Annotated in this window: 51 protein-coding genes; 25 read left to right on the plus strand and 26 right to left on the minus strand. The window is 69.0% G+C overall.

The features are described from left to right. The first annotated feature begins 208 nt into the window (after positions 1-208). From AC07Y4_RS01920 to AC07Y4_RS01945, 6 genes are all read left to right on the plus strand, one after another. On the plus strand, positions 209-1300 hold the full coding sequence (locus AC07Y4_RS01920) for an AraC family transcriptional regulator (RefSeq protein ID WP_369647719.1): 1092 nt from the start codon (positions 209-211) through the stop codon (positions 1298-1300). Positions 1301-1373: 73 nt separating this feature from the next. Then, positions 1374-2855: a protein adenylyltransferase SelO gene (locus AC07Y4_RS01925; RefSeq protein ID WP_487846925.1), complete on the plus strand. Its 1482-nt coding sequence runs from the start codon at positions 1374-1376 to the stop codon at positions 2853-2855. Continuing rightward, on the plus strand, positions 2852-3265 hold the full coding sequence (msrB, locus tag AC07Y4_RS01930; protein ID WP_070060682.1) for a peptide-methionine (R)-S-oxide reductase MsrB: 414 nt from the start codon (positions 2852-2854) through the stop codon (positions 3263-3265). The genes AC07Y4_RS01925 and msrB overlap by 4 nt, the downstream gene beginning before the upstream one ends. Continuing rightward, positions 3262-3801 (plus strand): septation protein A, encoded by a 540-nt coding sequence (locus AC07Y4_RS01935; protein ID WP_062471286.1) that lies wholly within the window; start codon positions 3262-3264, stop codon positions 3799-3801. The genes msrB and AC07Y4_RS01935 overlap by 4 nt, the downstream gene beginning before the upstream one ends. Next, complete coding sequence (locus tag AC07Y4_RS01940; RefSeq protein WP_487846924.1) at positions 3798-4076, plus strand: BolA family protein; 279 nt, start codon at positions 3798-3800, stop codon at positions 4074-4076. The genes AC07Y4_RS01935 and AC07Y4_RS01940 overlap by 4 nt, the downstream gene beginning before the upstream one ends. A 129-nt stretch (positions 4077-4205) precedes the next feature. Continuing rightward, the gene (locus AC07Y4_RS01945) at positions 4206-4991 is read left to right on the plus strand and encodes a peptidylprolyl isomerase (RefSeq protein ID WP_062471282.1); all 786 of its coding nucleotides are present in this window, start codon (positions 4206-4208) and stop codon (positions 4989-4991) included. A gap of 49 nt (positions 4992-5040) precedes the next feature. On the opposite strand, the gene AC07Y4_RS01950 is transcribed toward AC07Y4_RS01945, so the two are convergent. The 3 genes from AC07Y4_RS01950 to AC07Y4_RS01960 are packed head-to-tail and all read right to left on the minus strand — an operon-like array spanning position 5041 to position 8126. Continuing rightward, positions 5041-6027: a Bug family tripartite tricarboxylate transporter substrate binding protein gene (locus tag AC07Y4_RS01950; protein WP_487846923.1), complete on the minus strand. Its 987-nt coding sequence runs from the start codon at positions 6025-6027 to the stop codon at positions 5041-5043. 37 nt (positions 6028-6064) lie between these two features. Continuing rightward, the gene (locus AC07Y4_RS01955; RefSeq protein WP_487846922.1) at positions 6065-7423 is read right to left on the minus strand and encodes an amidase; all 1359 of its coding nucleotides are present in this window, start codon (positions 7421-7423) and stop codon (positions 6065-6067) included. Between the two features lie 16 nt (positions 7424-7439). Next, a complete protein-coding gene (locus AC07Y4_RS01960) occupies positions 7440-8126 on the minus strand; it encodes a DUF2848 domain-containing protein (RefSeq protein WP_487846921.1) in 687 nt (228 codons plus the stop codon). Between the two features lie 123 nt (positions 8127-8249). Here AC07Y4_RS01960 and AC07Y4_RS01965 point away from each other — a divergent pair, with 123 nt between their 5' ends. After that, positions 8250-8933, plus strand: coding sequence for a GntR family transcriptional regulator (locus AC07Y4_RS01965; RefSeq protein WP_487846920.1), 684 nt, complete (start codon positions 8250-8252; stop codon positions 8931-8933). A gap of 109 nt (positions 8934-9042) precedes the next feature. Here AC07Y4_RS01965 and purL read toward each other — a convergent pair whose 3' ends face one another. Further along, positions 9043-13011: a phosphoribosylformylglycinamidine synthase gene (purL, locus tag AC07Y4_RS01970; RefSeq protein ID WP_495274106.1), complete on the minus strand. Its 3969-nt coding sequence runs from the start codon at positions 13009-13011 to the stop codon at positions 9043-9045. Positions 13012-13168: 157 nt separating this feature from the next. Between purL and map the strand changes: the two genes are divergently transcribed. Together map and AC07Y4_RS01980 are read left to right on the plus strand one after the other, a co-directional pair. After that, on the plus strand, positions 13169-13993 hold the full coding sequence (gene map, locus AC07Y4_RS01975; RefSeq protein WP_062471267.1) for a type I methionyl aminopeptidase: 825 nt from the start codon (positions 13169-13171) through the stop codon (positions 13991-13993). Between the two features lie 22 nt (positions 13994-14015). Next, the gene (locus tag AC07Y4_RS01980; protein WP_062471264.1) at positions 14016-16625 is read left to right on the plus strand and encodes a [protein-PII] uridylyltransferase; all 2610 of its coding nucleotides are present in this window, start codon (positions 14016-14018) and stop codon (positions 16623-16625) included. A gap of 24 nt (positions 16626-16649) precedes the next feature. Here the strand turns inward: AC07Y4_RS01980 and AC07Y4_RS01985 are convergent, their stop codons facing one another. Both AC07Y4_RS01985 and AC07Y4_RS01990 read right to left on the minus strand, forming a co-directional pair. Further along, complete coding sequence (locus tag AC07Y4_RS01985) at positions 16650-16994, minus strand: hypothetical protein (protein WP_056580768.1); 345 nt, start codon at positions 16992-16994, stop codon at positions 16650-16652. Between the two features lie 53 nt (positions 16995-17047). Then, positions 17048-17680, minus strand: coding sequence for a LuxR C-terminal-related transcriptional regulator (locus AC07Y4_RS01990; RefSeq protein WP_167395026.1), 633 nt, complete (start codon positions 17678-17680; stop codon positions 17048-17050). A gap of 198 nt (positions 17681-17878) precedes the next feature. On the opposite strand from AC07Y4_RS01990, the gene AC07Y4_RS01995 reads away from it, so the two are divergent. From AC07Y4_RS01995 to AC07Y4_RS02005, 3 genes are all read left to right on the plus strand, one after another. Next, positions 17879-18121, plus strand: a complete 243-nt coding sequence (locus tag AC07Y4_RS01995) for a helix-turn-helix domain-containing protein (RefSeq protein ID WP_062471259.1) — start codon at positions 17879-17881, stop codon at positions 18119-18121. A gap of 123 nt (positions 18122-18244) precedes the next feature. Then, complete coding sequence (gene pgm, locus AC07Y4_RS02000) at positions 18245-19900, plus strand: phosphoglucomutase (alpha-D-glucose-1,6-bisphosphate-dependent) (protein ID WP_487846919.1); 1656 nt, start codon at positions 18245-18247, stop codon at positions 19898-19900. A gap of 16 nt (positions 19901-19916) precedes the next feature. Then, positions 19917-20330 carry a PPC domain-containing DNA-binding protein gene (locus AC07Y4_RS02005; protein ID WP_487846918.1) on the plus strand — a complete coding sequence of 138 codons (414 nt, stop codon included), beginning with the start codon at positions 19917-19919 and terminating at the stop codon, positions 20328-20330. Here AC07Y4_RS02005 and AC07Y4_RS02010 read toward each other — a convergent pair. From AC07Y4_RS02010 to AC07Y4_RS02020, 3 genes are read right to left on the minus strand one after another with little or no spacing between them, the layout of a single operon-like run. Beyond that, positions 20285-21343, minus strand: coding sequence for an amino acid ABC transporter permease (locus AC07Y4_RS02010; RefSeq protein WP_487846917.1), 1059 nt, complete (start codon positions 21341-21343; stop codon positions 20285-20287). The two genes, AC07Y4_RS02005 and AC07Y4_RS02010, sit on opposite strands and share 46 nt — an antisense overlap. Further along, the gene (locus tag AC07Y4_RS02015) at positions 21340-22338 is read right to left on the minus strand and encodes an amino acid ABC transporter permease (protein ID WP_487846916.1); all 999 of its coding nucleotides are present in this window, start codon (positions 22336-22338) and stop codon (positions 21340-21342) included. Before AC07Y4_RS02015 ends, AC07Y4_RS02010 begins: the two co-directional genes overlap by 4 nt. Beyond that, positions 22335-23378, minus strand: coding sequence for an amino acid ABC transporter substrate-binding protein (locus AC07Y4_RS02020; RefSeq protein ID WP_487846915.1), 1044 nt, complete (start codon positions 23376-23378; stop codon positions 22335-22337). Before AC07Y4_RS02020 ends, AC07Y4_RS02015 begins: the two co-directional genes overlap by 4 nt. Before the next feature lie 179 nt (positions 23379-23557). Here AC07Y4_RS02020 and AC07Y4_RS02025 point away from each other — a divergent pair, with 179 nt between their 5' ends. Then, on the plus strand, positions 23558-23947 hold the full coding sequence (locus AC07Y4_RS02025; protein WP_062471245.1) for a DoxX family protein: 390 nt from the start codon (positions 23558-23560) through the stop codon (positions 23945-23947). Between the two features lie 20 nt (positions 23948-23967). Here the strand turns inward: AC07Y4_RS02025 and def are convergent, their stop codons facing one another. The 5 genes from def to smc form a co-directional block, all read right to left on the minus strand. Beyond that, positions 23968-24507: a peptide deformylase gene (def, locus tag AC07Y4_RS02030; protein WP_070060694.1), complete on the minus strand. Its 540-nt coding sequence runs from the start codon at positions 24505-24507 to the stop codon at positions 23968-23970. Between the two features lie 45 nt (positions 24508-24552). Beyond that, positions 24553-24975: a hypothetical protein gene (locus AC07Y4_RS02035; RefSeq protein WP_487846914.1), complete on the minus strand. Its 423-nt coding sequence runs from the start codon at positions 24973-24975 to the stop codon at positions 24553-24555. Between the two features lie 119 nt (positions 24976-25094). Then, complete coding sequence (gene ligA, locus AC07Y4_RS02040) at positions 25095-27191, minus strand: NAD-dependent DNA ligase LigA (RefSeq protein WP_487846913.1); 2097 nt, start codon at positions 27189-27191, stop codon at positions 25095-25097. Between the two features lie 26 nt (positions 27192-27217). After that, on the minus strand, positions 27218-28324 hold the full coding sequence (locus AC07Y4_RS02045; protein ID WP_062471237.1) for a cell division protein ZipA C-terminal FtsZ-binding domain-containing protein: 1107 nt from the start codon (positions 28322-28324) through the stop codon (positions 27218-27220). A gap of 13 nt (positions 28325-28337) precedes the next feature. Beyond that, entirely contained in the window at positions 28338-31853 is a 3516-nt protein-coding gene (gene smc / locus AC07Y4_RS02050; protein WP_487846912.1) for a chromosome segregation protein SMC, read from the minus strand. Positions 31854-31966: 113 nt separating this feature from the next. On the opposite strand from smc, the gene AC07Y4_RS02055 reads away from it, so the two are divergent. From AC07Y4_RS02055 to AC07Y4_RS02070, 4 genes are all read left to right on the plus strand, one after another. Then, complete coding sequence (locus tag AC07Y4_RS02055; protein WP_159276935.1) at positions 31967-32737, plus strand: hypothetical protein; 771 nt, start codon at positions 31967-31969, stop codon at positions 32735-32737. A 55-nt stretch (positions 32738-32792) separates the two neighbouring features. After that, positions 32793-33113: a helix-turn-helix domain-containing protein gene (locus AC07Y4_RS02060; RefSeq protein WP_070060699.1), complete on the plus strand. Its 321-nt coding sequence runs from the start codon at positions 32793-32795 to the stop codon at positions 33111-33113. Then, on the plus strand, positions 33110-34417 hold the full coding sequence (locus AC07Y4_RS02065) for a type II toxin-antitoxin system HipA family toxin (protein WP_495274107.1): 1308 nt from the start codon (positions 33110-33112) through the stop codon (positions 34415-34417). The genes AC07Y4_RS02060 and AC07Y4_RS02065 overlap by 4 nt, the downstream gene beginning before the upstream one ends. Positions 34418-34496: 79 nt before the next feature. Beyond that, positions 34497-35189, plus strand: coding sequence for a P-loop NTPase family protein (locus AC07Y4_RS02070; protein ID WP_062471226.1), 693 nt, complete (start codon positions 34497-34499; stop codon positions 35187-35189). A gap of 255 nt (positions 35190-35444) precedes the next feature. Here the strand turns inward: AC07Y4_RS02070 and fabG are convergent, their stop codons facing one another. The 10 genes from fabG to AC07Y4_RS02120 are packed head-to-tail and all read right to left on the minus strand — an operon-like array spanning position 35445 to position 44980. After that, entirely contained in the window at positions 35445-36176 is a 732-nt protein-coding gene (fabG, locus tag AC07Y4_RS02075; RefSeq protein WP_095948585.1) for a 3-oxoacyl-ACP reductase FabG, read from the minus strand. Beyond that, positions 36173-36646, minus strand: coding sequence for a hotdog family protein (locus AC07Y4_RS02080; RefSeq protein ID WP_095948586.1), 474 nt, complete (start codon positions 36644-36646; stop codon positions 36173-36175). Before AC07Y4_RS02080 ends, fabG begins: the two co-directional genes overlap by 4 nt. Next, complete coding sequence (locus tag AC07Y4_RS02085; RefSeq protein ID WP_095948587.1) at positions 36643-37413, minus strand: class I SAM-dependent methyltransferase; 771 nt, start codon at positions 37411-37413, stop codon at positions 36643-36645. Before AC07Y4_RS02085 ends, AC07Y4_RS02080 begins: the two co-directional genes overlap by 4 nt. Further along, complete coding sequence (locus AC07Y4_RS02090) at positions 37410-38252, minus strand: polysaccharide deacetylase family protein (RefSeq protein WP_487846910.1); 843 nt, start codon at positions 38250-38252, stop codon at positions 37410-37412. The genes AC07Y4_RS02085 and AC07Y4_RS02090 overlap by 4 nt, the downstream gene beginning before the upstream one ends. 20 nt (positions 38253-38272) lie before the next feature. Next, positions 38273-40678 carry an MMPL family transporter gene (locus AC07Y4_RS02095; RefSeq protein ID WP_487846909.1) on the minus strand — a complete coding sequence of 802 codons (2406 nt, stop codon included), beginning with the start codon at positions 40676-40678 and terminating at the stop codon, positions 38273-38275. Further along, a complete protein-coding gene (locus AC07Y4_RS02100; protein ID WP_139701610.1) occupies positions 40675-41310 on the minus strand; it encodes a LolA-related protein in 636 nt (211 codons plus the stop codon). The genes AC07Y4_RS02095 and AC07Y4_RS02100 overlap by 4 nt, the downstream gene beginning before the upstream one ends. Beyond that, entirely contained in the window at positions 41282-42292 is a 1011-nt protein-coding gene (locus AC07Y4_RS02105) for a lysophospholipid acyltransferase family protein (protein ID WP_144004381.1), read from the minus strand. Before AC07Y4_RS02105 ends, AC07Y4_RS02100 begins: the two co-directional genes overlap by 29 nt. Then, a complete protein-coding gene (locus AC07Y4_RS02110; protein ID WP_487846908.1) occupies positions 42289-44004 on the minus strand; it encodes an AMP-binding protein in 1716 nt (571 codons plus the stop codon). Before AC07Y4_RS02110 ends, AC07Y4_RS02105 begins: the two co-directional genes overlap by 4 nt. 16 nt (positions 44005-44020) lie before the next feature. Then, positions 44021-44665 carry a COG4648 family protein gene (locus AC07Y4_RS02115; protein ID WP_095745356.1) on the minus strand — a complete coding sequence of 215 codons (645 nt, stop codon included), beginning with the start codon at positions 44663-44665 and terminating at the stop codon, positions 44021-44023. A 3-nt stretch (positions 44666-44668) separates the two neighbouring features. After that, positions 44669-44980, minus strand: a complete 312-nt coding sequence (locus tag AC07Y4_RS02120) for a phosphopantetheine-binding protein (protein WP_062482694.1) — start codon at positions 44978-44980, stop codon at positions 44669-44671. A gap of 102 nt (positions 44981-45082) precedes the next feature. Here AC07Y4_RS02120 and AC07Y4_RS02125 point away from each other — a divergent pair, with 102 nt between their 5' ends. Next, on the plus strand, positions 45083-46591 hold the full coding sequence (locus AC07Y4_RS02125; protein ID WP_487846907.1) for a helicase HerA-like C-terminal domain-containing protein: 1509 nt from the start codon (positions 45083-45085) through the stop codon (positions 46589-46591). Between the two features lie 17 nt (positions 46592-46608). Here the strand turns inward: AC07Y4_RS02125 and AC07Y4_RS02130 are convergent, their stop codons facing one another. Together AC07Y4_RS02130 and AC07Y4_RS02135 are read right to left on the minus strand one after the other, a co-directional pair. Next, positions 46609-47250 carry a DUF1109 domain-containing protein gene (locus AC07Y4_RS02130; protein ID WP_487846906.1) on the minus strand — a complete coding sequence of 214 codons (642 nt, stop codon included), beginning with the start codon at positions 47248-47250 and terminating at the stop codon, positions 46609-46611. Further along, complete coding sequence (locus tag AC07Y4_RS02135; protein ID WP_095948594.1) at positions 47247-47831, minus strand: sigma-70 family RNA polymerase sigma factor; 585 nt, start codon at positions 47829-47831, stop codon at positions 47247-47249. The genes AC07Y4_RS02130 and AC07Y4_RS02135 overlap by 4 nt, the downstream gene beginning before the upstream one ends. Before the next feature lie 86 nt (positions 47832-47917). Between AC07Y4_RS02135 and AC07Y4_RS02140 the strand changes: the two genes are divergently transcribed. From AC07Y4_RS02140 to AC07Y4_RS02170, 7 genes are all read left to right on the plus strand, one after another. Beyond that, positions 47918-48337, plus strand: coding sequence for a hypothetical protein (locus AC07Y4_RS02140; protein WP_159271760.1), 420 nt, complete (start codon positions 47918-47920; stop codon positions 48335-48337). A 14-nt stretch (positions 48338-48351) separates the two neighbouring features. Then, the gene (locus tag AC07Y4_RS02145; protein WP_070060744.1) at positions 48352-48819 is read left to right on the plus strand and encodes a DUF6152 family protein; all 468 of its coding nucleotides are present in this window, start codon (positions 48352-48354) and stop codon (positions 48817-48819) included. An 82-nt stretch (positions 48820-48901) separates the two neighbouring features. Next, a complete protein-coding gene (locus AC07Y4_RS02150; RefSeq protein ID WP_159271758.1) occupies positions 48902-50227 on the plus strand; it encodes a GTP cyclohydrolase II in 1326 nt (441 codons plus the stop codon). After that, the gene (locus tag AC07Y4_RS02155) at positions 50224-51627 is read left to right on the plus strand and encodes a URC4/urg3 family protein (RefSeq protein WP_307635809.1); all 1404 of its coding nucleotides are present in this window, start codon (positions 50224-50226) and stop codon (positions 51625-51627) included. The genes AC07Y4_RS02150 and AC07Y4_RS02155 overlap by 4 nt, the downstream gene beginning before the upstream one ends. Positions 51628-51677: 50 nt before the next feature. Continuing rightward, a complete protein-coding gene (upp, locus tag AC07Y4_RS02160; protein ID WP_062477764.1) occupies positions 51678-52307 on the plus strand; it encodes a uracil phosphoribosyltransferase in 630 nt (209 codons plus the stop codon). A gap of 183 nt (positions 52308-52490) precedes the next feature. After that, complete coding sequence (locus tag AC07Y4_RS02165) at positions 52491-53492, plus strand: BMP family protein (RefSeq protein WP_056582550.1); 1002 nt, start codon at positions 52491-52493, stop codon at positions 53490-53492. Positions 53493-53525: 33 nt separating this feature from the next. Further along, a partial coding sequence (locus AC07Y4_RS02170) for a polysaccharide deacetylase family protein (protein WP_495274108.1) occupies positions 53526-56331 on the plus strand: 2806 nt, incomplete at its 3' end.

Raw genomic sequence — 56331 nt, forward strand, 5'->3', positions numbered from 1 at the left:
CCCGCCATCGCCGTCTGTCCTGCCGCACCCTGGTCTTGTGCTGTTGTCGTTGTCTTCATGTTTTGTCTCCACACCGGGTTAATCGGAATTCCTGGCTTGGCGCGCGGCACCCATACTCCGGGCCGCCGTGCACTGGAAAAATTCTAGGAACCGGCCCTGTTTTCACCGCTATCGCAAGCGAGCCAATCGAATGACTTCAGAAGCCTCCCTGCCGCGCCATTCGCGCCGGCCGTCGCGCCGCCCCGGCTGTCCGCAGCCCGAGCTGCGCACCAGCTCGGCCGCATGGCTGGAGGGGGTGCTGTCGATGTTCGAGGCCGAGGGGCTGAACGTGCCCGCGCTGCTGCGCGATGCCGGCTTCGACCCCGACTCGCTGCACCGCCAGAACGCGCGCATCCCGGTCGACGAGATCTCCGTGCTGTGGCAGGTGGCCGTGGCGCACGCCGGGCGGCCCACGCTGGGCCTGGACCGCGACCTGGCCGCCACGCACAGCAAGCTGGGCACCGTGGGCCACGCCATGGCCTGCAGCCCCACCCTGGGCGCGGCGCTCACGCGGCTCACGCGCTACATGGCCGTGATCTCCGACGCCACCGCGTTCTCGCTGCAGTCCGACGCGCGCGGCTGCTGGATGGTCATGGAGCACACCGGCGGCAGCCTGCCGATCCCGCGCCAGCGCGTCGAGTACGCCCTGCTGACCGTGCTCATGCAGTGCCAGTGGCTCACGCGGCGCGAGCTGCAGCCGCTGGCCATGGAATTCGTCTACCCGCCGCCGGCCAACGACCGGCTGCACCGCGAGGCCTTCGGCTGCGAGATCCGCTTCAACGCGCCCGCCAACCGCGTGCTGCTGTCGTCGGCCGACATGACCATGCCGCTGCCCACCCACCACCCGGCCCTGGGCGAGATGCAGGAGCACCTGCTCGACGACCAGCTCAACCTGCTGGGCCAGACCACCACCGCCAGCCTGGTGTGCGCCGAGATCGCGCGCCGGCTGCAGCACGGCGAGCCGCGCCGCCAGGACGTGGCCTCGGGCCTGGGGCTGGCCGACCGCACGCTGCAGCGCCGCCTGCAGGAGGAGTCGGTGTCGTTCCAGGCGCTGCTCGACCGCACCCGCCGCGAACTCGCCAAGCAGTACCTGGCCGAACAGCGCCACACGCTCGCGGACGTGGCCGACCGGCTGGGCTTCGTCGACGTCAGCAACTTCTTTCGCGCCTGCAAGCGCTGGTTCGGCCTGCCGCCGGCCCAGTACCGCGCCAGCCTCGCGCTCGACGGCGCCGGGGCGCTGCGCGGCGCGCTGCTGAACTGACCGACGGCATCCACCCCACGCGCCCGATGGCCTCAACGGCCTGGGGTTTCGCGCGCTGCCGGACAATCCGGGCATGAGCTTGTTAGCCGAAGACACCCCGGTCGCCGACCTGGGCCTGCGCTGGAAGCCCGGCTTCTCGACGCTGGGCCCCGCTTTTTTCACCGAATTGCGCCCCACGCCGCTGCCCGACCCGTACTGGGTCGGCCACAGCGACGCCGTGGCGCGTGAGCTGGGCCTGCCGCCCGGCTGGCGCGACTCGGACACCACGCTCGCCGCGCTCACCGGCAGCCTGCCGGTCGCCGGCACGCGGCCTTTCGCCACGGTCTACAGCGGCCACCAGTTCGGCGTCTGGGCCGGGCAACTGGGCGACGGGCGCGCGATCCTGCTCGGCGAGACCGAGGGCGGGCTCGAGGTGCAGCTCAAGGGCGCGGGCCGCACGCCCTACTCGCGCGGCGGCGACGGCCGCGCCGTGCTGCGCTCGAGCATCCGCGAGTTCCTGTGCAGCGAGGCCATGCACGGCCTGGGCATTCCGACCACGCGCGCGCTGTGCGTGACGGGCTCCGACGCCCGCGTGCGCCGCGAAGAGCTGGAAAGCGCCGCCGTCGTGACCCGCGTGGCGCCCAGCTTCATCCGCTTCGGCCACTTCGAGCACTTCGCCGCCAACCAGCGCGAAGACGAGCTGCGCGCACTGGCCGACTACGTCATCGACCGCTATTACCCCGAATGCCGCGCCACCGCGCGCTTCAACGGCAATGCCTACGCCGCCTTCCTCGAGGCCGTGAGCGAACGCACCGCCGCCCTGCTCGCCCAGTGGCAGGCCGTGGGCTTCTGCCACGGGGTGATGAACACCGACAACATGAGCATCCTCGGGCTCACCATCGACTACGGGCCGTTCCAGTTCCTCGACGGCTTCGACCCGCGCCACATCTGCAACCACAGCGACACCCAGGGCCGCTACGCCTTCAACCAGCAACCCAACGTCGCCTACTGGAACCTGTTCTGCCTGGCGCAGGCGCTGCTGCCGCTGATCGGCGACCAGGACATCGCCGTGGCCGCGCTGGAGTCGTACAAGACCGTGTTCCCCAACGCCTTCGAAGACCGCATGCGCGCCAAGCTGGGCCTGTCGGCACCTGCCGAGGGCGACCGCGCGCTCATCGAGGGCGTGCTCAAGCTGATGGCGGCCGAGAAGGTCGACCACACCATCTTCTGGCGTCGCCTGTCGAACCACATGGCCGACGGCAACGTGGAGCCGGTGCGCGACCTGTTCCTCGACCGGGCCGGCTTCGATGCGTGGATGCTCTCTTTTTCGGAGCGCCATGCACAATCGCAGCGCGCCGAAGCGGCAAAATTGATGCTGCAGTCGAACCCCAAGTTCGTGCTGCGGAACCACCTGGGCCAGCAGGCCATCGAAGCCAGTCAGCAAAAGGACCACGCGGGTGTGGCAACCTTGCTGACGCTGCTCCAAACCCCATGTGAAGAACACCCCGGTGCCGACGAATACGCCGGCTTCCCGCCCGACTGGGCCTCCACGATCGAAATCAGCTGCTCCTCATGACCACGCCCGTACAGAAAACCGACGCCGAATGGAAAGCCCTGCTCGCTGAGAAGGGCGCCGAACCCGCCGCCTTCGAGGTGACGCGCCACGCCGCCACCGAACGCCCCTTCACCGGCAAGTACGAAGCCCACTGGGACGACGGCACCTACCACTGCATCTGCTGCGGCGCCAAGCTGTTCGAAGCGGCCACCAAGTTCGACGCCGGCTGCGGCTGGCCCAGCTTCTCCGAAGAAGCCGTGCCCGGCGCCATCCGCAACATCGTCGACCGCTCGCACGGCATGGTGCGCACCGAGAACGTGTGCGCCAATTGCGGCGCCCACCTGGGCCACGTGTTCCCCGACGGCCCCACCGAAACCGGCCTGCGCTACTGCATGAACTCGGCCTCGCTCGACTTCCAGAAGAAGAAATGAAACTGCTCCTCGACTTCTTTCCGATCCTGCTGTTCTTCGGCGCCTACAAGTTCGCCGACATCTACACCGCCACCGGCGTGCTGATGGCCGCCACCGTGGTGCAGATGGCCGTCATCTACGCCATGGAACGCAAGCTGCAGGCGATGCAGAAGGCCACGCTGGTGCTGATCCTGCTGTTCGGCACGCTCACGCTGGTGCTGCACGACGACCGCTTCATCAAGTGGAAGCCGACGGTGCTGTACGGCGCCATGGCCGTCGCGCTGGCGGTGGCGCTGTGGGCGCTGAAGAAGAACTTCCTGAAGATGCTGCTGGGCGCGCAGCTCGAGCTGCCCGAGCGCATCTGGGGCCGGCTCAACGTGGCGTGGATCGGCTATTGCCTGTTCATGGCGCTCATCAACGGCTACGTGGCGGCGTACTTCACGACCGAGGCCTGGGTCAACTTCAAGCTCTGGGGCTACGTGTTCCCGATCGTCTTCCTGGTGGCGCAGGGCCTGTACATCGCGCCGCACCTCAAGGAAGACAAGCCGACCGCATGACCACCACCACCATCCCCCTGCCCACCGTGGCCGCCCTCGAGGCGGCGCTGCGCGCGGCGCTTGCGCCCACGCAGCTCGAAGTGATCGACGAAAGCGCCGCCCACGCGGGCCATGCGGGCGCCAACGCCGAGGGCTACGGCACGCATTTCCGGGTGCGCATCGCCTCCCCGCTGTTCGACGGAAAGCCCCGCGTGGCGCGGCATCGGCTTGTGTATGATGCCCTCCAAGTTTTTATCGCACAGGGTCTGCACGCCATCGCCATCGAGGTGCTCTGAGTCGTCCAATCGGTTGCTTGCCGCGTTCGCCGCGGCCGCCCACCCTCTCCTTCTTTTCTCCTGATTCCTGCTTTCTTTCCCGCGCCTTTTCCTACACGCGCATTTCCTCTCCAGCCTGATATTCATTTCATGAAAAAACACATCTTGCAGGCCGTTGCGGCCGCAGCGCTGATCGGTGCACTCCCCCTGTCGGCCCTGGCGCAGAACGCAGCCATCGTCAACGGCAAGCCGGTGCCCAAGGCCCGCATGGACGTCCTGGCCCAGCAGCTGGCTGCCGCCGGCCGCCCGGTGACGCCCGAGATGCAAAGCCAGCTGCGCGAGGAAATCGTGGCGCGCGAAGTGTTCATGCAGGAAGCGCAAAAGCAAGGCCTGGACGCCACCGAGGACTACAAGAACCAGCTCGAACTCGCCCGTCAGGCCATCCTGATCCGCGCGCTGTTCGAGAACTACCGCAAGACCAACGCGGTGTCCGACGCCGACGTGAAGGCCGAGTACGACAAGTTCGTGGCAGCCAACGGCGGCAAGGAATTCAAGGCCCGCCACATCCTGGTCGAGACCGAAGACCAGGCCAAGAAGATCATGGCCGACCTGAAGAAGGGTGCCAAGTTCGAAGACATCGCCAAGAAGCAGAGCAAGGACCCGGGATCGGGCGCCAACGGTGGCGACCTCGACTGGGCCAACCCCGCCAGCTTCGTGCCCGAGTTCTCGGAAGCGATGATCAAGCTCAAGAAGGGCGAGACCACCCCTGCCCCGGTCAAGACCCAGTTCGGCTACCACATCATCCGCGTCGACGACATCCGCCAGGCCCAACTGCCAAAGCTGGAAGAAGTGAAGCCGCAGATCACGCAGCAGCTGCAGCAGCAGCGTCTGCAGAAGTACCAGGAAGATCTGCGCGCGAAGGCCAAGGTCGAGTAAGCCTCAAGCCATCGCCCAGTAAAAAGCCCCGCAGTCGCGGGGCTTTTTTTCATTGCGGCGTGATATTGAAGTCTTTGACGAACCGGGCGTAGTCGTTCGACTCCTTGCGCACGAAACTTGTGAAGTCCGCCGTCGAGCCGCCGATGACTTCCAGGCTGAGGTCGGTGAACTGCTTTTGCGTGTCGGCGTTCTTGAGCAGCGCCTGCACCTGCTCGTTGAGCTTGGCGATGACCGGCGCGGGCGTTCCGGCCGGCGCCACCAGGCCGACCCAGCCCATGAACCGGTAGCCCGGCACGCCGGACTCGGCCACCGTCGGCACGTCGGGCAAGGTCGACACGCGCTTGTCGCCCGTGACCGCCAGCGCCTTCAGCTTGCCGCTCTTGGCATAGGGCACGGCGGTGGGCGAGGTTTCGAACATCATGTCGATCTGGCCGCCGACGAGGTCGGACAGCGCGGGCGCCCCGCCCTTGTAGGCCACGTTGAGCAGATCGGTGCCGGTCATCTGCATGAAGCGGCGCGCCGCCACGTCCTGCGGGCCGCCCACGCCCGAGGTGCCGACACTGAGCTTGCCGGGGTTGGCCTTGGCATAGGCCACCAGCTCGCCGACGTTCTTGAACGTCCACTTGGGATTCATGATGAGCACGTTGGGCTGGTCGGCCACGCGGATCACGGGCGCCAGATCCTTGATCGGGTCATAGGGCAGCTTCGCGAACATGTGCCCGTTGGAGGCCAAGCCGGTGTGCACCATCAGCAAGGTGTAGCCGTCCTTGGGCGCCTTGGCGACGTAGTCCATGCCGATGTTGCCGCTGGCGCCGGGGCGGTTGTCCACCAGCACGGGCTGGCCCAGGGCCGTCGAGAGCTTCTGGCCGACCAGGCGCGCCGTCATGTCGATGCTGCCGCCCGGCGGGAACGGCACGACCATGCGGATCGGCTTGGACGGATAGGCGTCCTGCGCGTGGGCGACGGACACGATGCACGCCAGGCCGGCGGCAAGACAGACAAGCGAGGCGAGCGGGAAACGGAAGCGCTGGGTCATGAGGTTCTCCGGAGTTTCTTGAGGGTGGGCAGACGGGTCAATCGGCGGTGGCGCGCAGGGTGCGTTCGATGTCGGCGGCCCACGCGAGCAGCGCGGCGTCGCGCATCGGCAGGCCAGCAAGGCTCAGGCCCACGGGCGCTTCGCCGGCCGCATGGCAGGGCAAGGAGATGGCGCAGCCGTCCATGAAGTTGACGATGGAGGGGTTGCGCAGCATCGCGGCGTTGACGGCGACGTACTGCGCCTCGTCGGCTTCGAGCGCCTCGATGCGCGGCGCCACCAGCGGCACGGTCGGCATGAGCCAGCCATCGAACTCGCCCAGGCGCGCGGCCACGCGGCGCTGCCAGTTGGCCCGCTGCGCCTGCAGCGCGAGGTAGGCGCGCGCCGTGAAGTCCTTGCCGCGCAGGATGCGGCTGAGCACGCGCGGGTCGTAGCCGCTGCCGCTGCGTTCGATCAACTCGGCATGCCACGCCCATGACTCGGCGGCGCTGAAGCCGCCTGCGGCGTTGATGGCAGCGAGCTCGTCGAACTCGGGTACCGCCAGTTCGACCAACTCCGCGCCGGCGGCCGAGAGGTGCCGCAGCGCGCGTTGGAAGGTCGCAGCGACATGCGCGTCCATGCCGTCCTGCACCAGCGTGGTCGGCACCGCGAAGCGGGCCTGGCGCAGGTGCTGCGCACGGGGCGCCTCGGACACGCCGGAGAGCACCGCATCCATCGCCGCGCAACCGGCCACGTCGAGCGCCATCACGCCGACCGCGTCGAGGCTGTGCGACAGCGGCACGAGCCCGGTGCCGGGCATGCGGCGCGCCGTCGGCTTGAAACCCGTGATGCCGCACAGCGCCGCCGGGATGCGCGCCGAGCCGCCGGTGTCGCTGCCGACGCTGGCGACGCACATGCCGTCGGCCACCGCCACGGCCGCGCCCGAGGACGAGCCACCGGGAATGCGCCGCTCGCCGCGCTGCCACGGATTGGCCGGCGTCCCGTAGTGCGGGTTGAGGCCGAGGCCGGAGTACGCGAACTCGGTCATGTTCGTCTTGCCGACCAGCACCGCGCCGGCCGCCAGCAGGCGCTGCACGGCCTCGGCGTCGTGCGCGGCGGGTGGCGCGTCGCGCAGCACGACGGAACCGGCGGTCGTCGCTTCGCCGGCCACGTCGAACAGGTCCTTGACGGAGACCGGCAGGCCTTCGAGCGGCGAGCGCACGAGGCCGGCTTCGCGCAGGCTGTCGGAGGCGCGCGCCAGGTGCTGGGCGCGCTCTGTCAACACGCGCGTGAAGGTGCGCGCACCTTCACCGGCGGGATCGGCGATGCGTTGCAGCGCCGAGGCGGTCAGCGCGGCCGAGGTGGTGCGGCCTGCGGCCAGGTCGGCGCGGGCGGCTTCGAGGGAGATCGCGGCGGGCATGTGCGGTCCTCGTGCGTCAGGCGACGATCGGCAGCGAGACCGCGCGGTACTCGTGCGCGATGCGGCGGCCGGTGTGCTCGTCGACCAGTTCCATGCGAAAGCGCGCGGCCGGGCGGATGCCGCCGATGGCGCCGACCGTGCCGCAGGTCATCGCGAAGCCGTCGGCCGGTTCGCCGTCGGCGGCGGCGCAGCGCGCCAGCAGGTCGGCCGGCGGGCGCAGCGCGGCCAGCGTGCCTTCCTGGTACAGGCGCCATTCACCGCCCTCCTCGATCCACGAACGCAGCACCAGCGTGTCCCAGCGGTCCTGCACGTCGGCCAGCCGCCAGGCGCTGCGCGCCACGGGCTTCACGCAGATCTGCTTGGACAGCGCCACGCTGTGGGCTTCCAGCGCGCGGTCGGTGTGGTCCGAGCCGATCGAGACGAAGAATTCGCCCCCGTGCAGGAACAGCAGCGGCTCGACCTCGCCCGAGGTGTCGGCCCCCACCACCTGCACGACGTCGGCCTGGCTCAGCTGCTGGGTGGCCACCCGGTAGAACAGCGGCACGGCGCTGGGCGCGGGCACGCCGAGCTCGGCGAGTTCCTCGATGTGGTGCTCGATGGCGGCGGTGTCGCGCCCGGTCCAGCCGGCGATCACGAGGTGCCGGGCCTCGAAGTCCAGCGTGGGCAGGGCACTTCCCTCGGGAAGTTCGAAAGACAGTTTCATGGGTGGCAGTTCTATTGAAGTTTCAGTGAAATTTCACAACGATATTACAGTGAGTCCACAAAAACTTCAAAGGGATTTCCCGCAGGTACCATCGGGGAACTCCACCATGACCCTCCCGCCCCGATGAACGCAGCCACGCCCGCCCGCAAAGCCCCCGTCCGGCGGCCCGAAGCAGCCATCTCCCTCAACGAAACGGCCTACCTGCGCCTGAAGGAAGCCCTGGTGACCCTGGCCTACAAGCCCGGGGAGTACCTCAACACCGCCCAGGTGATGGAGCGGCTGGGCGTGGGCCGCACGCCGGTGAACCAGGCGCTGCACCGCCTGTCGGCCGAGGGCCTGGTCCGCATCATTCCGCGCAAGGGCGCGATGGCTTCGCCGCTGTCGATCAACGACGCGCTGGAGCTCATCGAGGTCCGGCTGGTCAACGAGGTGCTGTGCATGCGCCTGGCCGCGGCGGCCATCACCGAGGTCGAGCTGGCCGAGCTGCAGGCCATCGCCGAGCAGTTCGAGGCGGCGGCGCAGCGGCGCGATGCGATGTCGGTGATGAACCTGGACCGCCTCTTCCACGAAAAGATCGCGGCGGCGGCGCGCAACGCGATGCTGCAGGACATCCTGAGCGTGCTGCACGCGCGCTCGCAGCGCTTCTGGGCGATCTCACTGGCCGCCGAGGGGCATCTGGCCGAGGTGATCGAGGAGCACCGCACCATCGTCGCCACGCTGCAGCGGCACGACGCCGACGCAGCGGCCGAAGCGGCGAAGACGCATGTGCTGTCGTTCAAGGCGTCGATGCTGAACAGCCAGCGCTGATTGACGGCGCTTCAGGCGCCCCCCATGAAAAATGCCCTCCAGGTCCGAGCCTGGAGGGCATTTCTTGTTGACCTGACTCAGGCAGTTTGCACGGCCTGAGGGCGCCCGATCAACCCACCCACTTGCGCGCGTTGCGCCAGATCTGCATCCACGGGCTCAGTTCGCTCTTGTCGGCCGAGGTCCAGCTCATCTGGATGTTGCGGAACACGCGCTCCGGGTGCGGCATCACGGCGGTGAAGCGGCCGTCCGGCGTGGTGACCGAGGTCAGCCCACCCGTGCTGCCGTTCGGGTTGAACGGGTACTGCTCGGTCGGCTGGCCGTGGTTGTCCACGAAGCGCATCGCGCCGATGGCCTTGGCGGCGTCGCCGCGGTGCTTGAAGTTGGCATAGCCCTCGCCGTGCGCCACCGCGATCGGCAGGCGGCTGCCGGCCATGCCCGCGAAGAAGATGCTGGGCGACTCGAGCACCTCGACCATCGACAGGCGCGCCTCGAAACGTTCGCTCTGGTTGGTGGTGAAGCGCGGCCAGGCGTCGGCGCCCGGAATGATGTCGGCCAGCTCAGCGAACATCTGGCAGCCGTTGCACACGCCCAGGCCGAAGGTGTCGGCGCGACCGAAGAAGGTCTTGAACTGCTCGGCCAGCTTCGGGTTGAAGGTGATGCTGCGCGCCCAGCCAATACCGGCGCCCAGCGTGTCGCCGTAGCTGAAGCCGCCGCAGGCGACCACGCCCTTGAACGCGGCCAGGTCCGCCCTGCCCGTCTGCAGGTCGGTCATGTGGACGTCGAAGGCCTCGAAGCCGGCTTCGGTGAAGGCATAGGCCATCTCGACGTGCGAGTTGACGCCCTGCTCGCGCAGGATCGCGACCTTGGGGCGCGACTGCAGGATGGCCGGTGCCACCGGGGCGTTCGGCAGGAACACATGCATGCCCGGGTCGTTCGGCACACCGGCCGCCGCGTGCTCGGCATCGGCGCAGGCCGGGTTGTCGCGCTCGCGGGCGATCTTCCAGCTGACCGAATCCCACACCTGGTGCAGGTCGTGCAGGCTGGCGCTGAACACCGACTTGGCATCGCGCCAGACTTCGAGCTTGCCCTTGCCGGCGTCCATGGCCGAGCTGGCCGGGCGCGTCTTGCCGACGAAGTGGCTGTGCGTGCTCAGGCCGTGGGCGCGCAGCACCTGCATGACGTCGTTGCGCTCGGCCGTGCGCACCTGCAGCACCATGCCCAGCTCTTCGTTGAACAGCGCCTTGAGCGTGAGCTCTTCGCGGCGCGCGCTGACCTGCTGCGCCCAGTTCTTGGCGTCGCCGGTTTCCATGCGGCTGTCGGAAATGCCGTCGCCTTCGGTGACGAGCATGTCGACATTGAGCGCCACGCCGACGTGGCCGGCAAAGGCCATTTCGCAGGCGGTGGCGAACAGGCCGCCGTCGCTGCGGTCGTGCATCGCGAGGATCTTGCCGTCGGCGCGCAGCGCGTTCACGGCGTTGACCAGCGCCACGAGCTGCGCCGGGTCGTCGAGGTCGGGCACGGTGTCGCCGCTCTGGTCGAGCGTCTGCGACAGGATGCTGCCGGCCATGCGGTGCTGGCCACGGCCGAGGTCGATGAGCACGAGCGTGGTGTCGTCTTCGGTCGCGTCGAGCTGCGGCGTGAGCGTGCCGCGCACGTCGGCCAGCGAGGCGAAGGCGGTGACGATCAGGCTGACGGGCGAGGTGACCTTCTTGGCTTCGCCGTTGTCCTTCCACTGCGTGCGCATCGACAGCGAATCCTTGCCGACCGGAATCGACACGCCCAACGCCGGGCACAGCTCCAGGCCCACGGCCTTGACGGTCTCGTACAGCGCGGCGTCTTCGCCGGGCTCGCCGCAGGCCGCCATCCAGTTGGCCGACAGCTTGACGCGCGAGAGTTCGATCGGCGCGGCCAGCAGGTTGGTGATGGCCTCGGCCACGGCCATGCGGCCCGAGGCCGGCGCGTCGAGCGCGGCCAGCGGCGTGCGCTCGCCCATGCTCATCGCTTCGCCGGCGAAGCCCTTGTAGTCGGCCAGCGTCACGGCGCAATCGGCCACGGGCACCTGCCACGGGCCGACCATCTGGTCGCGATGCGTCAGGCCGCCCACGCTGCGGTCGCCAATGGTGATGAGGAAGCGCTTGGAGGCCACGGTCGGGTGTGCGAGCACGTCGATGGCGGCCTTCTGCAGGTCGACGCCCGTGAGGTCGAGGGGCTTGAAGCTGCGGGCGACGGTCTTCACGTCGCGGTGCATCTTGGGCGGCTTGCCCAGCAGCACGTCCATCGGCATGTCGACAGGTTGCACGGCCGCGCCTTCGTCGGCCACCAGCAGCTGGCGTTCTTCGGTCGCCACGCCGACCACCGAGAACGGGCAGCGCTCGCGCTCGCAGAAGGCCTTGAACTGTTCGAGCGATTCGGGCGCGATGGCCAGCACGTAGCGCTCCTGGCTTTCGTTGCACCAGATTTCCTTGGGCGCCATGCCCGACTCTTCGAGCGGCACCGCTCGCAGGTCGAAGCGCGCGCCACGGCCGGCGTCGTTGGTCAGTTCGGGGAAGGCATTGCTCAGGCCGCCGGCGCCCACGTCGTGGATCGCCAGGATCGGGTTGGCCGCGCCCTGATGCCAGCAGTGGTTGATGACCTCCTGCGCGCGGCGTTCGATTTCGGGGTTGCCGCGCTGCACCGAGTCGAAGTCGAGCTCGGCCGCATTGGCGCCGGTCGCCATCGAGCTGGCGGCGCTGCCGCCCATGCCGATGCGCATGCCGGGGCCGCCGAGCTGGATCAGCAGCGAGCCGGCCGGGAACAGGATCTTCTTGGTCTGCGTGGCGTCGATGCTGCCCAGGCCGCCCGCGATCATGATGGGCTTGTGGTAACCGCGCTGCACGGTGTCGAGGTCGCTCGTCACCGCCTGCTCGTACTCGCGGAAGTAGCCCAGCAGGTTGGGACGGCCGAATTCGTTGTTGAACGCGGCGCCGCCCAGCGGGCCCTCGGTCATGATCTGCAGCGGGCTGGCGATGTGCTCGGGCTTGCCGTAGTGGCCGTCTTCCGGCCAGAGCTTCGACACCGTGAAGCCGGTCAGGCCGGCCTTGGGCTTGGAGCCGCGACCCGTGGCGCCTTCGTCGCGGATCTCGCCGCCGGCGCCGGTCGAGGCGCCGGGGAACGGGGAAATTGCCGTCGGGTGGTTGTGCGTCTCGACCTTCATCAGTACATGGCTCAGGGCGCTATCTTTTTGATAGCCTTGCGAGCCGTTCGCCGGAATGAAGCGCTCGATGGTCGCGCCTTCCATCACCGAGGCGTTGTCCGCATAGGCGATCACCGTGTGCTGCGGGTTCTGCTTCTCGGTGTGGCGGATCATCGAGAACAGGCTCTGGGGCTGGGCCACGCCGTCGATGGTGAAATTGGCGTTGAAGATCTTGTGGCGGCAGTGCTCGCTGTTGGCCTGCGCGAACATCATCAGTTCGACGTCGCTGGGGTTGCGGCCCAGGCGGGTGAAGGCGTCCACCAGGTAGTCGATCTCGTCCTCGGCCAGCGCCAGGCCGAAGCCGGTGTTGGCCGCCACCAGCGCGGCACGGCCACCGGTTTGCACGTCGACCTGCGCCATCGGCTGGGCCGGCAGTTCGCTGAACAGGCTGGCCGCCTGTTCGACGGCGGCGAGCACCGATTCGGTCATGCGGTCGTGCAGCGGGCCGGCCACGGCGGCGAGCGCGTCGCCTTCGAGCACAGGGGCCTTGCCGATCAGCGGCGCCTTCAGCTTCAGGTGGTACTGGGTGACGCGCTCCACACGGCGCAGCGCCAGGCCGCAGTTGTGGGCGATGTCGGTGGCCTTGGAGGCCCAGGGCGACACGGTGCCCAGGCGGGGCGTGACGACCACCGAGGCGCTCGCCTTGGCCGCCGGGGCCTCGAAGGGCTCGCCGTAGGTCAGGAGCGCGGCAAAGCGCTCGCGGTCGGCGTCGCCCAGCGACGCATCGGTGACCACCAGGTGCACGAATCGGGCCGAAATGCCCTCGATGCGCGGCTCGATGGCCTGCAGCTTCGGCAGCAGTTGCCGCGCACGGAAGTCGCTGAGTGCGCTGCCGCCCTCGAACATGGTTACGACAGGAAGGGCTTGAGGTGCGGGCTGCGTCACGGTCGATGGGGGGCCTCGGGGGCCGCGTTGGGAATCAAGGAATCTGGGCGGAGGCCGCTGACTGGGGTCATCCGCGTTAACCCGGAATTTTAGCTTGCCGAATGGGATAATTCGGGGCATGAGCATTACCTACAAAGACGCCGCAGGCATCGAAGCCATGCGGGTCGCCTGCCGCCTCGGGTCCGAGGTGCTGGACTACCTCACGCCCTTCATCAAGCCCGGCATCACGACCAACGACGTGGACCGGCTGGCCGCCGAGTACATGGTCAAGCAGGGCACCACCTCGGCCACGGTGGGCTACATGGGCGCCAGCAGCGTGCCGTTCCCGAAGTCGCTGTGCACCTCGGTGAACCACGTGGTGTGCCACGGCATCCCCAATGACAAGCCCCTGAAGAAGGGCGACATCATGAACGTCGACGTGACCGTCATCAAGGACGGCTGGTTCGGCGACAACAGCCGCATGTTCGTGATTGGCGACGCCTCCATCGCCGCCAAGCGCCTGTGCAACGTTACCTTCGAAGCCATGTGGCACGGCATCCTGCAGGTGCGCCCCGGCGCCCACCTGGGCGACGTGGGCCATGCGATCCAGAAATTCGCCGAGGGCCAGGGCTTCTCGATCGTGCGCGAGTTCTGCGGCCACGGCGTGGGCCAGCGCTTCCACGAAGAACCCCAGGTGCTGCACTACGGCCGCCCGGGCACCATGGAAGAGCTCAAGCCCGGCATGATCTTCACGATCGAGCCGATGATCAACGCCGGCAAGCGCGACGTGAAGGAAGACTTCAAGGGCGGCCAGTACGACGGCTGGACCATCGTCACGCGCGACCATTCGCTGTCGGCCCAGTGGGAGCACACGGTGCTCGTCACCGAGACCGGCTACGAGGTGCTGACGCTCTCCGAAGGCAGCCCGCCGCTGCCGGCCTTCGTCACCTCCACCAAAACCTGACGCGCCGAAGCGCGCCCCCGCCGTGATCGAAGCAGCCAAGATCGACGTGGCGACGCTGCGCGAAGCCTATCGCGCGAAAAAGCTCGCCCTTTTCGACACCCTGCGCTTCGCCCGCGCGCCCACCCGCAGCGTCCACACGGTGCTGCGCCAGCTCTCGGCGCTGGCCGACCAGACGCTGACCGCGCTGTGGAACGAAGCCGGCTTCGGCGACGCCTTCGCGCTGGCCGCGGTGGGCGGCTACGGGCGCGGCGAGCTGTTTCCGTACTCCGACGTCGACGTGCTGCTGCTGCTGCCGCCCGAGGGCCAGGACAGCGGCGTCGAGCCGGCCCGCATCGAGGCCTTCATCGGCCAGTGCTGGGACGCCGGCCTCGAGATCGGCTCCAGCGTGCGCACGCTCGAGGAGTGCCTGGACGAGGCCGCCAAGGACATCACGGTCCAGACCTCGCTGCTCGAATCGCGCCTGATCACGGGCGACAAGAAGCTCTTCGCGGCCTTTCGCCGCCGCTTCACCCAGGCCATCGATCCGCAGGCCTTCTTCGTGGCCAAGTCGCAGGAAATGCGGCACCGCCACCAGAAGTTCGACAACACGCCCTACGCGCTCGAACCCAACTGCAAGGAATCGCCCGGTGGCCTGCGCGACCTGCAGACCATCCTGTGGATGAGCAAGGCCGCCGGCTTCGGCAGCCGCTGGGACGACCTGGCCAAGAACGGCCTGGCCACGCCCTTCGAGGCGCAGCAGATCAAGCGCAACGAGGCCCTGCTCTCGCTCATCCGCGCCCGCCTGCACGTGATCGCCAACCGGCGCGAAGACCGGCTGGTGTTCGACCTGCAGACCGCCGTGGCCGCGAGCTTCGGCTACGAGAGCGAGTCGCAGCGCAAGTCGAGCGAGGCGCTGATGCGCCGCTACTACTGGGCGGCCAAGGCGGTGTCGCAGCTCAACCAGATCCTGCTGCTCAATATTTCCGAGCGGCTGCAGCCCATCGACGAGCAGCCCACGACCATCAACGAGCGCTTCTACGAGCGCGCCGGCCTGATCGAGATCGCCAGCGACGACCTGTACGAGCGCGAGCCGCACGCGGTGCTCGAGACCTTCCTGCTGTACCAGAAGACCATCGGCGTGAAGGGCCTGTCGGCGCGCACGCTGCGCGCGCTGTACAACGCGCGCCACGTCATGGACAGCAAGTTCCGCAACGACCCGGTCAACCACGTGACCTTCATGCGGATCCTGCAGCAGCCCTACGGCATCACGCATGCCTTCCGGCTCATGAACCAGACCTCGGTGCTGGGGCGCTACCTGCGCGTGTTCCGCAGCATCGTGGGGCAGATGCAGCACGACCTGTTCCACGTGTACACGGTCGACCAGCACATCCTGATGGTGCTGCGCAACGTGCGCCGCTTCTTCATCGCCGAGCATGCGCACGAGTACCCGGGCTGCTCGCAGCTCGCGGCCGGCTGGGACAAGCCCTGGATCCTTTACGTCGCCGCCCTCTTCCACGACATCGCCAAGGGCCGCGGCGGCGACCACTCCACGCTCGGCGCGCGCGACGTGCAGCGCTTCTGCAAGCAGCACGGCATCGCGCGCGAAGACGCCAAGCTCATCGAATTCCTCGTGGCCGAGCACCTGGTGATGAGCCAGGTCGCGCAGAAGCAGGACCTGGGCGACCCGGAGGTCATCGGCGCTTTTGCCAAGCGCGTGGGCAACGAGCGCTACCTCACGGCGCTGTACCTGCTGACGGTGGCCGACATTCGCGGCACCTCGCCGCGCGTGTGGAATGCCTGGAAGGGCAAGCTGCTCGAGGACCTGTACCGCTTCACCCTGCGCGCCCTGGGCGGTCGCATGCCTGACCCGGACGCCGAGGTCGAGGCCCGCAAGCGCGAAGCGCTGGTGCAGCTGGCCCTGCACGCCCAGCGCTTCGAGGCGCACAAGGCGCTGTGGGACACGCTCGACGTCGGCTACTTCATGCGCCACGACGCCACCGAGATCGCCTGGCACGCCAAGCAGCTGTCGCGCTTCGTGCCGCCGAAGAACGTGCCCATCGACCCGAAAGCGCTGCCCATCGTGCGCGCGCACCTGTCGCCGGTGGGCGAAGGCCTGCAGGTGGTGGTCTACACGCCTGACCAGTCCGACCTCTTCGCGCGCATCTGCGGCTACTTCGACCAGGCGTCGTTCAGCATCCTGGACGCCAAGGTCCACACCACGAGCAACGGCTACGCGCTCGACACTTTCCAGGTGGTGACGACCTTCCAACCCGACCACTACCGCGACCTGATCAGCATGGTCGAAACGGGCCTGGCGCAAACGCTCACCGAAGCCGGCGCCCTGCCTGCACCGAGCATGGGGCGCGTGTCACGCCGGGTGCGCAGCTTTCCGATCAAGCCGCGCATCAGCCTCGTGCCCGACGACAAGGCGCAGCGCTGGCTGCTCAGCATCTCGGCCAGCGACCGTGCGGGCCTGTTGTATTCGGTGGCGCGCGTGCTCGCGCGGCATCACCTGAACCTGCAGCTGGCGAAGGTGACGACCCTGGGCGAACGCGTGGAAGACACCTTCCTGATCAGCGGGCCGGAACTGCAGGGCCAGAAGACGCAGCTGGCCATCGAGACCGACCTGATGGAGGCGCTGGCCTCCCAGTGAGGCCGCGGACTTGGCGTGTGCAGCTCAGCCGCAGTACGCGCCGAGGATGCGACCCGTGGGATCGACCTGCGCATTCAGGCGCGTCGCGTCCTGTGCCGGGTCGGCCGGTGCCGTGGCCGGCACGGTGCGGGCGGTTTTCGCGCCGGCGCGCTGGCGCATTTCTTCCAGCAACGGACGGGTCGCCTGCATGCCCAAAGCAAAGCGCACTTCCGGGGCCTGGCAGCTTTCGGGCGGGGGCGCGAAGCTCGGCGGCGCCGGCACTTCGGAGGTGAGCGGCCGGTCCTTGGGCGGGGCCTCGCAGCCCGCGAGCACCGCAGCCAGGGCCGCAGCCGTCAGAAGAAACCCGTGCCGGCCAAACGTCATGCGCATCTTGTCTTGCTCCTTGAAACCAGCCTGAAGCTTAGCCGCCCGCGGTGGCCCGCTCATGACCCCTTGCGCTGCAGCGGCGACAACAGCCCCAGGCGGATGCCCGTGATCACGGCCTCGGTGCGATTGTGCACACCCAGTGCCTGGAACAAGGTGCCGATGTACTCCTTCACCGTGTGCTCGGACAGGCCGAGCTCGCGCGCGATCGACTTGGTCGGCAGCCCGCGCGCCAGGCCGTGCAAGGTATCTGCCTGGCGCGGGCTGAGCGTCGGCCTGGCGGTGCTCTTCGACCCCAGGTGCAGGATTTCCTGCGGCAGGTAGACCTCCCCCGCCAGCACGGTCTCGAAGGCCCGTTTCAGGAAGTCGGCCGGCATGCTCTTGGGCACGAAGCTCATGGCGCCCGCCTCCAGGCAACCGCGGATGATGTCGACATCGGTCGAGGCCGACACCACCACGGCCGCGATGTCGGGCGCGGCCGCCTTCAGGCGCACCAGCGCATCCAGGCCGTACTCGCCGCGCAGTTCGAGATCGAGCAGGCAGATCGCCAGGTCGGGATGGCGCAGCGCCAGGGCGCAGGCCTCGTCGACCGTGGCGGCTTCGAAGATTTCGGCACTGCGTTCCATGCTCTCCAGCAGCATGCGCAGGCCCGCGCGAAACAACGCGTGGTCGTCCAGCGTCATCACTTTCATGGCACACCCCCTTCGGCCTTTCTGGCCGATATGCACCCTCATTCTGACGCTGGCGCACACGGGTGCAGCCGCCGTGCGTCGGAACTAGATCACCCTCCACGCAAAAAACTACCAGCCCCTGCGAAGGAGGGGTTGGGTGCCTGGCGCGTTTCGAGGAAATTCAGAGCCGACCGCTGTTGTCGCCAAAGAGGGCCGACCATGAACGCCAGCTTTCAAGACCGCCTGATCTCGCTCGTCGCCGGATCGCAGCCTCAATGGAAATCCGAGCTCGCCCGACAGTGCGGCGTCAGCGCCCCCACCGTGATCCGCTGGCTCACCGACCGCCACAGCTGCGCAGGCACCCTGCACCTGCATGCGATCGCCGCGTACTTCGAGGTGCCAGCCCGGTGGCTGGCCACGGGCGACGGCCCGGAGCGGGTCCGCACGCGGCGCTCACATTGAAAGGGTTGTAAGCGGACCTCTGTGAACGGGCGCGCAGGCGGCAAGCCGGTCCCGCCCATGGCGTATGCTGAAAGGCCGCGCACGGCACCGCTGGCGCGCTCCCTTTCATCACCCGCTTTCGACATGAGCACCTCTTCCCATCCCCTCGCGGGCCAGCCGGCCCCGTCTGATCTGCTGGTGGACGTGCCGCGCCTCGTCTCGGCCTACTACACCGGTCGCCCCGACCCGGCCGTGCCCAGCCAGCGCGTGGCCTTCGGCACCTCGGGGCATCGCGGCTCCTCGTTCGACGACGCCTTCAACGAATGGCATGTGCTGGCCATCAGCCAGGCCATCTGCGACTACCGCAAGCAGCAAGGCATCGACGGCCCGCTGTTCCTGGGCATCGACACGCACGCGCTGTCCACGCCCGCCTTCGCCAGCGCGGTCGAGGTGCTGGCGGCCAACGGCGTCGAACTGATGCTGTCCAAGGACGACGAGTACACGCCCACGCCGGCCGTGTCGCACGCCATCCTGGTCTACAACCGCGGACGCACCAGCGGCCTGGCCGACGGCATCGTCATCACGCCCTCGCACAACCCGCCCGAAAGCGGCGGCTTCAAGTACAACCCGCCCAACGGCGGCCCCGCGGGCACCGACATCACCTCCGCTGTCGAAGCCGCCGCCAACAAGATGCTGGCGAACAAGCTCGACGGCGTGAAACGCATGCCGCTCGCGCAGGCGCTGAAGGCGTCCACCACGCACCGCCACGACTACCTGAACACCTATGTCGAAGACCTGGCCCAGGTGCTCGACATGGACGCGATCCGCGGCGGCACCATCGACCTGGGCGTCGACCCGCTGGGCGGTGCCGGCGTGCACTACTGGCCCGCCATTGCTGCGCGCTACAAACTCCAGCGCCTGAACGTGCTGAGCCAGGCGGTCGACCCGACCTTCCGCTTCATGTCGCTCGACTGGGACGGCCGCATCCGCATGGACCCGTCGTCGCCCGACGCGATGCACGGGTTGGTCGCGCTGAAAGACCGCTTCGGCATCGCCTTCGCCTGTGACACCGACCACGACCGCCACGGCGTGGTCACGCGCAGCGCGGGCCTGATGCAGCCGAACAACTACCTCGCGGTGATGGTCGACTACCTCTTCACGCACCGCCCGCACTGGCCAGCGCAGGCGGCCGTCGGCAAGACCGTGGTCAGCAGCCGCATGATCGACCGCGTGGCGACGCGGCTGGGCCGCCCGCTGTACGAAGTGCCGGTGGGCTTCAAGTGGTTCGTCGACGGGCTGGTCGACGGCTCGCTGGGCTTCGGCGGCGAGGAAAGCGCGGGCGCCACCTTCCTGCGCCACGACGGCAGCGCCTGGACCACCGACAAGGACGGCATCGTGCCCGCCCTGCTCTCGGCCGAAATCGCCGCACGCACGGGTCGCGACCCCGGCGAGCGCTTCACCGAGCTGACGCAGGCGCTGGGGCACCCGGTGTCCGACCGCGTGGACGCGCCCGCCACGCCCGAGCAGAAGAAGCGCCTGTCCGCGCTGTCGCCGCAGCAGATCACCTCGACCACACTGGCCGGCGAGAAGATCGAGAACGTGCTGAGCCACGCCCCGGGCAACGGCGCGGCCATCGGCGGCGTGAAGGTCGTCACCGAGAACGGCTGGTTCGCCGCACGGCCGTCGGGCACGGAGAACATCTACAAGATCTACGGTGAGAGCTTCCTCGGCGACGAGCACCTTGCACGCATCCTCGGCGAGGCGCAGCAGGTGGTCGACAAGGCGCTGTCGGCGAACTGACGCGAGGCGCACGCGCATGGACACGCTCGTGCTGCGGCTGCAACCGGGTGACGACCTGCGCGCGGCGCTCGACGCCGTGCTGAAGCAAGCCGGCATCGGCGACGCGGCGTTCGTGGTCTCGGGCATCGGCAGCCTGTGCGGCGCGAGCATCCGTTTCGCGGGTGCCGAGTCGGCGACGCGGATCGAAGGCGACCTTGAAATCCTCACGCTCGCCGGCACGCTGTCGCCCGACGGCTCGCACCTGCATCTCAGCGTGTCGGACGGCGACGGCCGGGTGTCGGGCGGCCATGCCGCGCCGGGCTGCGTGGTGCGCACCACGGCCGAGATCCTCGTCGCGGTGCTGCCCGAGTGGCGCTTCTCGCGCGAGCCCGATGCGCAGACCGGCTACGCCGAGCTGGCGCCCAGGCGCCGCTCGAGCCAGACGCTGTAGCGCGACAGCCCGAAGCACAGCAGCCAGTAGACGGCGGCCACGAACAGGTAGCCCTCGAGGTAGAACGGTCGCCAGACCGGATCGCCACCCAGCGCCAGCCCGAGTGCGCCGGTCAGCTCGAACAGGCCGACCACGGTGACCAGCGAGGTGTCCTTCAGCGTGCCGACCACGCTGTTGGTCAGCGCGGGCACGACGAGGCGCAGCGCCTGCGGCAACACGATGTCGCGCTGCACCGGCCAGCGGCCAAAGCCCAGCGCCATCGCCACTTCGGTCTGCCCGCGCGGCACGGCCTGCAGGCCGCCGCGGATGATCTCCGCCAAGTAGGCCGCGACGAACAGCGTGAGGCCCATGAGCACGCGCACCAGCACGTCGGGCTGCCAGCCCGCTGGCCACAGCAGCGGCAGCAGGAACGAGGCCATGAACAGCACCGAGATCAGCGGCACGCCGCGCACCAGCTCGATGTAGCTCGCGCTCAGCGTACGCACCACGGGCCATTCGGAGCGCCGCCCCATCGCGAGCAGCAGCGCCAGCGGAAAGGCCAGCGCCAGCCCGACCACCGCGAGCCCGATGGTGAGCGGCAGGCCGCCCCAGCGGCTGGTCGGCACCACGCTCAGCCCGGCCACGCCGCCATGCATCAACCCGACGAACAGCAGCAGCGCCACGCCCCACAACGGCGCCAGCCACCAGCGCCAGCTGCGCGGCCAGGCGCTGAGCACCGTCACCGCGGACAGCACGACGACGGCGACCGCCGGGCGCCATTGCTCTTCGTACGGAAAGCGACCGAACAGCATCGGCCGCCACTTCTCGGCCACCACGCCCCAGCAGGCGCCGTGCTGCACCGCACGGCAGGCGTCGGCGTCGGGGCGGAACACGGCATGCACCACGCCCCATTCGAACGCGTGGAAGCCGGCCCAGGCCAGCAGGCCCAGCAGCAGCACCGTGGCCAGTGCGCGCAGCGGCGAACCCCACAGCTCGCTGCGCCACGCGATGGGGCCTTGCGCGACGTTTCTCATCGCCAGCCTCGCAGCGCGACGCGCGCGTTGTAGCGGTTCATCCCGAAGGAGATCACGAGCGACAGCAGCAGGTACACCACCATGATGATCGCGATGCACTCGAAGGCGCGCCCGTTCGAGCCGATGGTGGTGTTGGCCACCGACACCAGCTCCGGATAGCCCACGGCCACGGCGAGCGACGAGTTCTTGGTGAGGCTCAGCAGCTGGTTGGTGAGCGAGGGCACGATCACGCGCAGCGCCTGCGGCAGGATCACGATGCGCAGCTGCTGCACCGACGACAGGCCCAGCGCCTGCCCCGCCAGCACCTGCCCCTGCGACACCGAGAGGATGCCCGCGCGCACGATCTCGGCGACGAAGGCCGCCGAGTACAGCGACAGCCCGGCGACGATGGTCACGTACTCCGGGCTCAGCGCGGCGCCACCGCTCACGCCGAAGTCACCGCGCTCGGGCCATTCGAAATGCGTGGGCCACCCGCCGCCCTCACCTGTCACGGGCCAGGGCACGCTGAGCCCGCCCTTGCTGAGCCACACGCCCGGCAACAGGTGCACAGGCTCGGTCGGGTCGGGCAGCAGGTTGGCCATCGCGAACGCCAGCATCAGCAACTGCACCAGCAGCGGCACGTTGCGCAGCAGCTCCACGTAGGCGGTGCAGATCCCGCGCAGCAGCACGTGCGGCGCGAGCCGGCCGATGCCGATCAGCGTGCCCAGCACCACCGCGAAGATGGCGGCCGGCACGGCCGCGCGCACGGTGTTGATCAGGCCCGCGAGGAAGGCGCGCCATGACGGCTGGCTGGCGTCGAAGTCGAGCCAGCCTTCGCTGATCGAAAAACCCGCAGGCTCGGTGAGAAAGTCAAAGCCCGAACGCACGCCGCGTGCACGCAGCACCTCGAGCGCATGGTTCACCACCCAGACGGCACCGGCCACGACGGCCAGCACCAGGAGGGCCTGCACGAGCCAGGCCAGCCAGGCGCCGCGGCGCGAGGCCTGCCGACTCATCGAACAGGAGGTGCGTAGATCAGGCCGCCTTTGCTCCAGAGGTTGTTGGAGCCGCGCGGCAGCTTGAGCACCGACTTCGGTCCGACGTTGCGCTCGAACATCTCGCCGTAGTTGCCCACCGCCTTGATGGCGCGGTACGACCAGTCCTTGTCGAGGCCCAGCAGCTTGCCGAGGTCTTCACCGGCGCCGAGCAGGCGCTGCTGGGCCGGGTCCTTGCTGCCGGCCTTGAGTTGGTCGGCATTGGCCTGCGTGACGCCGAACTCCTCCGCCTCGATGAGCGCGTTGGGCACCCACTTGGCGATGGCGAACCACTCGTCGTCGCCGCGGCGCACCAGCGGCGCCAGAGGCTCCTTGGAGATCAGCTCGGGCAGGATCAGGTAGTCGTCGGGGTTCGGCGCTTCCTTGTTGCGCAGGCCGGCCAGCGCCGAGGCGTCGGTGGTGAAGGCTTGGCAGCGGCCCGAGAAGAAGGCCTTGAACGAAGCTTCGAAGCTCTCGAACACAACAGTCTTCACCGGGATGTTCTGCGCGCGGAAGTAGTCCGACACGTTCTTCTCGTTGGTGGTGCCCGACTGCGTGCAGATGGTGGCGTTCTTCAGCTGCTTGGCGCTCGTCACCTTGAGCTTCTTGGGCACCAGGAAGCCCTGGCCGTCGTAGTAGGTGATGGTGGTGAAGTTGAAGCCCAGCGAGGCGTCGCGCGTGAGCGTCCAGGTGGTGTTGCGCGCGAGGATGTCGATCTCGCCGGCCTGCAGGGCCGAGAAGCGCTGCTGCGAGTTCAGCGGCACGAAGTCGACCTTCTTGGGATCGCCCAGCACGGCCGCGGCGATGGCGCGGCAGGTGTCGACGTCCAGGCCCGACCAGTTGCCCTGCGTGTCGGGGGCCGAGAAACCGGCCACGCCGTTGGTCACGCCGCACTTGACGCTGCCGCGCTGCTTGACCGCGTCGAGCGTCTTGCCGGCAAAGGCCGGGGCCGCGGCGGCCAGCGCGAGAACGCAAGCGGTGGCGAGCAGTGCCGGGCGGAATCGGGTGCTTGTCTTCTTCATCATCATTGGTGTGTGCTCCTCAACAGTAGGCAAAAGGCAGTGTACGGGGCGATGCAGGCCGACGACAAAGAACCCTGCGTTGGATACATATGTCGATCCGCTCGCGGGCGATCGGTTGGCGGCGCGGCCAGTTTCACTACCATACGGCCCTTTCATCACTCCCGAACAGGAATCACACCATGGTCAAGTCCGACGACACCGGCAAGCTCATCCTGCGCGTTGCGCTGGGCATCCTCATCCTGCTGCATGGCATTGCCAAAGTCGGCAAGGGCGTCGACGGCATCGGCGGCATGCTCGCGTCGCACGGCGTGCCCGCGGTGCTGGCCTACCTGGTCTACGTGGGCGAGATCCTGGCGCCGGTGCTGCTGATCGTCGGCCTGTTCACGCGGCCCGCCGCGCTGGTCGTGGCCATCAACATGGTGGTGGCGATCTGGCTGGCCCACCGCAAGGACCTCGGCGCGCTGAACGGGCAAGGCGGCTGGGCGCTGGAACTGCAGGGCATGTTCCTGTTCGCGGCGATCTCGCTCGCGCTCACGGGTGGCGGGCGCTTCGGGCTCAACAACAAGTAAGCGAAGAGGCGACTGGAGAATCAGTCGTCGTCCGCCGCATCGAGGCCCGGGAACAGGACCTCGGTGTAGCCGAAGCGCGAGAAATCGCGCACCCGCATCGGGTACAGCTTGCCGAACAGGTGATCGACCTCGTGCTGCACCACGCGCGCATGGAAGCCGTCGGCGGTGCGGTCGATCGGGTCGCCGTACAGGTCGAAGCCCGTGTAGCGGATGTGGGCGAAGCGCGGCACCACGCCGCGCAGGCCGGGCACCGACAGGCAGCCTTCCCAGCCCTCTTCCTCTTCATCGCCCAGCGGCGTGATGACGGGGTTGAGCAGCACGGTGCGCGGCACCGGCGGCGCGTCGGGGTAGCGTGGATTGACGGTGTCGGTGCCGAAGATCACCAGTTGCAGGTCGACGCCGATCTGCGGCGCCGCAAGGCCGGCGCCATTGACCGCCTGCATGGTCTCGAACATGTCGCGCACCAGCAGGTGCAGTTCGTCGGTGTCGAAAGCGGCGACCGGCTGCGCGGTGCGCAGCAGCCGGGGGTCGCCCATTTTCAGGATTTCGCGGAAGGCCATGGAGGGATTATGGCCAGCGCGCAGCGCCCTCGCTGGAGCGCTTGCTCAAGGCTTGTCGGCCAACGCCGGCGCGTCACGCCACGGCACGCCCGGCGGTGGGCGCATCGCATTGCTCGGGTAGTTGGGCGACACACCCGGATGCGCAGGCGAGACAGCCGGTGGACGCTGCCAACCCGGCGGACGCCCGGCCGGATAGGTCGGCCGCACGGCTGGGTAGCTGGGACGCACCGCGGGATAACCGGGACGGCCATAGTAAGGACGGCGGTCGTAGTACGGGCGACGGTTGTCGTAGTAACCGCCACCCTGGATGTACACCGGCGCCGGCACCACCACGGGACCCGGGTCGGAGTAGTACGGTTCGGAATAGCCGCCGGAGTAGTACGGATCGCCAGGAACGGCCACGCAGCCGCTCAGCAGCGCGATGCCGCCGATTGCGAGGCTGGTAGCGAGAACACGAATTTTTTGCATGAGGGACTCCTTGTCGGCCTTCTGTGATCGTTCAACGCCCGCTTGTAGACCCTGTTGACTGCGCTGGTGTGAAGTCGCGTAACGGCCGGTAAAGGCCTGGATCCCGGGCGCCGGGCGACTCAGGCGTCGGGCGCCGGCGGAACACCGCTGGCGAGGATCTCCAGCATACGCGCCTCGTCGATCACCGTGACGCCGAGGTCGCGCGCCTTGTCCAGCTTGCTGCCAGCCTCTTCCCCGGCCACGAGGTAGTGGGTCTTCTTGCTGACGGAGCCGGCCACCTTGGCGCCGGCTGCCTCCAATTTATCCTTCGCTTCGTCGCGGCCCAGCGTAGGAAGGGTGCCGGTGATCACGAAGGTCAGTCCCGCCAAAGGCTTGGGCGCGCGGGCTTCGGGCTCGAACTCTTCCCACGTCAGGCCGCAGGCGCGCAGCTGCTCGACCACCTCGCGGTTGTGCGGCTGGTCGAAGAAGGTGCGCAGGCTCTGGGCCACCACCGGGCCGACGTCGTTGACCTCGAGCAGCTGCTCCTCGGTCGCATCCATGATGGCGTCGAGCTTGCCGAAATGCTTGGCGAGGTCTTTCGCCGTGCTCTCGCCGACGTGGCGGATGCCCAGGCCGAACAAAAAGCGCGGCAGCGTGGTCTTCTTCGAGGCTTCGAGCGCATCGACGAGGTTCTGGGCCGACTTCTCGGCCATGCGGTCCAGGCCTGCCAGCGTGACGAAGCCGAGCTTGTACAGATCGGGCAAGGTGCGGATCAGGTTGGCATCGACCAGCTGTTCGACCAGCTTGTCGCCCAGCCCGTCGACGTCGACCGCGCGCCGCGCAGCGAAATGCAGGATGGCCTCCTTGCGCTGCGCCGCGCAGAACAGGCCGCCGGTGCAGCGGTAGTCGACCTCGCCCTCCTCCCGCACCGCCTCGGAATCGCACACGGGGCACTTGTGCGGCATGGTGAAGACCGCGCCGCGCTGGTCGTCCGGCTTGGCCAGGCTGTCGGGCGCCACGCCCACCACTTCGGGAATCACGTCGCCGGCGCGCCGCACGATCACCGTGTCGCCCACGCGCACGTCCTTGCGGCGGGCTTCGTCTTCGTTGTGCAACGTGGCGTTGGTCACGGTCACGCCGCCGACGAACACCGGCGCCAGCTTGGCGACCGGCGTGAGCTTGCCGGTGCGGCCCACCTGGATCTCGATGCCGACCACCTCGGTCAGCTGCTCCTGCGCCGGGTACTTGTGGGCCACGGCCCAGCGCGGTTCGCGCGAAACAAAGCCCAGCTGGCGCTGCAGCTCCAGGCTGTCGACCTTGTAGACCACGCCGTCGATGTCGTACGGCAGCGCATCGCGCTGGCGGCCGATGGTTTCGTGGAACGCTATCAGTTCAATAGCACCGGTCGCCCGCGCGGTTTGCGTGGCCACCGGAAAGCCCCAGGCGTGGAACTGCTGCAGCCAGTCGAACTGGGTCGCGATGTCGGGGCCGCCTTCGGTCGCGGGCGAAACCTCGCCCAGGCCGTAGGCAAAGAAGCTCAGCGGGCGCTCTGCCGCGATCGCCGGGTCGTGCTGGCGCACCGCGCCGGCCGCCGCGTTGCGCGGATTGACGAACACCTTCTCGTTCTTCTGCCCGGCGGCGATCTTCTGGCGCTGGCGCTCGTTGAGGGCATCGAAATCGGCGCGCTTCATATAGACCTCGCCGCGCACCTCGACCACGGGTGGCGCCGCACCCTTGAGCTTGAGCGGAATCTCGCGCACCGTGCGGATGTTCTGCGTGACGTCCTCGCCCACCTCGCCGTCGCCGCGCGTGGCGGCCTGCACCAGCACGCCGTGCTCGTAGCGCAGACTCATGGCCAGCCCGTCGAACTTGAGTTCGCAGACGTAGGCGATCTGCGGCGCGTCTTCGGCCAAGCCTAGTTCGCGGCGCACGCGCGCATCGAAGGCGCTGGCGCCGGTCGGCGTGATGTCGGTCTCGGTGCGGATCGACAGCATCGGCACCCGGTGGCGCACCTTGGCCAGGCTGTCGAGCACCGTGCCGCCCACGCGCTGCGTCGGCGAATCGGGCGTGCGCAGTTCGGGAAACTCGGTCTCCAGCACCTGCAGGCGCTGGAACATCTTGTCGTACTCGGCGTCGGGCAGCTCAGGGGCGTCAAGCACGTAGTACAGATGGGCGTGGCGATGCAGCTGCTCGCTCAGTGCGGCGGCTTCGCGTGCCGCTTCGTCGCGCGTTGTCATGGGGGGGCCCTCGGGAAAAAGACGGATCAGCTGAAGAGGCGTCGCGCCAGCGGCGAGCCCGCGGCGAGGTCGCGTGCGTCGAGCGTGTCGTACAGCTGCTCGAGGTCGGTGCCGATCACGTCCATGGTTTCGTCACGCAGCAACTGGCCGTCGCTGTCGGTCACCACGCCGTCCATCTCGCGGGCGAGCGTGGCAGCAGCTTCACGCATGCGACGGAACGGCTCTTCGCCGCGATCGACCTGCGGCACATCGAGGCTCAGGCTGAGCTCGCGGATGGCCGATTGCGCCGGATCGTCGGCCAGCGCCGCCTGGGTGTCGAACGAGAGCCCGAGGATCGGCGGCAGGCCGGCCTCGCTGGTCGGCAGCACCATGCGGCCCGGAATGATCCCGGCCACGAAGCCCAGCCGCGCGGCGTTCTGCTGCACGTAGCCCGGGCTCCAGGCGGCGTGCAGCGCGCGCAGCACGAAGCCCAGCTGTGCGTCGTGCGCGCTGGCGAACTGGTCGAGCTCGCGGGCGCGCGCCACTTCGTCGAGCATCTCGGGAAACTCGGGCGCGCCGTTCACGGCATCGGCAAAAGCCTGCGCCTTGACCACGAATTCGGAGTACTCGATCTCGTTGAGCGCCCCGGTGCGGTTGGCCAGCTGCACGCCGACCTGGAACGCGCGGTAGCGCTGTCCGGGCGCCGGCGGCTCCCATTGGCTGGTGAGGTCGTTCAGGCCTTCGATGGCCACCGGCTTGCTGCCGGCGCGGCGCGTCGACGGCATGGACGCGAGCGCGGCATCGCCCGAGGCCAGGCCTTCGAGCGAAATGGGCGCGATGACATCGATCAGCGGATCGAGCCCGCCGCGGCGCTCGCCGGTGGGCACGGGCACGCCGCTGGGCGCGGGCAGGTCGGGGTCGAACAGCGGCTCGTGGCGGTCGCTGCCGGCCACCTGGCTCGGGTCGGCATGGAGCATCGGCTCCACGCCGCCGTCGCTGCCGCCGGCCAACGCGCGCTCGGCTTCGGCCAGGGCGACATCGACCGCATCGGGCTGGCGCGGCGCATTGCGGCGCGACATCAGGGTGTTGTAGGCCACGACGGCCGCGAGAACGAGGCCGCCGAGGATCGCCAGGGCGAGGGTGAGATTGCTCATGCGCGCGCCTGCCTTATGCCGCTTCGACCATCGAGACCGCCGACTCCATGTCGACCGCAACGATGCGCGACACGCCCTGCTCCTGCATGGTCACGCCGATCAGCTGTTCGGCCATTTCCATGGCGATCTTGTTGTGGCTGATGAAAAGGAACTGGGTTTCACGGCTCATGGCGGAGACGAGTTTGGCATAGCGTTCGGTGTTGGCGTCGTCCAGCGGCGCGTCCACTTCGTCCAGCAGGCAGAAAGGCGCCGGGTTCAGCTGGAAGATGGCGAACACGAGCGCAATGGCCGTGAGCGCCTTCTCGCCGCCCGAGAGCAGGTGGATGGTCTGGTTCTTCTTGCCGGGCGGCTGGGCCATGACCTGCACGCCGGAATCGAGGATTTCGTCGCCCGTCATCATCAGCTTGGCGTTGCCGCCGCCGAACAGCTCCGGGAACATGCGGCTGAAGTGCTCGTTGACGATCTTGAAGGTGCCGCCGAGCAGGTCGCGCGTCTCGGCGTCGATCTTGCGAATGGCGTCTTCGAGCGTGCCGATGGCTTCGTTCAGGTCGGCCGATTGCGCATCGAGGAAGACCTTGCGCTCGCTCGCAATGGCGAGTTCGTCGAGCGCGGCGAGGTTGACGGCGCCGAGCGCGACAACCTCGCGGTTCAGGCGGTCGATTTCGCTTTGCAGGCCGGTCAGGCGCACCTTCTCGGTCTCGATCGATTGCGCGACCGCTTCGAGGTCGGCACCGGCGTCGTCCAGCAGCTGCTGGTACTGCTCGACGCCCAGGCGCGCGGCCTGCTCCTTGAGCTGGAACTCGGTGATGCGCTGGCGCAGCGGATCGAGTTCGCGCTCCAGCTGCAGCCGGCGCTCGTCGCTGGCGCGCAGTTTGAGCGTGAGGTCGTCGTACTGGCTGCGGGCCGCGCCCAAGGCGGTCTCGCGCTCCAGCTTGAGCGACAGCGCGTCCTGCAGGCCGGCTTGCGCGGCGGCATCCGACAGGCGGCTCAGCTCGGCGCGGGCGCGCTCGTCTTCGTCGGTCAGCGCCACGGTCTGCTGCGAAGCGGTTTCGATGCTGCGGTTCAGTTCGCCGCGGCGCGCTTCGAGCGTGCGCTGAGAGAACGTGGCTTCCTGCGCCTGCCGTTCAAGGCTGCGGTGCTGCTCGCGGCTGGCCGTGAGCGCGCGACCGGCCTCGATCACGCGCTCGTCGAGCTGCGCATGGCGCTCCTGGCTGTCGGCCAGCTGCATGTCGAGCTCTTCGAAGCGGCCTTCGGCGGCGATGCGCTTTTCCTGCAGTTCTTCGAGCTGGGCATCAACCTCGCCGAGGTCGGCGGCCAGCTGCTGGCTGCGTGCGCGGGTCTGTTCGGCGAGCTGCGTCATGCGCAGCGTCTCGACCTGCAGCTCATGGGCGCGCGACTGCGTTTCGGCGGCTTCGCGGCGGGCCGTGACGAGGCGCTGTGCGGCATCGCCGTAGGCCGCTTCGGCACGGACCAGCGCGGTGCGCGCCTCTTCGTTGATGAGCGTCTGGGCCTTGAGCTGGCGCTCGAGGTTTTCCATTTCCTGCTGGCGGGCCAGGAGGCCGGCCTGCTCGGAATCGGGCGCGTAGAAGTTCACGCTGTGCGACGACACGGCATGGCCGCTGCGCACGTAGATCACTTCGCCGGGCTGCAGCGTGGCGCGCTGGGCCAGCGCCTCTTCGAAAGTCTCGGCCGTGTAGCAACCGTGCAGCCAGTCGTTCAGCAGCGCCTGCTGGCCGGCGTCGTTCAGGCGCAGCAGGCTCGACAGCTTGGGCAGCGCGCCCGCACCCTGCGGCACGCCGGCGGCGGGCGGGCTGTAGAAGGCCAGCTTGGCGGGCGGCGCGTCGTTGCCGAAGGCACGCACCATGTCGAGCCGGCTGACTTCGAGCGCGCCGAGGCGCTCGCGCAGTGCGGATTCGAGCGCGTTCTCCCAACCCTGTTCGATGTGGATGCGGCTCCACAGGCCCTGCAGGCCGTCCAGGCCATGCTTGGCGAGCCAGGGGGCGAGCTTGCCGTCGGTCTTGACCTTCTCCTGCAGCGCGCGCAGCGCTTCGAGGCGGGCCGAGAACTCGGCATGGCGGGCACCCTCGGTGTTGACGGCCTGCTGCTTGGCGCGGCGGTCTTCGTCAAGCTGTGGCACGGCCTCCTGCAGTTCCTGCAGGCGGGCGTCGGATTCGCTGGCGGTTTCCTGCGCCGCGGCCAGCTGCTCCTGCATCTCGGTCAGCCGGTCTTCGTCGGGCGCGGCCAGTGCGTTCTGATCGGCGCGCAGGCGTTCGCTGCGCAGCGTGAGCTGGCGGCTCTGGTCTTCGATGTTGCGCTGGTCGGCGGCCAGCACCTGGATCTGCTGCTGCACCTGCGACACCGTCGCGCGCTGGGTGTTGGCTTCGTTCTGCGCACGCTGCACGGCCTCTTCGAGGTCAGGCAGGCGCGCGTCGTGCTCTTCGAGCTGCGCGGCCAGCAGGATGGCCTGCTCTTCGGCATCGACGCCGGCACCGGCCAGCGTCTCGATCTCGGCCTCGGCCTCTTCGCGGCGACGGCCCCACTGGCCCATCTGTTCGCGCAACTGCACCAGGCGCTGTTCGACGCGCTGGCGGCCTTCGACCACGAAGCGGATCTCGCCTTCGAGCCGGCCGACTTCGGCGCTGGCTTCGTACAGCTTGCCCTGCGCCTGGTTCACCAGGTCGCCGGCGCCGTAGTGGGCCTGGCGCACGGTTTCGAGCTCGGATTCGATGCGGCGCAGGTCGGCCGTGCGCGATTCGAGGTCGTTGATGGCCTTTTCCGAATCGGCCTTGATCTTGGCCTGGTCGGCATCGCTTTCGCCGCGCTTGAGGAACCACAGCTGGTGCTGCTTCTTCGTGGCGTCGCCCTGCAGCGCGTTGTAGCGCGCCGCCACCTCGGCCTGCTTCTCGAGCTTCTCGAGGTTGGCGTTGAGTTCGCGCAGGATGTCTTCGACGCGCGTGAGGTTCTCGCGCGTATCGCCTAGGCGGTTCTCAGTCTCGCGGCGGCGCTCCTTGTACTTGGAGACACCGGCGGCTTCTTCGAGGAACAGGCGCAGCTCTTCGGGCTTGGATTCGATGATCCGGCTGATCGTGCCCTGGCCGATGATGGCGTAGGCGCGCGGGCCCAGGCCGGTGCCCAGGAACACGTCCTGCACGTCGCGGCGGCGCACCGGCTGGTTGTTGATGTAGTAGCTGCTGGTGCCGTCGCGCGTGAGCACGCGACGCACGGCGATTTCGGTGAACTGGTTCCACTGGCCGCCGGCGCGGTGGTCGGCGTTGTCGAACACCAGTTCGACGCTCGAACGGCTGGCCTGCTTGCGGGTGGTCGTGCCGTTGAAGATCACGTCCTGCATCGACTCGCCGCGCAGTTCCGACGCACGCGACTCGCCGAGCACCCAGCGCACGGCATCCATGATGTTCGACTTGCCGCAGCCGTTCGGCCCCACCACCCCGACCAGTTGGCCCGGCAGCAGGAAGTTGGTGGGTTCGGCGAACGACTTGAAGCCCGAGAGCTTGATGGAGTTAAGACGCACGACTTGTCGCCCTGCCTTGGCATAGCGCCAAGGTATTGATTTGTAAGGAAAATTGCACGGGCCCGCAGCTTGAAGCGGGCCGCCGCCCCAGCCGTGGATGATAACGTCAGGGCATGAGCGATTCCCTGGCTTCTCCCCTCGCGGCGCGACGCACCTGCCTGCTGGCGGGCACCGCGGCCGCCCTGCTCGCGCCGCTGGCGCTGACGGGCTGTTCCTCCTTCCGTTCCACCGAGCGCGCCGAGCCCTACGGCAACCAGGAATGGCTGCAATCGGGCACCAACCGCATCGCCAACCTGTCGCTGCGCGACAACCTGCAATCGGTGCGCCGCGTGCAGACCACCTTGTACCGGCGCAACCCGCGCGAATGGCGCAAGTCGGCCGCCAGCATGGAAGAAGCCACGCAGCGCACCTGGGACGCAGTCCTGCAGGGCACGCCGCTGCCCGAGCTGCGCGGCGCCACCGGCATCGACGCCATCCGCCTGGCCTTCGAAACCGGCCCACAGGCTTACCAAGGCGACCGCGTGGCGGCGCTGGTCGTCGGGTGGGCCTCGATGCTCAAGCAGGCCAACGGCAACACCTGGGACCAGACCATGATCGACGGGGTCGACGCCGAGAACAGCTACCGCACGGCGCGCAACTTCGAGATTTCGCTCTGGCTCATCTCTTCCAAGACCGGCCCCGACGGCCAGCCGCTGCTGCTGGCCACCGAGATCAGCGAGCGCGGGCGCAACCTCGTGGCCGACCGCGAGCTGTCGAAGGTGGTGGCACGGCTCGACCTGCTGGCCGCGCAGGCCGACGAGAAATACCGCCGGGCGGCCCTCGATTTCGGGCAGAACTGGGTGATGGGCGTGGTCATGCCGCTCTTCACGCTGATACCCAAGTAGGTTCTTCGCATCGGAAATATGTTTCCCAAATAGGCATTTGCGGTAATATCTTTCCGTGGACAAGCAGGAACTCATCACCGCCCTCACGGCGCGTCGCGGGGCCACCGGCCTCACGAACGCCGAGATCGCCTTGCGCTCGGGGCTCACCGAGCGCTCGGTGCGCAATGCCCTGAGCCTGAAGGGCAACCCGCAGCTGTCGTCACTGCTCGCGCTGGTCGATGCACTGGGGCTCGAGCTGCAACTTGCGCCCAAGGGCTTTGGCGAAGGCACGGCCGTCGATCCCGGCTACCGCCCGGTCGCCACGCGTGTCGGCCGGGCGCTGGCCGAAGCGCCTGCCGCGCCGCCCTACGTGCGGGGCCGCCGCTCACCGCCATGAACGTCAAGATCCTCGAGATTTCGCTCGGCGCGCACCGCTTCGGCAAGCTGTTCCAGTACGCCGATCTGTGCCGTTTCGTGGCGGAGCCCGAGCTGATCGCCAACCCGCCACCAGGCGTGCTCTCGTTGTCGATGGTCGCGAGCGACCCGGCGGCCCAGGCCGCGCTGTGGAGCGACGTGAAGAACCCGCTGTTCAACGCCCAAGGCGGCCAGTTGCCCGGCTTCTTCCAGAACCTGCTGCCCGAAGGCGTGCTGCGCAGCCACATCGCGCAGCTGCGCGGTTGCCGCGAGAACGATCACTTCGAATTGCTGGCGGCCTGCGGCGGCGACCTGCCCGGCGCCGTGGCCCCGCGCCCGGTGTCGGTGGACCGCGGCACGCTGCAGCGGCTCATCACGCAGGACCAGGACGCGCTCGAGATGTCGGTGGTCGAGCTGCCGATGCCGCAGGGAATCTCGGTCTCGGGCGTGCAGCCCAAGCTCGGCCTGCGCCGCCAGGGCGGGCGCTACGTGGCGGGGGGGGGGGGCGTGCGCGCCGGCGCCAGCACGCGCGTGATCGCCAAGCTGCCGGTGGCCGGCCGGCCGCACATGCCGCAACTCGAGATGCTTTCGCTGCAGATGGCCGGGGTGGCGGGTGTCGAGGTGTGTCACGCCGAACTCGCGCCGCTGTCGGCCATTGCGGCGGAGCACAGCTATGCGCTGCCGGACGAGTCCGAGTTCCTGGCCGTCACGCGCTTCGACCGCGATGGCGCGCGCCGCATCCATTTCGAAGACTTCGCGCAGGTGCTGGCGGTCGACCCGATGCACAAGTACAGCGGAAGCTACCTCGACATGGCGCTCGCTATGCGCGCCTTTCCGTCTCTCGGCGAAGACGCTGTGCTCGAACTGGTGCGCCGGCTCGTGGTCAACGACCTGCTGGGCAACCCCGATGCCCACCTGAAGAACTTCGGCGTGCTGTACCCCGACGGCATCGCACCACGGTTGGCGCCGGCCTATGACATCGTGGCCTACGCAGCGCTGCAGGGCGTCGAGGGCCACGCGCTCCCGCTGCTGCCGGCCCCGGTTAGCGCCACCGCTGCGCGTCGCACCGCGATGTTCACGCCCGCCAACGTGCGCGCATTCTGTTTCTCGGCGGGCTTGCACGAGCCGCGCATGCGACGCGTGGTCGCCGACACGGCCCGGCTCGCACGCGACCAGTGGCCCGCGATGATCGACGCGTCCGTGCTACCGGCTCCGTGGAAGAAACGGCTGCAGCAGCGCCTGCAGGCACATCCCTTGCTGCAGGGCATGAGCAAGCGGGGTCGCTAGCCACAGCGGTGCGACAGGCGACCCCTAGAATGAATCCGCCCTCCTCCACCCCTCAACCCATTCGAGGCAGCAACCACTCATGAGCTCCATCAACTTCATCGGCGGCGAAAAAGGCGGTGTCGGAAAATCGGTCACGGCCCGCGTGCTGGCCCAGTACTTCATCGATCGCAGCCGGCCCTTCACCGGCTTCGACACCGATCGGTCGCACAGCTCCTTCACCCGCTTCTACGAGGGCTTTGCCTCGCCCGTGGTGGTCGATAGCTTCGAAGGCCTGGACACGGTGGTGAACGGCTTCGAGACCAACCCGAAGCAGAGCGTGATCGTCGACCTCGCGGCGCAGACGCTGGCGCCGCTGTCGCGCTGGATCAAGGAATCCGACCTGTTCGATGTGTTCGAGGAGATCGACGTCACGGTCAACTTCTGGCACGTGCTGGACGACGGCAAGGACTCCACCGACCTGCTCGGCACGCTGATCGACACCTTCGGCAACCGGCCCAACTACATCGTGGTGCAGAACTACGGGCGCGGCAGCGACTTCGGGATGCTGCTGGCATCGCAGTCGCTGTCGAAGGCCAATGCGAACGGCGCACGCGTGATTGCATTGCCGCGTTTGCATGAGGCCAGCATGCGCAAGATCGATGCGCAGAACACGAGTTTCTGGAAGGCGGTGAACGACCGCGAAGGGCCGCATGCGCTTGGGTTGCTGGAACGGCAGCGCGTGAAGTCTTGGCTGGCTACGGCTTACGCTGCATTTGATACGCTGCCTCTCTGAGCTTTGCGGAGGGCGCCCGACAGGCGGCACGGCGTGGTCGGCCCCACTGTGCCGGCCCTTCGGGCTGCCCTGCGGTGCTCGCGTTTCGCGGGGTCTCGCAGAACTCGCCTGCGGCTCAAACAGCTGCGAGCCCTGATCCGCGAAACGCTGCGCTCCTCGGCGGCACAGAGGGGCCGCCCACACCGCACCGCCTGCCGGGCTTCGGGGTGAAACGGATGCACTGTCCTTCGCAAGGAAGAACGAAGCAGCCGGGCCTCAGATCATTCCGCCGTTGATCGAGATCACCTGCCCCGTGATGTACGCAGCTTCATCGCCTGCCAGGAACGCCGCCAGCGCGGCCACTTCCTGCGGCGTTCCGGCGCGCTTCACGGGCACCATCTGGTTGATGAGCGCGGGATCGAACACCGCATCGGCCATCGGCGAAGCGATGATCCCTGGCGCTATCGCGTTCACGGTCACGCCGCGCGAGGCCACTTCGAGCGACAGCGCCTTGGTCGCGCTGTTCAGCGCGCCCTTGGCCGCGGCGTAGTTCACCTGCCCCTTGTTCCCCGCGATGGCGGCGACGGACGAGATGTTCAGCACACGCCCCCAGCGGGTGCGCATCATCGGCAGCAGCAGCGGCTGGGTCACGCGGAAGAAGCCGTTCAGCGACACGTCGATCACCTTGTGCCATTGCTCCGCGCGCATGCCGGGCAGCACAGCATCGTCGTGCACGCCTGCGTTGTTGACGAGGATCTGCACCGCGCCGCCTTCGAGGATGCGTGCGCAGCCGGCCGCGCAGGCCTCGTCGCTGCGCAGGTCGAACACATAGCATTCCGCCTTGCCGCCTGCAGCGGTGATCGACGCGGCCAGCTGCTCGATGGCCTCGGGCCGCGAGTTGGCATGCAGCAGCACGGTGGCGCCGTCGCGCGCAAAACGCTCCGCCATGGCCGCGCCGAGCGCGCCGCTGGCGCCGGTGATCAGTGTGCGTTTTCCTTCGAAACTCATGACGGTGTGCTTCCCATGTCCGCCAGCGGCGTGTTCAAGACCACCACGGCCCGGCCCTCGGCCAGCAGGCGGCCGTCGTCGGCCGCCACCGTGAATTCATACAAGACCTGTCGGTCGTCGCCGGACAGGCGCTTCGCGCGCACCTGCAACGCTCCGGCGATGTCGTCCAGCCGCGCCACCGCCAGCTTCACGTTGCGTGCACTGGCCAGGAAGCCGGCCGACGGTGTGCTGCCTTCGGCGGCCAGCAGGCCGCCGTGCAGCGCCATGGCCTGCGCCGCGTACTCGATGGCGTTGGGCGCGAGCAGGCCGCTTTCGGTGCGCAGCGGGTTGTCCGCCTGGCTGTGCGTCGTGGTGCTGCAGTGGATCGATTCGGCGTCCCAGCCTTCGAGGCGTTCCAGCAGGCACATGCTGCCGCTGTGCGGAATGCGCGCGGCGATGCCCGCGCGGTCGAGCGTCTGCGGTGCCGTCAAGCGGCAGCCTCCAGGTCGGCCACCAGCAGCACATTGGCAAACGGTGTGCCTTCGCTCATCGGCATGCTCTGCACACGGAAACCCAGGCGCTGCAGCACGGCGATCCACTCGGTCAGCGGGCGGCCCCAGGTCGGCGAGACCTTGTGGCCGCGGATGCGCGTCACGGTGCGATCGACCCACTGGCTGATCGCGAAACCGCGCGTGCTCGACGCGTCGCCCACGCGCAGCAGCAGACGTGCCTTCGGGTTGCCGCCACGGCGCAGCGCGTCGCGCACTCGCGTCAGCACGCCCTCCTGCGCGGCGAGGTCCACGTAGTGCAGCACGTCGAGGATCACGACCAGGTCGCAGTCGGGCAAGGCGGCCGAGCACATGTCGGCGCACACCAGCCGCGGCGTCGGCTGCAGGTGGCCGACCGACGCCTCGGCGCGCGCCACGTCCTTCGGCATCAGCTCGATGCCCGTGTAGTCCGCGGCGGCGGGCGTGGCGGCCCATGAGGCCGGCCAGCGTCCCTGTTGCTGCATCGCGCTCATCGACGCCAGCAGGCTCACGAAAAGGCCTTGGCCGCAGCCGATGTCGACCACGCGCCGGTGCTGCGCGTCGATCAGTCCTCGTTCGAGCAGGCCGCGGAACACCGGGTCGCGCCCGAGCTTGCCGCGGGCGAACTGCCAAGCGAAGGTACCGCCCTTCTTGTAGGGCACGGTCGCGGCTTCGTGCAGCTCGCGCCAGGCTTGGTCGGTGGTCATCGTCGATGGCATCACGGCGCTCATGCGGTCTTCAATCCTTCAGGCAGGGTCACGGCGCGCAATCCATCGGTGCGCAGGCGTTGGAGCAACAAGGGCAGGACTTCCAGCAAGACGGGTTGCCCCGCCGCGGTGCGCGCGGCATTGCCGTCGTGCAGCAGCAGGATGTCGCGCGCCTGCAAGTGGCGGGCGAGGCGCGCCATCACCTTGGCGGCGTCGCCTTCGCGGGTGTCGAAACCGCGTCGCGTCCAGCTCACGAGCGAGAGGCCGAGGCGGTGCAGCACGGGTTCGAGGAAAGGGTTGCGCAGGCCGGCGGGCGCGCGGAAACAGGTCGGGCGCTGGCCGATCACGTCGGTCAGGATGTCCTGCGCGCGCGTGATCTCCGCCGCGAAGCCACGCGGGCCAAGGAAGGAGAAGTTGTGGCGATGCCGCGCCGTGTGGTTCTGGATGCTGTGGCCGCGCGCGACGATCTCGCGCGCCAGTGCGGGATGCGCCAGCACGCGCTCGGCGATGCAGAAGAAGGTCGCGCGCTGGCCGTGGGCGTCCAGCAGGTCGAGCACGCGGGGCGTGACCTCGGGCTCGGGCCCGTCGTCGATGGTGATCGCCACCTCGCGACGCGCGCCGGCGGCCTCGGGCAGGCGCGTGACGTTCGGGCCGAGCAGGTTGCTGCGTGGCGTGAGCCCCGCACCGGTGATCAGCGCATGGTTCAGCACCACCGCGCCGAGCGCCCAGGGCCAGGCGCTCGGCACCAGCACGCCCGCGCCCAATGCGGCCACATGCACGGCCGCACTGGCGCGCATGGCCGGCGGCCAGGGCCAGGATTCGGAGGCGGCAGAACGGGTGGAAGGGGCGGAAGGCGACGACATGGTGGGTCCGGATTTTCCCATCAGCGCGGTCGCTGCGGGCTCGGGCCCTTCCCGGGCGCCATGTTGCGCGCGAACGCGGCCGACAGCAGCAGCGCCAGCAAGGCGCCCGGCGCGACCACGCGGCCGATGGACGACAGCGCCGGAATGTCCGAGATCGCGATCAGTCCGAACGACACCACCGTCGTGAGGTTGGCCAGCATCAGCGAGGCCAGCGTGTCTTCGTCGGCGCGCCCGGTCGTGCGCAGCTGGTCGAAGAAGAGCGCGTAGTTCGATCCCACGGCGACGATCAGCAGCAGCCCCACGAGGTGCAGGATGCCGAGTGCCGCCTGTGCCAGCGCCATGCCGCCCAGCGTGAGCACCACCGCGAACAGCAGCGGCTGGCACACGGCCAGCAGACGGCGCCACGAGCGCAGGTACACGCCCAGCAGCACCACCACCGCCAGCGCACCCAGCAGCACTTGCACGAAGGCCTCGTGCAGGTAGCGCTGGTAGAGGCCGCCGAGTTCGCGCCCGACGTCCACCACCTGCACCTCGGGCAGCCCGGCCAGCGCCTCCTCGAGGCGCCCCTGTTCGAAGCCCGGGCCGGGATGCAGCACGACCAGCGTGGACCAGCCACCGCCCGGTCGCTCGTACATCAGCGTGTTGACTACGGAGCCCAGCGGCCCGCCCATGAGGTCGGCGCGCTGCACGGGCGCCTGCTTGCGCGCGGCCTCCACATCGGCCACGAAGGGGCCGAGGCGCGATGCCGGCAGCGGCAGGCCCTTGGTCGCCTCGGCCAGGTTGGCACGCAGCGTGTCGGCGTCGGGCAGGCTGGCCTGGCGCGCCGTTTGCGCGGCCACGCTGGGCAGCACGCGGGTCACGGCTTCGTAGCCGCTGAGCTCGCCCTTGTCGACCAGCGCATCGAGACGCGCGGCCGCGGCCTCGGTGTGGCGCAGTGCGGCCTGTTCGTCGTCGCCGAAGGCCACCACGAGCACGCCGCCGTCGCTGGCGCCGATGTCCTTGCGCAGCATCTCGTCGAGCTGCTGGGCCGAGCGCGGAACGGGGCTCATCGCGCTCAGATCGGCGCGCCACAGATGGCCACCTTGCCACAGCACCAGCGCGAGCGCCGCCACGCCGAGCGCCGCCAGCGGCCAGCGCAGGCGCGGCAGGCCGCGCACCAGCAGGCCGGCCAGGCGCGCCATGTGCCGGCGCATGCCCATACCGGTCGCGCCATCGGGTGCCAGCACGGGCAGCACGTAGCGCGTGGCGAGCGCGGCCGACACCAGCCCGGCGATCGAGAACACGCCCAGCTGCGCCAGCCCCGGAAAGCCCGAGAACACCAGCGCCGCAAAGCCGCACACGGAGGTCAGCAGGCCCAGCCGCACCGTGGGCCAATGCACCTCGCGCCAGCGCTGCCAGCCGGTGCCGGCCACGGCCGCGCCGCGTGCCTGGATCAGGTAGTAGATGGCGTAGTCGACCGTCTCGCCAATCAGCGTGCTGCCGAACCCCAGCGTGAGCCCGTGCACCGAGCCGAACACCAGGCTGACCGACGCGGTGCCCACCACCACGCCCGTGGCCACCGGCAGGAAGGCGATGACCAGCGCGCGCGGCGAGGCGAAGGCCAGCAGCAGCAGCACGCTCATCACGATGCCGCCCACCACCGCAAGGTGGATGGCTTCGGTCTTGATCTTTTCGCGGCTCATCACCGAGAACACGGGCGGCCCGCTCAACAGCAGCTTCGGCGCGGCCTCGCCCATGCCACGCGCGGCGGATTCGTAGGCAGCCTGCACGCGGGCGATGGCGACGGCCTGCGCGTCGAGGTCGCCGCCGGCCGCGCGCGTGGTGGCGATCATGAGCGCACGCGGCGCCTCGCGCGACATCCAGACGCCGGCCTCGCTGCGCGGTGCGCTGGCCGGCACCAGCTCCATCGCGATGCGTTGGGTCTCGCCCGTCGGATCGCTGTCGAGCAACGGCTTGATCGCGTTGCCGGCCGGCGTGCCGAGCATCGACAGCGTGTCGACGATGGCCTCGCGCAGCCCTTCGGCGGTGAACTGCCCCGGCATCACGCCGGACGAGAGCTGGTAGCGGTGCTGGAACACCCAGGTGCCGGCCTCGCTCCAGTCGCTCACGTCGCCGTTCTGCACCAGGTCGAAGAGCTGGCTCTCGCGCATCGCCTTGCCGACGGCGCGCGAGACCTCAGCACGCTGTTCGACGCTGCCACCCTCGAAGCCCAGCATCAGCGTGCGCGAGGCCACGCCGCTTTGCAGCTGCTCGATGAGCACGCGCTGGCGCAGGTCCGGGCTCTTGGGAAGAAAGGCCGACAGGTCGGCGCCGATCTGGGTGCGCGCGATGACGACCGCGCCGAGGGCCACGACCAAGAGCCACGCCAGCAGAACGACGATGCGGCGCGACCACCCCGGCGGGCCGCCCGCCTGCGCCAGGCTCACGGTGTCGCGCGCCCGGGGGCGCCGGCCGGCAGCGCCGACGGCGGCGCGTTGGGCGAGATGTGCATGACCGAGCGGTCACCGCCCACGAACTCCATCTCCAGCCCCAGCACTTCACTGTTGCGGCCGGTGATGCGCATGCTGCGCACCTGCGCGGCCAGCCGGCTGTCGTTGGGCGTGAGGTCGAGCGTCCACTTTCCGGCGGCGCCGGTCACGGTGCTCTTGAAGTAGCGCTGCAGGGTGGCGCCGTCGCCGCTCAGCGTGCCGCGCATGGCTTCGACCAGGCCTAGCAGCTCGGGCATGCTGTCCAGCGCCAGCGTGCGGTTGCGGTTGCCGCGCGACAGGGTCAGCGTGTTGCCGTCGACGGACATGGTCTCGATGCGCGGCGACAGCGTGCGGCGCACCAGCTTGTCGGGCGCCTCGAAGCTCAGCGTGCCGCTCGCGTCGAGCGGGCCTTCGAGGCCGTGCACGAAGCGCTGCTCGGTGAAGCGCGCCTCGCCGCTCTTCTGCCGGGCCAGCAGGCCCATCAGTTCGGGCAGGTCGAATGCCGCCCAGGCCGGCGCGGCACAGAAAGCCACCGCCAGCACCACCACCCTGCAAAGCCGATCAAGCCGCATCTTCGAGCCAGAAATCATGAAAGTTGAACCAGTTGTACGGGTAGGCGCGGCACAGCGCCTCCAGGCGGGCCACATAGGCTTCGACCGCGCTTCGGATGCGGCGTTCACGCTCCGCGGCGTCGACGAACGGCGTGCCGAAGTCGGCCAGCGGGTCGAACCGGACATCGTAGCGGGCACCGCCGCCGTACATGCCGGCCATGAAGAACACCTTGCGGCGCAACAGCGCCGCCAGCCGGAACGGGCCGTCGTTGAAGACGGCCGGCTGGCCCAGGAAAGGCAGCACAATGTTGTTGCCGCGCTGGTTCGCCGGCTGCTCCTCGCTGCCCGGCAGCGTGCGGTCGGCCAGCATGCCGCCGAGGCCGCCGCCGTCGAGCCAGTCGCGCAGCGCGAGCATCGAATGCGGCCGGCCGAGCGCAATCACATGGGGCCGCATCTCGGGCAGCGCGATGGCGTTCAGGATGGCGGTGATGCGCTGCGCGTTGTCCGGGTACATCAGCATCGCCAGCCGCATGCGGTTCTGGTGCTTTTGCTGCTTGCAGGCGCCGAGCACCTCGAAGCTGCCGATGTGGGCGCCGAGCAGGAAAGCGCCCCGCCCTTCGGCCGCCTCGGCCTCGATCGGGGCGTTGCCTTCGATCTTCAGCTTGAACAGGTCCATGCGTCCGCGCAGGAAGTACACGCGGTCGAGCACGGTGGAGGAAAACGCGTGCAGCAGGCGGTAGCCGTCGACCCAGCCCGCGCGCGGGCCGATGGCCCGGAACAGGTAGCGCTTGATGTAGCGGCGCGGCGCCGGCGCGAACAGCAGGAAGTACAGGCTGATCGGCGGCAGCAGCAGCCGCGTGACGTGCCGCCCGCACACCAGCGCCATCAGGCAGATGAAGCGCAGCGCCAGCATGTTGCTGCGCTCGGGCGCGCGCGCCCAGTCGCCCTGCTGGGCCGCCGGGCGGGCTGTCTGCCGCGCCGCTTCGTCCACGGCGCGCGTTTCGGCGTCGGTGTGCTTCATCCCGCCGACTCTGGCACAGCCGTCCAGCGGCCGGTGACAGCCGCCACGCCGTCACAGCGCACGTCGAAACGCACGCCGCGGCCGGTTCCGGCCTCGGGATGCAGCTCGATGGACAGCGTGCTGCCAGGCCGCACGGGCGCCAGGAACTTGGCGGCCGCGAGCGTCGGGCTCGGGCCGAGCCGTGCCGACAGCGCCGGCACGCGTCGCACGACCTCCATGACCTCCGCCAGCAGCAACGCGCCGGGCACCAGCGGCTGGCCGGGGAAATGGCCGGCAAAGGCCGGGTGGTCGACCGGCACCGTGTGCGCCATCTGCACCGGCGTCTGGTCGTCGGCCAGCTGGGCCAGCGCAAATTCGCGCAGCGCCCGCACCGTGAGCTTGCCCGTGCCTTCGCGCGGGAAGGCCTTGACCTGCACCACGCGGCGCGGCACGAAAACCGGCTCCAGCCGCTGCCGCAGTGCAGCAATGATGTCCGCCGCCGACAGCGTGGGCGCGACCACGAAGGCCACCGGCCGCACCACGCCGTCGGCCACCTCGTCGGGCAGCCAGAAGGCGCCGTCTTCGACACCCGCGATGCTGTTCAGGTGGTAGTTCAGGTGCGCGAGCGAACTGCGCCGGCCGGCGACGTGGATCAGATCGTTGGCGCGGCCGAACAGGCGAAAGCGCCGTGCATCGAGCAGCTCGAGCACGTCGGCCATCGGCGTCGGCTCGGGAATGAAGTCGCCGCTGAAGATGAAGCGCTCGGGGCCGTCACCCTCCCCCGGCTGCGCATGCACGCGGATCTCGCCGAAGGTTTCCCAGATTTCGCTCTCGGTCGTGCGGCGCGTGGCCACCTGGCCCGATTCGGTGCTGCCGTAGATTTCGAGCAGCACGCCGCCCAGCGCCTGCTCGGCCTGCGCGGCCAGCTGTGGTGACAGCGGCGCAGTGGCCGACAGGATCAGGTCGACCGGTGGCAGTTCGATGCCCGACAGCAGCAGCGTCTTCAGGTGGAACGGCGTGGTCACCAGCGCGCGCGGACGCGGCACCGAGGCCAACGCCTTCGCCACGTCGGCCGGAAAGAACGGCCGCCCAGTTTCAAAAGCGGCGCCACCGAGCATCGCGAGCAGCACCGACGACTCCAGGCCGTAGCTGTGCTGCACCGGCACGGTCGCCACCAGCGTGAGCCCTTCGAGCGTGGGCCGCTGCAGCACGCGGCACAGCCGCTCGACCGCCACTTCGACGTCGCCGACCAGCGTGCGCCAGGCCTTGGCATGGGGTTGCGGCACGCCGGTGGAACCCGACGTGAGCAGGCTGGCCGCATGCCGGCCGCCGTCGATGGCGGGCACGGGCGCAGCGCCGGCCGGGCCGGGCACGGCCTCGACCTGCAGGCGCCGCATGCCGGGCGTGTCGAGCTTGTCGTCGTCGGTCAGCGCGAACAGGTGGGCGCCGCCGGTTTCGGTCAGGCGCGCCAGCGTGTCCGGCCGCGCATCGGGCGGCAGAAGGCTGGCGTGGCCGCGCACCAGCGCGGCGCCCAGGCTCACGGCGAAGGCGTAGCGGTCGAGGCACAGATTGACGGCAGGACCTTCGGCAGGCAGTGCGGGCGCCAGGCGCGCGACGTCGGCCAGGAACTGCCGCGTGCTGACCGGCTGGCCGGCGCGCCAGGCCAGGGGCGCATCGGGGTTGCGGTCCGCGAGCAGCGGCAGGAAGGAAGAAGAAGCGGTGTCGGGGGTCACGCGGGCTGCGCCTGTTTCATTGGCCGCCAGCGCCGTTGTCCACCGTCGAGGTGCCGTAGAACGCGCGCACCGCATCGACGAGGCGCGTGCGTTCGAATTCGGGATGCAGGCGGTAGCGCACGAGGTGCTCGCCCACGAAAAGCAGCGCCACGCTCAGCGGCGACAGCACGTTGGCCAGCAGCGACCAGGCCGAGAACGGCATCGTCAGGTAGACCACGATCGACGAGACGACCACCACGGCGAAATACACCGTCCACACCTGCGTCAGGTGCGTCGTGTACGACAGCATGTGCCCCTTCAGCGGGTGCACGCGCTGCGCGAACTGGGTGATCAGCGGCAGGCCCTTGCCACGCAGCGTCGAGCCGAACCAGCCGCACAAGGCACCGTTGATGCCGATGTGCTGCAGCACGTACAGGCGGTTCGTGTCGCCCGCCTCACCGAGGAAGACGAGCGCGAAGCCGCCGATGCCCAGCGCCGCCGCAATGGCCAGGCCCCAGCGGCCGAACCAGCTGGCGGCGCAGCCCATGGCCGCGATCCACAACGGGCCGAGCAACACCACCACAGCCCAGGGCTCGGTGGCGTGGAACAGCGTCATCCAGTGGGAGAGGCCGGCATACGTGACCCCTACCAGCAGCAGGAGGACGAGTCGCCATCGGGACATGGATCAGGTGGCGCTGCGGTGCTCGGCGACGTGGGTCGCGAGCGTACGCAGCGACTGGAAGATCTGCTGGTTGCGCTCGTCGTCCGAGCGCAGCTGGAAACCGTAGCGGCGCGAGACTTCGAGCGCGACTTCGAGGATGTCGATGGAGTCGAGGCCCAGACCTTCGCCGTACAGCGGGTCGGTGGGAACGATCTCTTCAGGTGCGACCTCGAGATTGAGCGCGTTCACGAGCAACACGGCCAGCTCTTTTTCGATCGGCGACTGTTCGGATGCATCGCCAGTGGCGGGAATGGGGGGCTGAGCAGTCGATGACAAAAAAACCTCCTGAACTTTTTTCCTGAACGACCGTGCGGGGTCGTGAATTATAGGAGTGGCGGTTGATTAGACTGCGCGCTTCGATACGACCCGGAGCGCCCCATGGCCGACCCCCTTCTGATCGCACGCCACGACACCATCGAGTGCACCCTCCTGCCCGGCCTGGCCAACCGCCATGGCCTGATCACCGGCGCCACCGGCACCGGCAAGACCGTCTCGCTCCAGACCATCGCCGAACAACTGTCGAACATCGGCGTACCGGTGTTCATGGCCGACGTCAAGGGCGACCTGACCGGCATCAGCCAGAAAGGCAGCGTTGGCGAAAAACTGGCCGCCACGCTCAAGGAACGCGGCATCGACGTGCCCGAGCCCGCCGCCTGCCCCGTCACGCTGTGGGACGTGTTCGGCGAACAGGGCCACCCGGTGCGCGCCACCGTGTCCGACATGGGCCCGCTGCTGCTGGGCCGCATGCTCGACGTGAACGAAACCCAGGCCGGCGTGCTGAACCTGGTGTTCAAGATCGCCGACGACAGCGGCATGCTGCTGCTCGACCTGAAAGACCTGCGCGCCATGCTGCAGTACGTGGGCGAGAACGCAAGCCAGTTCACCACCGAGTACGGCAATATCAGCGCCGCCAGCGTGGGGGCGATCCAGCGCGGCCTGCTGCAGATCGAGACCCAGGGCGGCGACAAGTTCTTCGGCGAGCCGATGCTCAACATCACCGACTTCATGCAGACGGTGGGCGGCAAGGGGGTGGTGAACATCCTGGCGGCCGACAAGCTCATGAATTCGCCGCGCCTGTATGCCACCTTCCTGCTGTGGATGCTGTCGGAGCTGTTCGAGCAGCTGCCCGAAATCGGCGACCCCGAGAAGCCGAAGCTGGCCTTCTTCTTCGACGAGGCCCACCTGCTGTTCAACGAAGCGCCCAAGGCGCTGGTGGAACGCATCGAACTCGTGGTGCGGCTGGTGCGTTCCAAGGGCGTCGGCGTGTATTTCGTCACGCAAAACCCGCTGGACATTCCCGATTCGGTGCTGGCCCAACTGGGCAACCGGGTGCAGCACGCGCTACGCGCCTTCACCCCGCGCGACCAGAAGGCCGTGAAGGCCGCCGCCAGCACCATGCGCCAGAAGCCCGGCCTGGACATCGAGACCGCCATCACCGAACTCGCCGTGGGCGAGGCGCTGGTGAGCTTCCTGGACGCCAAGGGTCGCCCGAGCATCACCGAGCGCGTGTACGTGCTGCCGCCGGGCAGCCAGCTCGGCCCGATCACGCCCGAGCAGCGCAAGGCGCTGATCGCGGGCTCGCTGGTGGCGGGCGTGTACGAGAAGACCATCGACCGCGAATCGGCCTACGAAAAGCTCAAGGGCCGTGCCGAGAGCGCGCCCGATGCGCCGGCTGCAGCCGGCAAGGGCGCGGCGGCCGAAGAATCGTCCGGCATGGGTGGCATGCTCAACGACATGCTCTTCGGCAGCACCGGCCCGCGCGGCGGCAAGCGCGACGGCCTCGTGCAGACCATGGCCAAGTCGGCGGTGCGCACCATGGGCACGTCGGTGGGCAAGGAGATCCTGCGCGGCGTGCTGGGCGGGATCTTCGGCAGCAAGAAGCGCTAAAAGTAGAAAGCGACTCGCTACCAGCGCAGCAGGCGTGGCCCCAGTGCCGCGCCCAGCAGCACCGGCACCGCGATCCCGCTCACGTACCAGACCGCGAGGAACGGCGCGGTCAGCTCCATGCAGTGCAGCGCGTAGACCGACGCGCCCACGCCGCCGGCCAGTGCGCCGGCCGCGGCCCCGGCCAGCGCGGGCCGCGTCGGCGCCAGCCCGCGCAGCGCCACGAAGGTGGCCGCGAACACCGGCAGCGCCATGAAGCCGATGCTCAGGGCGCAGATGCGCCACGACTGGCCCATCAGCAAGGGCATACGCTCCTCGATCGGCACCGAGAACCAGACGAACGCCGCCAGCCCCCAGATCCCCAGCACCGGCAGCACCCCGCCCCACCACGCGTGGCGCACCCGCACGCCGGGCCGGGCCAGCCGCTGCACCGTCACGAAGGCCGCCGCCGCGATGCACAGCGGAAACAGCACCTTGACCCAGAACATCGGCCAGAACATCGCCTGCACCAGGTCGGGCCGCAGCCCGTACTCGCCGAACAGGATCACGAAGGACACCGGCAGCGCGGCCAGCACCGCCAGCCCGATGCGCCCGCCGGCGCTGCGCCGCGGCACCGCCACCTCGCCGGTGGCCAGCAGATTGACGAGGTCGTCGGTCTTCATGGCGCGGCACCTCCCCCGAACTTCGCGGCCAGGGCCTTCAGGCCCCGGTGGATGCCGACCTTCACCGCCGACTCCGACATGCCCGTGAGGCTGGCCGTCTCGGCCACCGACAGGCCTTCGATCTTCACGTGCACGATGGGCAGGCGCTGGCGTTCGGGCAGCGTCTGCAGCAGCCCGCCGAGGTCGCGCTTCGCATCGCTGGCCTCGGTGGCCGACGCGGCGAACACGGCCAGGTCGTCGTCCAGCGGGTCATGCAGGTCCTCGCGGACCGACTTGGCGCGCAGCAGGTCGATCATCTTGTAGCGCGCAATGGCATGCACCCAGGCCGTCAGCGGCTGGTCGCTCTGGTAGGTGTGGCGCTGGTTGTGCATGGCGAGCAGGCATTCCTGGACGAGGTCTTCCACTTCATCGGGCCAGCCGAACAGGCGCTTGCCCAGAAAAGCACGCAGGTGCGCGCTCAGTTTCTGCAGGAACTCGCGGTACGCGCCGGCGTCGCCATCGAGGCCGCGAAGGAACAGGCGGCGCAAGGCCGCTTCCGCGTCGCTCGGTGTCGTCCTGCTGTCTACGGTGTTTCGTGCCATCGGGCCGGCCGGTTACAGCCTGGTGAAAAAAGATTGCAAGGGATTGTGCCGCGCCCCCGCGGCAGAGCTTGCGCTAAGCTGCCCCGATGCTGGCCGGACTCGTCTCGCACCCCTGGGCCTACCCGGCGCTGGAGGCGGCGCACATCGTGGGCATCGCGCTGCTGTTCGGCGGCCTGCTGGTGTTCGAGCTGCGCGCCCTCGGCCTGGCCCGCGAGCTGCCGGCGCCGCTGCTGGCGCGCCTCACGCTGCGCCCCGCCCTGCTGGGCTTCGGCCTGTGCGCGCTGACCGGCCTGACCATGTTCGCCAGCCAACCCGGCGAACTGCTGAGCAACACGGCCTTTCGCGTCAAGCTGCTGCTGATCCTGCTGGCCGGCCTCAACGCCGCCTGGTTCCACCTGCGCGGCGACATCGGCGGGCAGAGTGGGTTCGCCAGGTTTCAATGCCTCCTGTCTTTGGGGTTTTGGCTCGCTGTCATCATCTGCGGGCGCTGGATTGCCTATGTCTGACCAAGGAGAACGCGATGCTGCATCGACGCATGTTCGTGACCGGTTCGATCGCACTGGCCCTGCCCGCCTGGGCCCACCACGGCTGGAGCAGTTTTGACCAGGAGCGCCCGCTGTACCTGGAGGGCCGCGCCACCAAGGTGAGCTGGCGCAATCCGCACGGCGAGCTGGAGATCGAGCTGCCCGAGAACCTCGCGCTGCCGCCGGACCTGAAGCAGCGGCCCCTGCCGAAGCAAAGCGCCACGGTCGACGGCGCGGCGCTGCTGGCCAAGGCGCAGCTGCCGACACGGCGCGACCGCAAGTGGCAGATCGAGCTGGCCCCGCTCACGCGGCTGCAAGCCTGGGGCGTCGAGGAGATCAAGCCCGGCACGCCGGTGGCGGTGCTGGGCTTCACCTTCACCGGCGAAAAAGGCGACGCGGTGCTGCGCGCCGAGTACCTGTTCGTGCACGGCAAGACCTACGGCCTGCGCTCATCGCCTGCATGAATGCCAGTGCGGCCAGGCCGCGCGGGCCCTCGCTTGCCAGCCGCACAAGTGCTCGGTACATTGCATTTTTTGAGGGCCTCAAATGTCTGCAGACAGTACCGCGCTCCCTTCCGCCTTGCCGACCGCGACCGGTGCCAGCCCGGCGCAGAGCCCTCCGCTCCACCCCTCGTCCTCGACCGGCCACATCCGCCTGACCTCGCATGCCGGCGGCTTCGGCGCGCTGCCCATCCACTGGGGCGCAGCCACCGCCACCGAGCGTGGCCCCGTGGTCGGCACCACCACCAAGCGCGCGCACCGCAACGTGATCGGCACGCACAGCGGCTCGTACAGCGTGTACCGCGCGCTCGCCGTGGCGGCCGGCGCCCTGAAGCGCGAACACAAGGCCGACCTCACCAACACCGCGCCCACCGACGTCATCGGCCCCTATCCTCAGTGGAGCGAGCCCGGGCGCATCGTCTCGCTCGACCCCTGGGGCGCGCTGGTGGCCGACGTGTTCTCCACCGAACTCGCGGCCGGCTACGACATCCGCCCGACCATCGCGATCACCAAGGCGCATGTGATCCTGCCCGAGGTGATCGAGGCGCTGCAGAGCGGGCGCCTCAAGGCCGACGGCCATTTCCTCACCACGGGCGGTGCGGCGATGGTGACCAAGGCGGCCATCGAACCCGTGTGGTACCTGCCCGAGGTGGCGCGCCGCTTCGGCTGCTCGGAAACCGACCTGCGCCGCACGCTCTTCGAAGAGACTGGCGGCATGTACCCCGAGCTGGTCACGCGCTCCGATCTCGAGGTGTTCCTGCCGCCCATCGGCGGGCAGACGCTCTACATCTTCGGCAACCCGCGCGACCTGGCCAATCCCGAGGTCGAGCTCACCGCCCGCATCCACGACGAGTGCAACGGCTCCGACGTGTTCGGCTCCGACATCTGCACCTGCCGCCCCTACCTCACGCACGCAATCGAAGAATGCATCCAGGGCGCGCAGCGCGGCGGCGTGGGGCTCATCGCCTACTCGCGCAAGGAGGGCCGCGCGCTCGGCGAAGTGACCAAGTTCCTCGTCTACAACGCCCGCAAGCGCCAGGTGGGTGGCGACACGGCCGACCAGTATTTCGCGCGCACCGAGTGCGTGGCCGGCGTGCAGGACATGCGCTTCCAGGAGCTGATGCCCGACGTCTTCCACTGGCTGGGCATCAAGAAGATCCACCGCCTCGTGTCGATGAGCAACATGAAGTTCGACGCCATCACCGGCTCGGGCATCGAGATCGGCGAACGCGTGAACATTCCCGACGAACTGATCCCGGCCGACGCCCGCGTCGAGATGGACGCCAAGATGGCGGCCGGCTACTTCACCCCCGGCCCGGTGCCGGACGCAGAGGAACTGAAAAAGGCCAAGGGCCGGGGATTGAGCGAATGAGCCGAAGCACCGACATCGACCTGCCCGCCGACGGTTCCGGCAGCCTGCGCCCCGGCGGCGCGGGCAATGTCGATCCGTCGATCGAATTCACACCCGACACCGGCCACCCGGCCGGCGCCGCCAGCCTGCTGCGCACCACCACCGCCATCCGCCAGCGCGCGGGCGCCCTGCTGGCGCGCGCGCGCCGCGGCGAGTCGCAGTGGTTCCGCATCGGCAGCGACGACGCGCTCGAAGACGCGGCGCGCACCGTGGCCGAGGTCACGCGCGAGCGCTACCCCTGGGACACCATCCCGTACCACAGCCGCTGGCGCCACTTCGAGGCCGGCGGCGTCGACCGCCGCCTGCAGCTCGACGCGCTGCTCGGCAAGGGCCTCGACGCCCGCCAGCGCGCCCGCGCCCACATCGACCTCACGCTGGTGAGCGTGCTGCTCGACGCCGGCGCCGGCCCGACCTGGCACTACACCGAACCGGCCACCGGCCTGCGCTTCACGCGCTCCGAAGGCCTGGGCGTGGCGTGCTTCCATGCGTTCACGAGCGGGCTCTTCTCGTCCGACCCGAACCATCCGCTGCAGGCCGATGCGGCCGGCCTGCGCGGCCTCGTGACCGAGCGCCTGGGCGACGCTTTCCAGGTGAGCGAGGTCAATCCGCTGGTCGGCCTGGCCGGGCGCGCGGTGCTGCTGCGCCGCCTGGGCGAGGCCATGAGCGAGCAGCCCGAGACCTTCGGCGACGACGGCCGGCCCGCCGGCCTTTTCGACGCGCTCGTGGCCCCGTTGGGCGCCGCCTCGCCGCCCACGGCCGAGATCACGGCGCACCAGATCCTGTCGCTGCTGCTCGACACCCTCTCCCACATCTGGCCCTCGGCCAACGCCATCGACAGCCTGGCGGCAGACGGCAGCGACAACGCGGGCGGCATCGGCTCGGGCGACCCGGCCTTCGCGCTGGGCGACTGCTGGCGCCACAGCGCCGTCGCCGGCCCCGGGCTCACCAACGGCTGGATGCCGTTCCACAAGCTGTCGCAGTGGCTCACGTACTCGCTGCTCGAGCCTTTCGAATGGGCCGGCGTGAAAGTGCGCCACCTCGACGCGCTCACCGCCCTGCCCGAATACCGCAACGGCGGCCTGCTGATCGACAGCGGCGTGATCGTGCCGCGCGAGGCGGCTTTTCTCACCCGCCGCTGGAAGGCCGGCGACGAGTTCATCGTCGAATGGCGCGCCCTCACCGTGGCGCTGCTCGACGAAATCGCCCCGCGCGTGCGCAAGGTGCTCGACCGCACCGAGGAAGAGCTGCCCCTGGCCTGCGTGCTCGAAGGCGGCACCTGGGCCGCGGGCCGGGTGCTGGCACAGCGCTTGCGAAACGGTGCGCCACCGCTGCAGATCGAGAGCGACGGCACCGTCTTCTAGTCTTTTAGACTCTCCTGTTTTCCGCAACGGCACACCAAAAGAAGACTCCAATGAGCAACGTCCACCTCGTCGACCACCCTCTCGTCCAGCACAAGCTCACGCTGATGCGCCGCAAGGACGCCTCCACCAACAGCTTTCGCCGGCTCTTGAACGAAATCAGCATGCTGATGGCCTACGAGGTCACGCGCGACATGCCGATGCAGGACATCGAGGTCGAGACCCCGCTCGAAACCATGCAGGCCAAGGTCATCGACGGCAAGAAGGTGGTGCTGGTGTCGATCCTGCGCGCCGGCACCGGCATCCTGGACGGCATGCTCACGGTGGTGCCGGGCGCGCGCGTCGGCCACATCGGCCTGTACCGCGACCCGAAGACGCTCACGGCCGTCGAGTACTACTTCAAGATGCCCGGCGAGATGGAGAACCGCGACGTGATCGTGGTCGACCCCATGCTGGCCACCGGCAACTCGGCCGTGGCCGCGGTCGAACGGTTGAAGGAACTCAACCCCAAGTCGATCAAGTTCGTCTGCCTGCTGACCTGCCCCGAAGGCGTGAAGACGATGCAGACCGCGCACCCCGACGTGCCGATCTACACCGCCGCCATCGACCGCGAGCTGGACAGCCACGGCTACATCCTGCCCGGCCTCGGCGACGCCGGCGACCGCATCTTCGGCACTAAATAGGCTCGCCCCCAGGCTTCGCGCACTTCGTGTCGCTACTCCTTCCCCCTACCGGGGGCAACACCTGAGGCCCGGCAGAGCCGGTTCCTCGGTGTTTGCTGGAAGGGAGCCCGCCGCGAGGGCGGGCTCTGTTGGTGGGCATGGGGATTGCAGGGTGGTTCTTTTATTTCAATCGAGGAGAAGACCGTGACAGCACGCCGTCAATTGATCGTTCGTTCCATCGCCGTCGCCGCAGCGCTTGCGGCGGGCGCCCCGGGCCTTGCGCTCGCGCAGGCCAAGCTCAAGGTGGCTGCCGTGTACACGGTGCCGTTCGAGCAGCAATGGGTGGGCCGCATCCACAAGGCGCTGAAGGCGGCCGAGGCGCGTGGGGAGATTGAATACAAGGCGACCGAGAACGTGAGCAACGCCGACTACGAGCGCGTGATGCGCGAGTACGCCACGGGCGGCAACCAGCTGATCCTGGGCGAGGTGTTCGGGGTGGAAGCGGCGGCGCGCAAGGTCGCGAAAGACTTCCCCAAGGTGGCGTTCCTCATGGGCTCGTCGCTGAAGCCGCAGGCGCCCAACTTCTCGGTGTTCGACAACTACATCCAGGAACCGGCCTACCTCAGCGGCATGGTCGCGGGCGGCATGACCAAGAGCAACCGCATCGGCATGGTCGGCGGCTTCCCGATTCCCGAGGTGAACCGGCTCATGAACGCGTTCATGGCGGGCGCGAAGGAAACGAACCCGAAGGTGGAGTTCAGCGTGAGCTTCATCAACAGCTGGTTCGACCCGCCGAAGGCCAAGGAAGCGGCCTTCGCGATGATCGACAAGGGCGCCGACATCATGTACGCCGAGCGCTTCGGCGTGTCGGACGCCGCCAAGGAAAAGGGCAAGCTCGCCATCGGCAACGTGATCGACACGCAGGCCCAGTACCCCGACACGGTGGTGGCCTCGGCGCTGTGGAACTTCGAGCCCTCGGCCGACCGCGCGATCAAGCTCGTGAAAGAAGGCAAGTTCGCCGCCGAAGACTACGGCGTGTACTCGCACATGAAGCACAAGGGCTCCGAACTCGCGCCACTGGGCACCTTCGAGAAGAAGGTGCCGGCCGACGTCGTGGCCAAGGTGAAGGCAAAGCAGGCCGACATCCTGGCCGGCAAGTTCACCGTGAAGGTGGACGACGCCCAGCCGAAGTCCACCGCCAAGTAACAAGCAGACAGACAAGCGAGCAGACCCGAACCCATGAAGCGTGCGCGATGGCAGACCGCAATCCATGGCGTGGCCATCGCGGCGTTGGCCGCCGGGCTCGCCGCCTGTCAACCTGAGCCGGCGGCCACGGCCCCAGCGGCCGAGGCGCCCGCATCGGCCGCCTCGGCACCTGCTGCCGTTGCACCCCCGGTGGTCGCGGCGCCGGTCGGCATTCCGGCCGCGCTGCAGGCACGCGCCGACGCCCTGCTCGCCGCGCACCGCCAGATGATCGTGCTGATGACCGGCGAGCGTGCGCTCGAGGCGGCCGAGAAGCGCGCCGTCAGCGCCGTCGGGCAGCAGCTGTTCCACGAGATGCAGGAGCGCCAGCAGGCGCTGATCGCCCAGGCCGCGGACATGACTGACCCTGCCGCCGTGGCGGGCCTGAACGCGCTGCTCGACCGCATCGAAAGCGAGCCCAGCTGGTTCGACGCCGACCGGCTGGCGTTCAAGGAATTCCTGTCCGAGCTGAGCACGCGCTACAGCCAGGCGCAGTCGCTGTCCGGGCTCAAGCTCGGCCGCCGCGCCAGCGAAGACCTGGCCGTGCTCGCCGAGATCGAGCAGGCCTACGATCGCGAGCTGAAAGACGTGTTCGGCCGCTTCGCGCAGCGCGGCATCGAGCCCAAGCGCGAGAAGTGGGCCGACTACGTGGCCAAGCTGCAGGGCCTGTACTCGCGCGAACAGATCCTGAAAGACTTCGGCGCCATCGTCCCCTATACGCAGCCCCCGGGCGGCGCCAAGGAAAAGGACAGCGCGGACGCACGCGAGATCTTCGGCACCTCGCTGCCCGCCAAGACCGTGGTGCTCACCTTCGACGACGGCCCGCACGCCAGGCACACCGACGAGATCCTCGAGATATTGAAGCGCTACGACGCGCCCGCCATCTTCTTCCAGCTCGGACGCAACCTGGGCAAGCTCGACGCGCAGGGCAAGGCCCAGCTCAGCGCCACCGGCGCGGCGGCCAAGCGCGTGCTGGCCGCCGGCCACGTGCTCGCCAACCACAGCTTCAGCCACGGCATGATGGCCAAGATGACCGACGACGCGGTGCGCGTCGAGGCCAGCGAGACCGAAGCGCTGCTCGACGCCACCGGCCGGCCGCAGTCCACCCTCTTTCGCTTTCCCTACGGCGCACGCAACGAAGCCAAGCTGAGCACGGTCGAGGCGCTCAAGCTGCGCTCCATGATGTGGACCGTCGACTCGATGGACTGGGCCGACCCGGTGCCCAAGTCGATCGCCGATCGCGTGCTGGCCGAGGTCGACAAGGCCAAGCGCGGCGTCATCCTGTTTCACGACATCCAGGGCCGCACCGTGCAGGCCCTGCCCACGGTGCTCGACCAGCTGGTGGCCGACGGCTACCGCTTCGCCACCTGGCGCGACGGCAAGTTCGTCGTCAGCGCATCGAAAAAGGCGGCGCCCGACGACGGCGTGGCCGCCACCTCGGGCGACACGCTCTACCGCGAGAGCCACGCGCTGGTGATCGGCATCGACAAGTACGCCAAGTGGCCCGGCCTGCACCACGCGGTGCCCGACGCCAAGGCGATGGAGCAGCTGCTCGTGACGCGCTTCGGCTTCAAGCCCGAGAACATCACGGCGCTGTACGACGACCAGGCCACGCGCGCCAACATCCTGCGCGCGCTGAACGAAAAGCTGACCGACGGCAAGCGCGTGAAGCGCGACGACCGCGTGCTGGTGTTCTTTGCCGGCCACGGCAGCACCCGCAAGCTCGCGAGCGGGCGCGACGTCGGCTACATCGTGCCGGTCGACGCCACGCTGGACAACCTGCCGTCCGACGCCATCTCGATGCCGCAGCTGCAGGAGGTGGCCGAGGCGCTGTCGGCCAAGCACGTGCTGTTCCTCGTGGACGCCTGCTACTCGGGCCTGGGCCTCACGCGCGGCGGCGCGGCGCAGGGCAACAAGAATTTCCTGACCGACAACGCGCGCCGCATCGGCCGCCAGATGCTCACCGCCGGCGGCGCCGACCAGCAGGTGGCCGACGACGGCCCCGGCGGCCACTCGGTCTTCACCTGGACGATGCTGCAGGCGCTGTCGGGCAAGGCCGACCTGAACGGCGACAACGTCATCACCGGCACCGAACTCGCGGCCTACGTGGCGCCGGCGGTCTCGGCCATCGCGCGGCAGACGCCGGCCTTCGGCAGCCTGCCGGGCTCGGAGGGCGGCGAGTTCGTGTTCGCGTTGCCCGTCGAGCGCGAAGGCCTCAGCGGCGACAGCCTGCAGCTCGACGCCGCCGCCAGCCAGGTCAACAAGCGCATCGACCAGGCCAACGAGCAGGCCGTGCATGCGGCGGCCGTACCCAAGACGGCCAAGGCGGCCAAGGCCGGCCCGGCTGCCGTCGAAGTGGTGGTGAAGAACCTCGAAGGCGCCGACACCAAGCTGACCATGCCGGCCGCCGCGCCGCTCACGCCGCGCGTGGCCGCCCAGCGCGCCAACGACCGCGGCCTGCAGCTGTACCGCGAGCGCCGCTACGACGAGGCCGAAGCCGCCTTCACCGAGGCGCTGAAGCTGCAGCCGCGTTTTGCACTCGCGGCCAACAACCTGGGCTTCGTGTACTTCAAGCGCGGCAAACCGGTCGAGGCCGCGCGCTGGTTCGAGCAGGCCATCGACATGGACGGCAGCCGCGCCCTCGCCTACCTGAACCTGGGCGATGCCTACCTGCAGGCCGGCAACGACGCCAAGGCGCTCGCCGCCTACACCACCTTCGTCGGCCTGGCACCGAAGCACGCGCGCGTCGCCGCGCTGCAGGCCTGGATCGCCACGCCCGACGCCGCACACCGCCCCTCCCTCC

Source organism: Variovorax sp. GW460-12-1-14-LB1 (genome assembly GCF_059423605.1).

Excerpts from the sequence above, each read along its gene's own strand:
- AC07Y4_RS01925 (WP_487846925.1), top strand. The coding sequence starts at position 1,374 with ATGAGCTTGTTAGCCGAAGACACCCCGGTCGCCGACCTGGGCCTGCGC.
- msrB (WP_070060682.1), top strand. The coding sequence starts at position 2,852 with ATGACCACGCCCGTACAGAAAACCGACGCCGAATGGAAAGCCCTGCTC.
- AC07Y4_RS01935 (WP_062471286.1), top strand. The coding sequence starts at position 3,262 with ATGAAACTGCTCCTCGACTTCTTTCCGATCCTGCTGTTCTTCGGCGCC.
- AC07Y4_RS01940 (WP_487846924.1), top strand. The coding sequence starts at position 3,798 with ATGACCACCACCACCATCCCCCTGCCCACCGTGGCCGCCCTCGAGGCG.
- AC07Y4_RS01945 (WP_062471282.1), top strand. The coding sequence starts at position 4,206 with ATGAAAAAACACATCTTGCAGGCCGTTGCGGCCGCAGCGCTGATCGGT.
- AC07Y4_RS01950 (WP_487846923.1), bottom strand. The coding sequence starts at position 6,027 with ATGACCCAGCGCTTCCGTTTCCCGCTCGCCTCGCTTGTCTGTCTTGCC.
- AC07Y4_RS01955 (WP_487846922.1), bottom strand. The coding sequence starts at position 7,423 with ATGCCCGCCGCGATCTCCCTCGAAGCCGCCCGCGCCGACCTGGCCGCA.
- AC07Y4_RS01960 (WP_487846921.1), bottom strand. The coding sequence starts at position 8,126 with ATGAAACTGTCTTTCGAACTTCCCGAGGGAAGTGCCCTGCCCACGCTG.
- AC07Y4_RS01965 (WP_487846920.1), top strand. The coding sequence starts at position 8,250 with ATGAACGCAGCCACGCCCGCCCGCAAAGCCCCCGTCCGGCGGCCCGAA.
- purL (WP_495274106.1), bottom strand. The coding sequence starts at position 13,011 with ATGTTCGAGGGCGGCAGCGCACTCAGCGACTTCCGTGCGCGGCAACTG.
- map (WP_062471267.1), top strand. The coding sequence starts at position 13,169 with ATGAGCATTACCTACAAAGACGCCGCAGGCATCGAAGCCATGCGGGTC.
- AC07Y4_RS01985 (WP_056580768.1), bottom strand. The coding sequence starts at position 16,994 with ATGCGCATGACGTTTGGCCGGCACGGGTTTCTTCTGACGGCTGCGGCC.
- AC07Y4_RS01990 (WP_167395026.1), bottom strand. The coding sequence starts at position 17,680 with ATGAAAGTGATGACGCTGGACGACCACGCGTTGTTTCGCGCGGGCCTG.
- AC07Y4_RS01995 (WP_062471259.1), top strand. The coding sequence starts at position 17,879 with ATGAACGCCAGCTTTCAAGACCGCCTGATCTCGCTCGTCGCCGGATCG.
- pgm (WP_487846919.1), top strand. The coding sequence starts at position 18,245 with ATGAGCACCTCTTCCCATCCCCTCGCGGGCCAGCCGGCCCCGTCTGAT.
- AC07Y4_RS02005 (WP_487846918.1), top strand. The coding sequence starts at position 19,917 with ATGGACACGCTCGTGCTGCGGCTGCAACCGGGTGACGACCTGCGCGCG.
- AC07Y4_RS02010 (WP_487846917.1), bottom strand. The coding sequence starts at position 21,343 with ATGAGAAACGTCGCGCAAGGCCCCATCGCGTGGCGCAGCGAGCTGTGG.
- AC07Y4_RS02015 (WP_487846916.1), bottom strand. The coding sequence starts at position 22,338 with ATGAGTCGGCAGGCCTCGCGCCGCGGCGCCTGGCTGGCCTGGCTCGTG.
- AC07Y4_RS02020 (WP_487846915.1), bottom strand. The coding sequence starts at position 23,378 with ATGAAGAAGACAAGCACCCGATTCCGCCCGGCACTGCTCGCCACCGCT.
- AC07Y4_RS02025 (WP_062471245.1), top strand. The coding sequence starts at position 23,558 with ATGGTCAAGTCCGACGACACCGGCAAGCTCATCCTGCGCGTTGCGCTG.
- def (WP_070060694.1), bottom strand. The coding sequence starts at position 24,507 with ATGGCCTTCCGCGAAATCCTGAAAATGGGCGACCCCCGGCTGCTGCGC.
- AC07Y4_RS02035 (WP_487846914.1), bottom strand. The coding sequence starts at position 24,975 with ATGCAAAAAATTCGTGTTCTCGCTACCAGCCTCGCAATCGGCGGCATC.
- ligA (WP_487846913.1), bottom strand. The coding sequence starts at position 27,191 with ATGACAACGCGCGACGAAGCGGCACGCGAAGCCGCCGCACTGAGCGAG.
- AC07Y4_RS02045 (WP_062471237.1), bottom strand. The coding sequence starts at position 28,324 with ATGAGCAATCTCACCCTCGCCCTGGCGATCCTCGGCGGCCTCGTTCTC.
- AC07Y4_RS02055 (WP_159276935.1), top strand. The coding sequence starts at position 31,967 with ATGAGCGATTCCCTGGCTTCTCCCCTCGCGGCGCGACGCACCTGCCTG.
- AC07Y4_RS02065 (WP_495274107.1), top strand. The coding sequence starts at position 33,110 with ATGAACGTCAAGATCCTCGAGATTTCGCTCGGCGCGCACCGCTTCGGC.
- AC07Y4_RS02070 (WP_062471226.1), top strand. The coding sequence starts at position 34,497 with ATGAGCTCCATCAACTTCATCGGCGGCGAAAAAGGCGGTGTCGGAAAA.
- fabG (WP_095948585.1), bottom strand. The coding sequence starts at position 36,176 with ATGAGTTTCGAAGGAAAACGCACACTGATCACCGGCGCCAGCGGCGCG.
- AC07Y4_RS02085 (WP_095948587.1), bottom strand. The coding sequence starts at position 37,413 with ATGAGCGCCGTGATGCCATCGACGATGACCACCGACCAAGCCTGGCGC.
- AC07Y4_RS02090 (WP_487846910.1), bottom strand. The coding sequence starts at position 38,252 with ATGTCGTCGCCTTCCGCCCCTTCCACCCGTTCTGCCGCCTCCGAATCC.
- AC07Y4_RS02100 (WP_139701610.1), bottom strand. The coding sequence starts at position 41,310 with ATGATTTCTGGCTCGAAGATGCGGCTTGATCGGCTTTGCAGGGTGGTG.
- AC07Y4_RS02105 (WP_144004381.1), bottom strand. The coding sequence starts at position 42,292 with ATGAAGCACACCGACGCCGAAACGCGCGCCGTGGACGAAGCGGCGCGG.
- AC07Y4_RS02115 (WP_095745356.1), bottom strand. The coding sequence starts at position 44,665 with ATGTCCCGATGGCGACTCGTCCTCCTGCTGCTGGTAGGGGTCACGTAT.
- AC07Y4_RS02125 (WP_487846907.1), top strand. The coding sequence starts at position 45,083 with ATGGCCGACCCCCTTCTGATCGCACGCCACGACACCATCGAGTGCACC.
- AC07Y4_RS02130 (WP_487846906.1), bottom strand. The coding sequence starts at position 47,250 with ATGAAGACCGACGACCTCGTCAATCTGCTGGCCACCGGCGAGGTGGCG.
- AC07Y4_RS02135 (WP_095948594.1), bottom strand. The coding sequence starts at position 47,831 with ATGGCACGAAACACCGTAGACAGCAGGACGACACCGAGCGACGCGGAA.
- AC07Y4_RS02140 (WP_159271760.1), top strand. The coding sequence starts at position 47,918 with ATGCTGGCCGGACTCGTCTCGCACCCCTGGGCCTACCCGGCGCTGGAG.
- AC07Y4_RS02145 (WP_070060744.1), top strand. The coding sequence starts at position 48,352 with ATGCTGCATCGACGCATGTTCGTGACCGGTTCGATCGCACTGGCCCTG.
- AC07Y4_RS02150 (WP_159271758.1), top strand. The coding sequence starts at position 48,902 with ATGTCTGCAGACAGTACCGCGCTCCCTTCCGCCTTGCCGACCGCGACC.
- AC07Y4_RS02155 (WP_307635809.1), top strand. The coding sequence starts at position 50,224 with ATGAGCCGAAGCACCGACATCGACCTGCCCGCCGACGGTTCCGGCAGC.
- upp (WP_062477764.1), top strand. The coding sequence starts at position 51,678 with ATGAGCAACGTCCACCTCGTCGACCACCCTCTCGTCCAGCACAAGCTC.